55 protein-coding genes, 8 tRNA genes and 3 pseudogenes are annotated in these 56,773 nt (G+C 44.9%); 43 read left to right on the top strand and 23 right to left on the bottom strand.

The annotated features are described in order from the left end of the window. Window positions 1-154 precede the first annotated feature (154 nt). Window positions 155-718: an alkyl hydroperoxide reductase subunit C gene (ahpC, locus tag GVV58_RS10130; protein ID WP_005095146.1), complete on the top strand. Its 564-nt coding sequence runs from the start codon at window positions 155-157 to the stop codon at window positions 716-718. 81 nt (window positions 719-799) lie between these two features. On the opposite strand, the gene GVV58_RS10125 is transcribed toward ahpC, so the two are convergent. Together GVV58_RS10125 and ycaC are read right to left on the bottom strand one after the other, a co-directional pair. Further along, complete coding sequence (locus GVV58_RS10125; protein WP_159516466.1) at window positions 800-1,723, bottom strand: LysR substrate-binding domain-containing protein; 924 nt, start codon at window positions 1,721-1,723, stop codon at window positions 800-802. Window positions 1,724-1,866: 143 nt separating this feature from the next. Then, a pseudogene (gene ycaC, locus GVV58_RS10120) lies at window positions 1,867-2,472 on the bottom strand (isochorismate family cysteine hydrolase YcaC); the annotation flags it as partial. Between the two features lie 328 nt (window positions 2,473-2,800). On the opposite strand from ycaC, the gene GVV58_RS10115 reads away from it, so the two are divergent. From GVV58_RS10115 to GVV58_RS10105, 3 genes are all read left to right on the top strand, one after another. Further along, complete coding sequence (locus GVV58_RS10115; RefSeq protein ID WP_159516465.1) at window positions 2,801-3,679, top strand: pirin family protein; 879 nt, start codon at window positions 2,801-2,803, stop codon at window positions 3,677-3,679. A 414-nt stretch (window positions 3,680-4,093) separates the two neighbouring features. Beyond that, window positions 4,094-5,401: an FAD-dependent oxidoreductase gene (locus GVV58_RS10110; protein ID WP_100329486.1), complete on the top strand. Its 1,308-nt coding sequence runs from the start codon at window positions 4,094-4,096 to the stop codon at window positions 5,399-5,401. 3 nt (window positions 5,402-5,404) lie between these two features. After that, complete coding sequence (locus tag GVV58_RS10105) at window positions 5,405-6,253, top strand: class I SAM-dependent methyltransferase (protein WP_005173172.1); 849 nt, start codon at window positions 5,405-5,407, stop codon at window positions 6,251-6,253. Between the two features lie 76 nt (window positions 6,254-6,329). On the opposite strand, the gene GVV58_RS10100 is transcribed toward GVV58_RS10105, so the two are convergent. The 3 genes from GVV58_RS10100 to GVV58_RS10090 all read right to left on the bottom strand — a co-directional run bounded on the left by GVV58_RS10100 (window position 6,330) and on the right by GVV58_RS10090 (window position 7,293). After that, a tRNA-Thr gene (locus GVV58_RS10100) sits at window positions 6,330-6,405 on the bottom strand. A 203-nt stretch (window positions 6,406-6,608) separates the two neighbouring features. Next, window positions 6,609-6,836, bottom strand: coding sequence for a hypothetical protein (locus tag GVV58_RS10095; protein ID WP_005095157.1), 228 nt, complete (start codon window positions 6,834-6,836; stop codon window positions 6,609-6,611). A gap of 366 nt (window positions 6,837-7,202) precedes the next feature. Beyond that, window positions 7,203-7,293, bottom strand: a tRNA-Ser gene (locus GVV58_RS10090). A gap of 121 nt (window positions 7,294-7,414) precedes the next feature. Here GVV58_RS10090 and GVV58_RS10085 point away from each other — a divergent pair. Further along, window positions 7,415-9,295, top strand: a complete 1,881-nt coding sequence (locus GVV58_RS10085; RefSeq protein WP_005095159.1) for a potassium transporter Kup — start codon at window positions 7,415-7,417, stop codon at window positions 9,293-9,295. 78 nt (window positions 9,296-9,373) lie between these two features. Here GVV58_RS10085 and GVV58_RS10080 read toward each other — a convergent pair whose 3' ends face one another. Next, the gene (locus GVV58_RS10080; RefSeq protein WP_005173169.1) at window positions 9,374-9,952 is read right to left on the bottom strand and encodes a hypothetical protein; all 579 of its coding nucleotides are present in this window, start codon (window positions 9,950-9,952) and stop codon (window positions 9,374-9,376) included. Window positions 9,953-10,217: 265 nt separating this feature from the next. On the opposite strand from GVV58_RS10080, the gene GVV58_RS10075 reads away from it, so the two are divergent. Together GVV58_RS10075 and GVV58_RS10070 are read left to right on the top strand one after the other, a co-directional pair. Further along, window positions 10,218-11,300 carry a DNA/RNA non-specific endonuclease gene (locus tag GVV58_RS10075; protein WP_100534509.1) on the top strand — a complete coding sequence of 361 codons (1,083 nt, stop codon included), beginning with the start codon at window positions 10,218-10,220 and terminating at the stop codon, window positions 11,298-11,300. 77 nt (window positions 11,301-11,377) lie between these two features. After that, window positions 11,378-11,623, top strand: a complete 246-nt coding sequence (locus GVV58_RS10070; RefSeq protein WP_005095167.1) for a hypothetical protein — start codon at window positions 11,378-11,380, stop codon at window positions 11,621-11,623. 101 nt (window positions 11,624-11,724) lie between these two features. Here the strand turns inward: GVV58_RS10070 and GVV58_RS10065 are convergent, their stop codons facing one another. After that, entirely contained in the window at window positions 11,725-12,738 is a 1,014-nt protein-coding gene (locus GVV58_RS10065) for an AraC family transcriptional regulator (RefSeq protein ID WP_100354911.1), read from the bottom strand. Window positions 12,739-12,848: 110 nt separating this feature from the next. Between GVV58_RS10065 and GVV58_RS10060 the strand changes: the two genes are divergently transcribed. Beyond that, window positions 12,849-13,493, top strand: coding sequence for a hypothetical protein (locus GVV58_RS10060; protein WP_074383899.1), 645 nt, complete (start codon window positions 12,849-12,851; stop codon window positions 13,491-13,493). 597 nt (window positions 13,494-14,090) lie between these two features. Here the strand turns inward: GVV58_RS10060 and hisF are convergent. Further along, a complete protein-coding gene (hisF, locus tag GVV58_RS10055) occupies window positions 14,091-14,849 on the bottom strand; it encodes an imidazole glycerol phosphate synthase subunit HisF (RefSeq protein ID WP_005095173.1) in 759 nt (252 codons plus the stop codon). 113 nt (window positions 14,850-14,962) lie between these two features. Between hisF and GVV58_RS10050 the strand changes: the two genes are divergently transcribed. The 3 genes from GVV58_RS10050 to GVV58_RS10040 are packed head-to-tail and all read left to right on the top strand — an operon-like array spanning window position 14,963 to window position 16,989. Continuing rightward, a complete protein-coding gene (locus GVV58_RS10050) occupies window positions 14,963-15,910 on the top strand; it encodes a homoserine kinase (RefSeq protein ID WP_159516464.1) in 948 nt (315 codons plus the stop codon). A gap of 36 nt (window positions 15,911-15,946) precedes the next feature. After that, a complete protein-coding gene (locus GVV58_RS10045; protein WP_100329475.1) occupies window positions 15,947-16,573 on the top strand; it encodes a DUF1294 domain-containing protein in 627 nt (208 codons plus the stop codon). A 20-nt stretch (window positions 16,574-16,593) separates the two neighbouring features. Continuing rightward, entirely contained in the window at window positions 16,594-16,989 is a 396-nt protein-coding gene (locus tag GVV58_RS10040) for a hypothetical protein (RefSeq protein WP_005095179.1), read from the top strand. Window positions 16,990-17,344: 355 nt separating this feature from the next. Here GVV58_RS10040 and GVV58_RS10035 read toward each other — a convergent pair whose 3' ends face one another. Beyond that, window positions 17,345-17,704 (bottom strand): helix-turn-helix domain-containing protein, encoded by a 360-nt coding sequence (locus GVV58_RS10035; RefSeq protein ID WP_005095181.1) that lies wholly within the window; start codon window positions 17,702-17,704, stop codon window positions 17,345-17,347. Between the two features lie 96 nt (window positions 17,705-17,800). Here GVV58_RS10035 and GVV58_RS10030 point away from each other — a divergent pair, with 96 nt between their 5' ends. Both GVV58_RS10030 and GVV58_RS10025 read left to right on the top strand, forming a co-directional pair. After that, on the top strand, window positions 17,801-19,132 hold the full coding sequence (locus GVV58_RS10030; protein WP_159516463.1) for an APC family permease: 1,332 nt from the start codon (window positions 17,801-17,803) through the stop codon (window positions 19,130-19,132). Between the two features lie 40 nt (window positions 19,133-19,172). After that, a complete protein-coding gene (locus GVV58_RS10025; RefSeq protein WP_159516462.1) occupies window positions 19,173-20,579 on the top strand; it encodes an FAD-binding oxidoreductase in 1,407 nt (468 codons plus the stop codon). A gap of 68 nt (window positions 20,580-20,647) precedes the next feature. Here the strand turns inward: GVV58_RS10025 and GVV58_RS10020 are convergent, their stop codons facing one another. From GVV58_RS10020 to hisB, 7 genes are all read right to left on the bottom strand, one after another. Continuing rightward, window positions 20,648-21,565: a DMT family transporter gene (locus GVV58_RS10020; protein ID WP_159516461.1), complete on the bottom strand. Its 918-nt coding sequence runs from the start codon at window positions 21,563-21,565 to the stop codon at window positions 20,648-20,650. Between the two features lie 65 nt (window positions 21,566-21,630). Beyond that, window positions 21,631-22,365: a 1-(5-phosphoribosyl)-5-[(5-phosphoribosylamino)methylideneamino]imidazole-4-carboxamide isomerase gene (gene hisA, locus GVV58_RS10015; RefSeq protein ID WP_004278658.1), complete on the bottom strand. Its 735-nt coding sequence runs from the start codon at window positions 22,363-22,365 to the stop codon at window positions 21,631-21,633. 145 nt (window positions 22,366-22,510) lie between these two features. Continuing rightward, on the bottom strand, window positions 22,511-22,675 hold the full coding sequence (locus GVV58_RS15475; RefSeq protein ID WP_171063336.1) for a hypothetical protein: 165 nt from the start codon (window positions 22,673-22,675) through the stop codon (window positions 22,511-22,513). A gap of 8 nt (window positions 22,676-22,683) precedes the next feature. Then, window positions 22,684-23,343 carry a 3'-5' exonuclease gene (locus GVV58_RS10010; protein ID WP_005095191.1) on the bottom strand — a complete coding sequence of 220 codons (660 nt, stop codon included), beginning with the start codon at window positions 23,341-23,343 and terminating at the stop codon, window positions 22,684-22,686. A gap of 103 nt (window positions 23,344-23,446) precedes the next feature. Continuing rightward, complete coding sequence (locus tag GVV58_RS10005; protein WP_005173134.1) at window positions 23,447-23,980, bottom strand: DUF805 domain-containing protein; 534 nt, start codon at window positions 23,978-23,980, stop codon at window positions 23,447-23,449. 160 nt (window positions 23,981-24,140) lie between these two features. Continuing rightward, window positions 24,141-24,758, bottom strand: coding sequence for an imidazole glycerol phosphate synthase subunit HisH (hisH, locus tag GVV58_RS10000; protein ID WP_159516460.1), 618 nt, complete (start codon window positions 24,756-24,758; stop codon window positions 24,141-24,143). Next, window positions 24,758-25,351 (bottom strand): imidazoleglycerol-phosphate dehydratase HisB, encoded by a 594-nt coding sequence (gene hisB, locus GVV58_RS09995; protein ID WP_004729244.1) that lies wholly within the window; start codon window positions 25,349-25,351, stop codon window positions 24,758-24,760. Before hisB ends, hisH begins: the two co-directional genes overlap by 1 nt. 96 nt (window positions 25,352-25,447) lie before the next feature. Between hisB and GVV58_RS09990 the strand changes: the two genes are divergently transcribed. The 7 genes from GVV58_RS09990 to tehB all read left to right on the top strand — a co-directional run bounded on the left by GVV58_RS09990 (window position 25,448) and on the right by tehB (window position 29,474). After that, a complete protein-coding gene (locus GVV58_RS09990) occupies window positions 25,448-25,825 on the top strand; it encodes a GNAT family N-acetyltransferase (protein ID WP_004278652.1) in 378 nt (125 codons plus the stop codon). Window positions 25,826-26,028: 203 nt separating this feature from the next. Further along, window positions 26,029-26,104: transfer RNA gene (locus GVV58_RS09985), tRNA-Phe, on the top strand. A 137-nt stretch (window positions 26,105-26,241) separates the two neighbouring features. Continuing rightward, window positions 26,242-26,317, top strand: a tRNA-Phe gene (locus GVV58_RS09980). 221 nt (window positions 26,318-26,538) lie between these two features. Then, a complete protein-coding gene (locus GVV58_RS09975; RefSeq protein WP_159516517.1) occupies window positions 26,539-27,036 on the top strand; it encodes a hypothetical protein in 498 nt (165 codons plus the stop codon). A gap of 225 nt (window positions 27,037-27,261) precedes the next feature. Then, window positions 27,262-28,011 (top strand): hypothetical protein, encoded by a 750-nt coding sequence (locus GVV58_RS09970; protein WP_159516459.1) that lies wholly within the window; start codon window positions 27,262-27,264, stop codon window positions 28,009-28,011. 110 nt (window positions 28,012-28,121) lie between these two features. Further along, a complete protein-coding gene (locus GVV58_RS09965; RefSeq protein ID WP_005095207.1) occupies window positions 28,122-28,394 on the top strand; it encodes a hypothetical protein in 273 nt (90 codons plus the stop codon). 213 nt (window positions 28,395-28,607) lie between these two features. Then, window positions 28,608-29,474, top strand: a complete 867-nt coding sequence (tehB, locus tag GVV58_RS09960; protein WP_159516458.1) for an SAM-dependent methyltransferase TehB — start codon at window positions 28,608-28,610, stop codon at window positions 29,472-29,474. Window positions 29,475-29,570: 96 nt separating this feature from the next. Here the strand turns inward: tehB and GVV58_RS09955 are convergent, their stop codons facing one another. From GVV58_RS09955 to fadB, 4 genes and pseudogenes are all read right to left on the bottom strand, one after another. Then, window positions 29,571-29,996, bottom strand: coding sequence for a hypothetical protein (locus GVV58_RS09955; RefSeq protein WP_005173119.1), 426 nt, complete (start codon window positions 29,994-29,996; stop codon window positions 29,571-29,573). Between the two features lie 150 nt (window positions 29,997-30,146). Then, window positions 30,147-30,776: pseudogene (locus GVV58_RS09950) on the bottom strand (ImmA/IrrE family metallo-endopeptidase); the annotation flags it as partial. 29 nt (window positions 30,777-30,805) lie between these two features. After that, window positions 30,806-31,978: an acetyl-CoA C-acyltransferase FadA gene (gene fadA / locus GVV58_RS09945; protein ID WP_005095215.1), complete on the bottom strand. Its 1,173-nt coding sequence runs from the start codon at window positions 31,976-31,978 to the stop codon at window positions 30,806-30,808. Window positions 31,979-31,990: 12 nt separating this feature from the next. Beyond that, window positions 31,991-34,141, bottom strand: coding sequence for a fatty acid oxidation complex subunit alpha FadB (gene fadB / locus GVV58_RS09940; protein WP_005173108.1), 2,151 nt, complete (start codon window positions 34,139-34,141; stop codon window positions 31,991-31,993). Window positions 34,142-34,724: 583 nt separating this feature from the next. Here fadB and GVV58_RS09935 point away from each other — a divergent pair. Beyond that, a complete protein-coding gene (locus GVV58_RS09935; RefSeq protein WP_035337533.1) occupies window positions 34,725-35,153 on the top strand; it encodes a PH domain-containing protein in 429 nt (142 codons plus the stop codon). 1 nt (window position 35,154) lies between these two features. Here the strand turns inward: GVV58_RS09935 and GVV58_RS09930 are convergent, their stop codons facing one another. Next, the gene (locus GVV58_RS09930) at window positions 35,155-36,216 is read right to left on the bottom strand and encodes an AAA family ATPase (protein WP_159516456.1); all 1,062 of its coding nucleotides are present in this window, start codon (window positions 36,214-36,216) and stop codon (window positions 35,155-35,157) included. Window positions 36,217-36,440: 224 nt separating this feature from the next. On the opposite strand from GVV58_RS09930, the gene uvrC reads away from it, so the two are divergent. The 3 genes from uvrC to pgsA all read left to right on the top strand — a co-directional run bounded on the left by uvrC (window position 36,441) and on the right by pgsA (window position 39,845). Continuing rightward, window positions 36,441-38,240 carry an excinuclease ABC subunit UvrC gene (uvrC, locus tag GVV58_RS09925; protein WP_005173083.1) on the top strand — a complete coding sequence of 600 codons (1,800 nt, stop codon included), beginning with the start codon at window positions 36,441-36,443 and terminating at the stop codon, window positions 38,238-38,240. Between the two features lie 115 nt (window positions 38,241-38,355). Then, window positions 38,356-39,150 carry a thioesterase family protein gene (locus GVV58_RS09920; RefSeq protein ID WP_159516455.1) on the top strand — a complete coding sequence of 265 codons (795 nt, stop codon included), beginning with the start codon at window positions 38,356-38,358 and terminating at the stop codon, window positions 39,148-39,150. Window positions 39,151-39,257: 107 nt separating this feature from the next. Next, window positions 39,258-39,845, top strand: coding sequence for a CDP-diacylglycerol--glycerol-3-phosphate 3-phosphatidyltransferase (gene pgsA / locus GVV58_RS09915; protein WP_005095228.1), 588 nt, complete (start codon window positions 39,258-39,260; stop codon window positions 39,843-39,845). Between the two features lie 599 nt (window positions 39,846-40,444). Here pgsA and GVV58_RS09910 read toward each other — a convergent pair. After that, window positions 40,445-40,714 (bottom strand): oxidative damage protection protein, encoded by a 270-nt coding sequence (locus GVV58_RS09910; RefSeq protein WP_005095230.1) that lies wholly within the window; start codon window positions 40,712-40,714, stop codon window positions 40,445-40,447. A gap of 29 nt (window positions 40,715-40,743) precedes the next feature. Continuing rightward, the gene (gene argH, locus GVV58_RS09905; protein WP_171294103.1) at window positions 40,744-42,174 is read right to left on the bottom strand and encodes an argininosuccinate lyase; all 1,431 of its coding nucleotides are present in this window, start codon (window positions 42,172-42,174) and stop codon (window positions 40,744-40,746) included. On the opposite strand from argH, the gene GVV58_RS09900 reads away from it, so the two are divergent. The 19 genes and pseudogenes from GVV58_RS09900 to GVV58_RS09810 form a co-directional block, all read left to right on the top strand. Beyond that, window positions 42,165-43,319, top strand: a complete 1,155-nt coding sequence (locus tag GVV58_RS09900) for a histidine kinase (protein WP_159516454.1) — start codon at window positions 42,165-42,167, stop codon at window positions 43,317-43,319. The genes argH and GVV58_RS09900 overlap by 10 nt on opposite strands. 69 nt (window positions 43,320-43,388) lie before the next feature. Continuing rightward, entirely contained in the window at window positions 43,389-44,129 is a 741-nt protein-coding gene (locus tag GVV58_RS09895; RefSeq protein ID WP_005095238.1) for a LytTR family DNA-binding domain-containing protein, read from the top strand. 107 nt (window positions 44,130-44,236) lie between these two features. Next, the gene (hemC, locus tag GVV58_RS09890) at window positions 44,237-45,160 is read left to right on the top strand and encodes a hydroxymethylbilane synthase (RefSeq protein ID WP_005095241.1); all 924 of its coding nucleotides are present in this window, start codon (window positions 44,237-44,239) and stop codon (window positions 45,158-45,160) included. Continuing rightward, complete coding sequence (locus GVV58_RS09885; protein WP_100356940.1) at window positions 45,160-45,939, top strand: uroporphyrinogen-III synthase; 780 nt, start codon at window positions 45,160-45,162, stop codon at window positions 45,937-45,939. Before hemC ends, GVV58_RS09885 begins: the two co-directional genes overlap by 1 nt. Then, a complete protein-coding gene (locus GVV58_RS09880; protein WP_005173060.1) occupies window positions 45,936-46,772 on the top strand; it encodes a hypothetical protein in 837 nt (278 codons plus the stop codon). Before GVV58_RS09885 ends, GVV58_RS09880 begins: the two co-directional genes overlap by 4 nt. A 6-nt stretch (window positions 46,773-46,778) precedes the next feature. Next, window positions 46,779-47,972 carry a heme biosynthesis protein HemY gene (locus GVV58_RS09875; protein WP_159516453.1) on the top strand — a complete coding sequence of 398 codons (1,194 nt, stop codon included), beginning with the start codon at window positions 46,779-46,781 and terminating at the stop codon, window positions 47,970-47,972. A gap of 8 nt (window positions 47,973-47,980) precedes the next feature. Continuing rightward, window positions 47,981-48,409, top strand: coding sequence for a thioesterase family protein (locus GVV58_RS09870; RefSeq protein WP_005173055.1), 429 nt, complete (start codon window positions 47,981-47,983; stop codon window positions 48,407-48,409). Between the two features lie 142 nt (window positions 48,410-48,551). Next, a complete protein-coding gene (locus GVV58_RS09865; RefSeq protein WP_167381258.1) occupies window positions 48,552-48,878 on the top strand; it encodes an H-NS histone family protein in 327 nt (108 codons plus the stop codon). A gap of 181 nt (window positions 48,879-49,059) precedes the next feature. Beyond that, the gene (gene gspN, locus GVV58_RS09860; protein ID WP_005095254.1) at window positions 49,060-49,803 is read left to right on the top strand and encodes a type II secretion system protein N; all 744 of its coding nucleotides are present in this window, start codon (window positions 49,060-49,062) and stop codon (window positions 49,801-49,803) included. Beyond that, window positions 49,803-50,666: a type II secretion system protein N gene (locus tag GVV58_RS09855; RefSeq protein ID WP_159516452.1), complete on the top strand. Its 864-nt coding sequence runs from the start codon at window positions 49,803-49,805 to the stop codon at window positions 50,664-50,666. The genes gspN and GVV58_RS09855 overlap by 1 nt, the downstream gene beginning before the upstream one ends. A gap of 38 nt (window positions 50,667-50,704) precedes the next feature. After that, window positions 50,705-52,957 carry a type II secretion system secretin GspD gene (gspD, locus tag GVV58_RS09850; RefSeq protein WP_159516451.1) on the top strand — a complete coding sequence of 751 codons (2,253 nt, stop codon included), beginning with the start codon at window positions 50,705-50,707 and terminating at the stop codon, window positions 52,955-52,957. 63 nt (window positions 52,958-53,020) lie between these two features. Further along, a complete protein-coding gene (locus tag GVV58_RS09845; protein ID WP_159516450.1) occupies window positions 53,021-53,680 on the top strand; it encodes an FHA domain-containing protein in 660 nt (219 codons plus the stop codon). Between the two features lie 78 nt (window positions 53,681-53,758). Beyond that, window positions 53,759-54,427: a phosphoglycolate phosphatase gene (gph, locus tag GVV58_RS09840; protein ID WP_100329455.1), complete on the top strand. Its 669-nt coding sequence runs from the start codon at window positions 53,759-53,761 to the stop codon at window positions 54,425-54,427. 108 nt (window positions 54,428-54,535) lie between these two features. Continuing rightward, entirely contained in the window at window positions 54,536-56,029 is a 1,494-nt protein-coding gene (gene trpE / locus GVV58_RS09835) for an anthranilate synthase component I (protein WP_005095263.1), read from the top strand. 98 nt (window positions 56,030-56,127) lie between these two features. Continuing rightward, window positions 56,128-56,203: transfer RNA gene (locus tag GVV58_RS09830), tRNA-Thr, on the top strand. Between the two features lie 54 nt (window positions 56,204-56,257). Then, a tRNA-Tyr gene (locus GVV58_RS09825) sits at window positions 56,258-56,341 on the top strand. A 38-nt stretch (window positions 56,342-56,379) separates the two neighbouring features. After that, window positions 56,380-56,455 (top strand) — tRNA-Gly (locus GVV58_RS09820). A gap of 17 nt (window positions 56,456-56,472) precedes the next feature. Beyond that, window positions 56,473-56,547: transfer RNA gene (locus GVV58_RS09815), tRNA-Thr, on the top strand. A 150-nt stretch (window positions 56,548-56,697) separates the two neighbouring features. After that, window positions 56,698-56,773, top strand: a pseudogene (locus GVV58_RS09810) (elongation factor Tu); the annotation flags it as partial.

Genomic DNA, 56,773 nt, shown 5'->3' with positions numbered 1-56,773 from the left:
TGAGCAAATCAATCAGATCAGTAATTCTCATAGAAATCTTAAATCTAAAAAAGCGATTATTTTTATAAAAACTTACGGTTTTACCTATTTAAGAAATTTTCGTATTCTATCTTCATCGAATGAACAATCTCACCAATATACGAGGAAAGGTCTCATGAGTTTAATCAATACTGAAATCAAACCATTCAACGCCACTGCTTACCACAAGGGTCAATTTGTGGAAGTGTCCGAGCAGGACATGAAAGGTAAATGGTCGGTTGTATTCTTCTATCCTGCTGACTTTACTTTTGTTTGTCCAACTGAATTAGGCGATCTTGCTGATCAATATGCTGAATTCCAGAAAATGGGCGTGGAAATTTATGGTGTATCAACCGATACACACTTCACCCATAAAGCTTGGCACGATACCTCTGACGTGATTGGTAAAATCCAGTACCCCATGATTGGCGATCCAACCTGGACTTTGGCGAAAAACTTTGAAGTATTGATTGAAGCTGAAGGTCTGGCAGATCGTGGTACTTTCGTGATCGATCCAGAAGGTAAAATCCAGATCGTTGAAATCAATGCCGGTGGTATTGGTCGTGATGCAGCTGAACTGCTTCGCAAAGTGAAAGCAGCGCAATATGTACACGCTCACCCAGGTGAAGTATGTCCTGCGAAATGGAAAGAAGGCGAAGCGACTCTTGCTCCTTCAATTGACTTAGTGGGTAAAATCTAATTCGCTAACTTACTTTCGAAGCAAAAAATCCAGCACTCAGTGCTGGATTTTTTTATTGGCTGCTCAACATGAAAGCGCAATTCAAATGGTATAGCCCTGATGGCCTTCTGCCCGGGCACGTAAGCCCTCGACCAGATGCTCAATCAGTTTTTCCATCACCAGACGCTGACCTTTGCGTGAGGCATAGACCAGTTGTACGGTTCCCATATTGGAACACCAGTCTGGCAGCAGATGGATCAGGCGACCAGCTTTGAGATCTGCTTCCACGGTTAACAAGGGTAGATCGGCAATACCCAGGCCATCCAGGGCAGAATAGTATACGCCGGCCAGATCATTGCTTTTGATGCGGGGTTCTAGGGGGATATCCATCTGTTCATGACTGTCGATACGATGCAGATGCCATTGATAGTGATTTCTTTGGGTGCCTAAAACAATGGTCGGAAAGTCATTGATCTCAGTGGGGTAGTTAATATGGCGATCTTTAAGCAGCTCCGGACTGGCCACCAGACAATGCGTGGTTTTAATCACATCACGGACGACAATACTGGAATCCTCATTGGCTTCAAAGTTGGTACGTATCGCCAGGTCAATCTCATCATGCAGGACATCGACACGCCGGCTGGTAATTTCCATTTCTAGCTGAACCTTGGGATAAGTCTTGAGGAATTCATTCAGCAGGCTGCGGATCTGGTAGCGCATCATCACCGAAGGACAACTCAGCTTGACCAGGCCTTGTGGTTCACTTTTCTGCTTGAGCAAGACATTACGGGCACATTCCACCTGTTGAATCAGCTTTTCGCATTCCTCAAAAAATTCCTGGCCCAGTGAGGTCACCTTAAAATGTCGGGTTGAGCGTTGAATCAGGGTGACATTGAAACGGGCTTCCAGCTCTAAAATACGTCGGCTGAGTTTGGATTTGGTGATTCCGGAGATGTCACTGGCTGCACTGAAGCCGCCATGCTTGACCACCAGATAAAAATAATAATAGTCATCAAAAGAATGCACCTTTCACCTCAATCGCCCTGCGTTCATACAATGCCTATCATAGGGGAAATCCGGGCCAGGCTAAACTGTTTCCAAGCCAGATTAATTTAATTGTTCCAACAAAAAGCGACCCGAAGGCCGCTTATTTTAGAGATGTGTATGGTTTATTTCTGTGCAGTATTCTGGCTATAGCTATTCATCAGGTTGCGGTAGTCAGGAATATGATTGCTGAATAAGCTGCCGAGACCTTCGATATCATTACGCCAGTCACGGTGCAGTTCACAAGCCAGACCAAACCAGGTCATCAGCTGTGCACCAGCCTGTGACATGCGGTTCCATGCAGCATCACGTGTCAGGTGATTAAAGGTACCAGATGCATCTGTCACGATGAATACGTCAAATTCTTCTTCAAGTGCAGACAGCGCCGGGAAGGCAACGCACACTTCAGTCACCACGCCAGCAATGATCAACTGTTTTTTACCCGTGGCTTTTACCGCTTTAACAAAATCTTCATTATCCCAGGCATTAATTTGCCCTGGACGAGCAATATAAGGTGCGTCCGGGAATAGCTCTTTCAGCTCAGGAACCAACGGACCATTTGGGCCTTGTTCGAAGCTAGTGGTCAAAATGGTCGGTAAATTGAAATATTTTGCTGCTGCCGCAAGCGCCAATACATTATTTTTGAATTTATCTGGGTCAATATCACGAACCAGTGACAACAAACCAGTCTGATGGTCTACAAGTAATACGGCTGCATTGTCTTTGTCTAAATGTCATAAGGTTTTGCCATTTCTCTGTTCCTCTCTATAAAATTAGCATCCCGTCTTGGATCAAACCCAGGCTGTTCCGGGACGTGGTGATTTTTATATTAGAGCTAAAAACAGGACAAAATAAGCCCAAATTCTGGGATAAATAATCTTAAAAATAGGATAATTAAAAATTTAGACCAAAATTTTAGTTTATTTGTGTTGAATTCGGGAAGTTAAAGCAAAGATTGTCTTATATATAAGATACTGTATTCCAGCTTAGGACTATCAGCGCATCTTGGCCCGGCATAAAATGGCGGCATGTTCATCCTATCTTAATAGGAGTTAAAAGATGAAAAAAGTGATTGGTGTTTACCGTAATCAAAACATGCATTGGGTCGGCGATGGCTTTCCGGTAAAAAATTTGTTCTCCTATGACCGTTTAGGTCAGGCGATTAGCCCGTTTTTATTACTGGATTATGCTGCGCCCTATCATTTTGATCCGACGACTGTACAACATGGCGTGGGTTCACATCCACATCGCGGTTTTGAAACAGTGACGTTAGCCTATCAGGGGGCAGTGACGCATCAAGATTCAAGTGGCGGTGGCGGCACGATTCAGGCGGGGGATGTGCAGTGGATGACCGCAGGCTCAGGTGTGGTCCATGAAGAATTTCATTCTCCAGATTTTGCCAAACATGGCGGTCTCTTTGAAATGGTACAGCTCTGGGTCAATCTGCCGGCCAAAGACAAGATGACCACACCACGTTATCAGGCGATCACTGCGGCAGCTATTCCGCGGATTGAAATGGATGAAGAGGCGGGGCATATCCGGGTGATTGCAGGTGAGTTTGCTGGTCATCAAGGTCCTGCTCACACCTTTAGTCCGATCAATGTCTGGGATGGTGAACTGAAAGCGGAATATGAAACCACATTACATATCCCTGCCGGGCATAATGCACTGTTAGTCGTGCTGAAGGGTGAGCTGGTGGTCAATGCGAGCCAGAAAGTCCTGGACAGCTCAATTATAATGTTTGCCCGTGATGGAGATCCGGCGATTCAGTTGCAAGCCTATCAGGATACCCAGTTTGTGTTACTGACAGGCGAGCCACTCAATGAGCCCATTCAAGGTTATGGCCCGTTTGTAATGAACAGCAAGGAAGAAATTATGCAGGCATTTCAAGAGTTTAATCAGGGTAAATTTGGTGAACTTGCGGTGCAGGCTGAATAGTACACCGAGCGGTTAAACAAAGAAGCCTCTGCTTTCGCAGAGGCTTTTATTTTATAAGGCGCTGTAGTTTCTTGTCGTTTTAAATAATTTACGCATAAACTCATCTTGGTGGAATCTGATGGGTTTATGGTTTTATTATGCTGTGAATCATAGGTTTTTCAAGGGCGTTTGTCAACCAAAGGTTATAAAAATGGTTAATTAAGATGTTTGTTTTTAAAGTGATTTTTCAGGTTATGTAGAAAAAATATGAATAAAATCCTGAGTTTGGTGAATTTTGTAACCTGTTTGAAAAAATAGTGAAAAGCAGATTTTATCCCGTCCAATTGCCTTTACGAAAAACATATATTCTGGAAGATTTTAATAACCTGTTTGATTGGCGGATGGTACATAATTTCTGTAGTTTTTCAATGATGGATGATCAGTTTGGATATCGCAGTAATTGGTAGTGGCATGGCCGGACTGGCAACAGCCAGAATTCTCCAGGATGCAGGACATCACATCACGATTTTTGAAGCACTTCCAGGTCGTGGCATGGACAGTCATAGCCTTGAATTTGAAGGGGGGCTGATTGATGCACCTTTACGTGTGATGAATCCTTATCTGTGGAAAAATACCCTGAGTCTGGCCACGCATCTGGGCATTAAAACTTATCCGGTGCGTACCTATATGGCCTGCAGCTGGTTATTTGAAGATAAAACTGAAACCTGGCTGACCACATCGCGTAGCCGTATCGGCAATATTCCAATTATCAATAACCGTAAAGGCTTGCAGCAGTACGGCTGGCGTCTGGTCAAGGGCCTGTTGCAGCTCAAAGTGGCATTAACCAAATTTTTTAAGTCGAAAAATCAGGACATCAGCCTGGCAGAATTTATCAATCGTAACGAGATTGAAGAAGTGTTCTGGCATGGCGCCGTAATGCCGGTACTGTATACCATTTGTACCTGCAATCCGAAAACCATTGGTGAATGGCCGGCGAAACCTTTATTGATTTTCCTGCGTCAATTGACTGATGGCGATGCCTTACTACGCCTGCAAGGCGGAACACCGGCGCTGGTCGACAAACTGGTTGAAGGTATTCATATTGAAGATGGTTCAGCGATTACACTGGTTCAAGAGCAGGGCGATCAGGTCAAAGTTGAAAATGCTGCCGGTTATTCAAAACTGTTTGATCGGGTTATTGTCGCGACGCCAACCACTAAAATTGAGCAATTCCTGGATCCAACCCAGTTTGCCAGCGAAATTGAATTATTGAAAAAATTCAAATTTGAACAGGGTGAACTGGTGATTCATACCGACTCCAGCGTGATGCCGCCAAAACGTAAAGACTGGGCCGTGCTGAGCTATATGATGGATCGTAAGTTTACCCGTCAGCAATTTACAGTGTGGCTCAACTCGATTGAACCTTCTCTGGTCGGCAAGTCGGCAGTGTTTCAGACCTGGCGTCCGGTGACCGAGATTGACCCGAAAAAGGTGATTACCTCGGTCATGCTGACGCGTGCGGTGGTCGATGCCAATACCGTGGCGCTGAACAAGGAATTACAGCAGCGTCATCTGGAAGCCAATCGCAAAGTCTTTTTCTGCGGTTCATGGTCATGTGACGGTTTGCCCATTCTAGAATCGGCTGTGACCTCAGCGATGAAGATTGCGGAAATTTTCGGTGCGCCTTTACCGTTTCAGGGTTTAAAACCTGTGGTCGAGGTTGCTCCGCAACTGGGTTATTAATTGATGCAATGGCTTCAGGCACTGCGTCAGCGCTTTCCTCAGCATAAATATGCAATTCATGCAGCGGCGCTGGGGGATCAGGCGCAATTGCCTTGGAGTAATTTGGGCTATTGGCAGGCAGGACAGCAGGATTATGTTGCTGCCTGTCGCACGCTGGCCGATCAGCTTGCGCAGTGTGTCAATTTGAATTCAAAAGATAAATTACTGGATCTGGGCTGTGGTCAGGGTGCAAGTTTATTGCACTGGCAACAGCACTACCGAGTGCAATATCTAGCCGGTGTCGAATTACAAGCGGCTTGCGTGGCCACTATTCAGCAACATCTGCCAGAACTGAATGCCATCTATCAGGCCTCGTTTCTGCGTTTAAACGAATTACAATTTTCCCAGCGTTTTAATGTGGTGCTGTGTCTGGATGCAGCTTATCACAGTCCGGTTCCGTTACTTTTGCAACAAATCAGCAGTGTTTTAAAGCCAAATGCACGAATTGGTTTTCATCATCTGGTGTTATCGGAACGTTGGCAAAATTTGAATTCATTTCAAAAGCGTAAATATCAGCTGTTACTGAAATCTGCCGATATAAATTTAAAAGAATTAATGTCTGTTGGTGCACTGTATGCGTGTCTGGATCGTTTTGAATTTAAAAATATTCAGATTCAGGATCTATCCGAGCCGGTATTTTCTGGCTTTGCGGATTATGTACAAAAAACTTTGAATTCAAAACAAGCCGGTCATCATATTCAAGGCTCAGGCTTGGATCATTTTAAAATTCAAATGACAGCAAAGCTATGTCAAAAATTATATCAGGAAGGGATCGTGAGATATGTGCAGGTAACGGCACAATCGAAGGACTAGAAACAGTCAAGAATACTTAGCTTAAAACATAAGGCTCAGAAACATCAAAGCCTCACTAAAAAGCGAGGCTAGGATATGGTGCCGGCACACGGATTCGAACTGTGGACCTACTGATTACAAGTCAGTTGCTCTACCAACTGAGCTATGCCGGCATGGTGGAGTGCATTTTACAGAAATTCATTCGCTACGCAAGCCAAAAAATAACCGTTCAAGCTATTTTGGTACGATTTACCGTTTTTCCGGTTCATTCTATCTAAACTGTCTTTTATCGAAAGATCAAGAAAACGCCCATATAGGCAGATATGGGCGAGGGTGAATGTACAGGGTTTGGCATGGGTCAATCGCTTAAAAGGGATTATCGCTTTTTTAGGATCTGGTCTAATTCTTGTGCACATTCCTCTAAAGTAAAGGCCATATCAAACTGCATTTGAGGTTTGAGTTCTTGAGCGAGGCTTCTCCACTGTTCGATGAGTCTCAGAGCTTTTTGAATTTTATGTTTATTGATGTCTTTGGCAATGGTTGGGGTATAACCGCCACGTTTTGCATTTTTGATCTGTTTTGCATAGTTTGCGCTGTTATTCATGTTCGCTCTCCGAATAGCAGTGTATCTATTTAGCTTTAAGTTTAAATGGCTCGATCAATCCTGTATTTCTTTCTATTTTATGGTTTTTATTCTCCTCTCAGCACCTCTGTAGGCAACATAACATAGCTTTGATGACAATAGAATTAAGCTATTTTTATGCCAGTTTTTAAATTGAACCTCGAAAAGCACGGAAGCTTAAGAAAAATTTAAATATGGTGGAATAATCGTCTTAGAACAGCCATATTCCTTAGGTCATAGTAACTTTAATCATGGTGGTGATGGATTGTTTAATGATTCTAAGCAGATGCGAATTTGAATTTCAGGCAATAAAAAAACCCGAATCATGTGATTCGGGTTTTTAAATTCTGGCGGTGAGAGAGGGATTCGAACCCTCGAAACGCTATAAACGTTTACACACTTTCCAGGCGTGCTCCTTCAGCCACTCGGACACCTCACCATAGGCCGAGGATAATAGCGAAAAAAACCAGCTGTGCCAAGCTGAAACAATTGATTTGCAGAAAAACTTTTAATGTGGTGCTATGATTCGCAAAAATGCTTGTTAAAAACGAAGACAATATATGCAAAGCACTGCACAAAAAGCAGCTCTCCCGGTGATTACACTGGCTGCGCTTGGGGTCGTTTTCGGAGATATTGGCACCAGTCCACTGTATGCACTGCGCCAATGCTTCCTCACCGCACATCTCGCCATTAGCGAGGCCTCTGTACTCGGTATCCTGTCGCTGATTTTCTGGTGCATGATGCTCACCATCAGCTTTAAATATGTCACGGTCATCATGCGTGCCGATAACAACGGCGAAGGCGGAATCATGTCATTATTGGCATTAAATCTGCGTACCACACGAATTGCCGATCAAAAGAAAATTTTCCTGATTGCCTTGGGTTTTATTGGTGCATCGCTATTCTTTGGTGACGGTATTATTACTCCGGCAATTTCTGTGCTGTCTGCCATTGAAGGCTTGAGTATTGCGACACCTATTTTCAATCAATGGCTGGTACCGCTATCGATTGGAATTCTGGCGGGGCTGTTTATGGTGCAGCGCCACGGTACAGCCACCATGGGGAAATTTTTCGGGCCTTTAACCATGCTCTGGTTCCTGTCCATTGGCGGTTTTGGTTTGTGGAGCATTATCCAGACCCCGTCTGTCCTCTGGATGGTGAATCCGTACTGGGCATATCACTTTGTGGTTGATCAGCCCTACGTGGCTTTCCTGACCATGGGCGCGGTGATTCTGACCATGACCGGGGGGGAAGCAATTTATGCCGATATGGGGCATTTCGGTCGTCTGCCAATTCGTCTGGCTTGGTTTATTATTGTCTTGCCCTGCTTATTGCTGAATTATGCCGGACAGGGCGCATTGTTGTTGCGCAGTCCAGAAGCGCTGGCCAATCCTTTCTATATGCTGCTGCCAGAATGGGCTTTATTCCCGATGATTGGACTGGCCACGGCTGCAGCGGTCATTGCCTCGCAGGCGGTGATTACCGGGGTATTTTCGATGGTCAATCAGGCCATTCAACTGCGTTATTTGCCGCGTCTATCGGTCAAGCATACCTCGGCAGTCGAACGTGGCCAGATTTATCTGCCCTTTATTAACTGGCTGCTGTTTATTTCGGTCTTGATCCTGATTTTACTGTTTGAAAATAGTGCCAATCTGGCCAGTGCTTATGGTGTTGCAGTGACCATGACCATGCTCTGCGGTACTATTCTGATCTCGATTCTGGCTTATGGTTTATGGCGTTGGCCGGTCTGGAAAGTGGCATTGTTTGCTGTGCCATTTTTGGCTCTGGATTTGGTCTTTGTAGCCTCAACTTCTTTAAAAATCACCTCGGGTGGCTGGGTGCCGATTCTGATTGGTGCCGTGCTGTTTACCATTTTGATGACCTGGAAAGATGGACGCGCTTTGGTTTTGAAGCGTCTGGAACAGGATGCCTTGCCGATTGATCTGTTTATTAAAAGTATCTCAATGGGGGAAGGTACCAAATATGTGCCAGGTGAGGCTATTTTCCTGACGGGTACACCAAATATTGTCCCGCATGCCATGCTGCATAATATCAAGCACAACAAAGTCTTGCATGAACGTAATATTATGCTCACGGTCATTACTCGTGATGTTCCCTTTGTAGCTAAGCAAGATCGGGTTGAACTGGAACAATTGAGTGAGCATTTTTATCGGGTATTTATCTATTATGGTTTTAAGGATCAGCCCAATATTCCAGTAGCTTTACAACAGGCTTATCGAAAATGGGGTTTTGAATATGATCTGATGCAGATCAGTTTCTTTATTTCACGTGAACGGATTATGCATACTGTGGGTGAGGGTATGGCACCGTGGCGGGAAAAACTGTTTATTTCCATGCAGCGCAATACCAGTCCGGTCAGTGATTTCTATCAGATTCCACCCAACCGTGTGGTCGAGCTGGGCACCCAGATTCAGATGTAAATAAAATTAAAAAGCATAAAAAACCAGAGACACACTCTGGTTTTTTATGGGAGAAACAGTAAATAACTGAGCTTCGGATTATTGCTCAAGTTCTACGGCAGCCGGCACTTCAGGTGCAGCATTCAAAGGCTGCTCCATCAGCACTGGTTCTGCATCGGCTTGAGCTGCAATTTCAGTTTGTGCATTCATTGCATTGGCTTCAACTACAGCAGCTTGCTGTTGCTCTTCAAGCACAGGCTGTTGTTCTGGCGCAGCCATAGATGTGGTTGCTTCGACTTCAGTACTGTTGGCCGGTTCAGCCAGATTGGCCGGCATGTCTGATTGATTCATACCCGGTTCTGCCACAGGAGGTTGTGGCGAAACCATGTCTGAATTACCTGGTGCCTGCATCATCGCTGGATCATTTGGCATCGCTGGCTGCGTATTTGGCATTGGTTGCTGTGGCGCAGCTGTACGCGGATCGACAAGGCGGATTTGACCAGAGTTGACTAGAGTTTCTAGAGAGCCTTCCTGACCATTTACCGTGGTACTAATTTTAGCTTTAGACAAGCTTTCAAGTGTTTCACCCGGTTGAACCGGTGGCTCGGCAAATGCGCCTGCGCTGATTACACTTGTGAATAATCCTAAACCTAATATTTTAGAGAGTTTGGAATTCATGATTGACACCACTGCTAATAATTGTACGAATTGGGATAGGCGCTTAGCTTTACATACTCATCCGGCAGCTCCAATCAAAGCTACTCAAAGACTGCGAAACCTCATTTAAAATGAAATAAAAAATAGACAGTTTGTTACAGCTTTCGTGGCTTTTAAGCCATTATTGTTTATTTGTTAAGCGAATGGCAGGGTCAAGATATACTTCATATACACAGCTTGTTAAGCTCGGGAAAAATCGGTATTGATCTAAAAAGTACGTGTAATAATGGCCAAGAAGCAGCGTAAATCCAAGAACTCTCTTTTTCAGTTTTTAAGTAAAAATAGTACTAAAGTCATTCTGGGTGTGGTGGCTTCGAGTAGTTTTGCCATCGCCTTTGGTCAGGAAAAAATCAGTCAATGGGTGTCTCTGCCATCTTCATCCGATTCCGCCTGTCTGACACAGTTTTATCGTGATGTTCCGCCGTATCTGATGAAAGACAGCCTGAAAAAAGACAGTTATTCACTGTGCTTTAATGGCTTTAACGTCGGTTATTCCGGTGTTTCGAAAACCCCACTTTGGGTGGCTGAAGCACTCACACCGGCACGCTTAAGCCAGAAAATTCCGCGTCAAGATAATTTTCATGAAGAGACCCAGGTTAAACCTGCGCATCGGGCGACGTTGGCGGATTATCGTGGTTCCGGTTATGATCGCGGGCATATGGCGCCAAATGCGGATATGCCCAATAAGGCTGCACAGTCAGACAGTTTCTCACTGGCCAATATGGTGCCGCAAGCACCGAAAAACAATCAGCAGGTCTGGCGTGAACTGGAAGAAGCGACCCGTGCCATTGTAACCAAACAGAAGCAGGATGTTTATGTAGTTACCGGGCCGGTATTTGCGGCGAAAAAACTAAAAACCATTGGTAATGGCGTGATTGTACCGACGGCGGTGTATAAGGCAGTTTACCTGCCGAAAACCGGTGCGATTGGTGCTTATTATGCGCCGAATGATAATTCGCTCAAAGTGCGTATTGTTAGTGTCTGTTATCTGGAAGAACAGCTCGGAATTAACCTGTTTCCACAATTGACCGAAGAGCAGAAGCGCAATACCTATCGTTTGCCATTGACGGCCAGGGCGGTCAAAGCCAATCAGAAAATCGAATATTCTAACTGGGATGCAGAAAGCCAGTGTGCGGAAGATGTCTCTAAAGAAAACTTGCAGGCACTGCAACGTGAGTTTAAATCTTCAGGTTCAAATACCTCGACGTCCTCAGCGACTGGTGGTGCAATCGATAACGACACCCAAAATACGATTGTAAAACAGCTGATAGATGCGCTATTGCAATATATTTTGCAGTTATTGAAATAAACTTGCTGAAAAAAGTGGGATTCGAGTAGCATCGATCTCACCCATTATTGAAAATAACAAAGACAGGTGGAGAGGATATGTTTAAAGCATTTGAAAATGGCAGTGAATCCCATGCCATTCATGATCTGACCTTGGAAAATGATCTGGATTGTGTCAGCCTGTATGGAAACTTGCAGATCACCAAGGATCAGGAAGGTCTTAAGGCTGCCAAGGTTTTGCAGGCTTTTGTAAATGATGTGGTGCAGCAACTGGAAAATACTGTAGATCTGCCAGAAAAGCTGCAGCGGGATGATCTGGACGAAATTGAAAATCCATTTTTATAAGATTTTTTCATTTGTTGGAGAATGTTCCATCTGGAACCAGACACAAAGCCCAATATTCCTATTGGGCTTTTTACTGTTTTTAGTCTCAGCATTGCAGCGTCTCAAGCTGTCTGAGCCAAAGATTCTAAGCGCCATTGTTGTGGCGTCAGCTGGGTCCATTGCTTAAATGCCCGCTGAAATGCACTCTGCTCGGAGTAACCAAGCAGCATGGAAATTTCCTGTAAGCTTAAATGCGGATCTTTCAGATATTGCATTGCCATCATAGAGCGGATTTCCTGCATGCATTGCTGATAGGTTTTACCCTGCTTTTGCAAATGTCGTTGTAACTGACGGACAGAGAATTTTATTTGCTGGGCAATATGTTCAATCTGGAACTGGTTTTTTTGCAGGCCCACCAGAATCGCCTGCTGTAACTGCTGGTCAACTTGGGTGGAATTGGGGAATTTTTCCAGTAAAGCTTCAGCTTGTTGTTTCAGAAGCTTTTGTAGGGTCTGATCACCCTGTTTTAAAGGCGTAGACAGCTCGCTGACCGGCATCAGGACTTGAGTCTTGGCTTGACCGAAACGAACCTTGCAGCGGAAATACTGTTCATACAATGCTATATTTTTGGGTGTTGGATGCTGAAAATGCACTTCATGCAGATGCAGATGATTATTATCCAGAATATTCGATTTAATAAATTCGATCATGAGTGCAATCGCGATTTCATCGGTCAGTTGCGTACTCATCTTAAAAGGAACCTCACCCCAGGCAATCGAAAGATGATCTCCTTGCCCCTGGATTTGTAGCGGGCTACCATCATAGATCAGGCGATGGTAGTCATGATAGCGCATGAAGGCTTCACCCAGCGTGTCACTGGAAAGTGCCAGATAACCGATAATCCCGAGATGTTTAGTCTCGACCAGTTGCGCAATTTCCAGGCCCAAAGCCGGGCGCTGCAGCTGTTGATCAAGTGTCGTCAGCAGATCACGCCACAGAGTAAAATCAAAGCGTTCCAGATTTTGAATGGCCAATAATTTCTCAGGGACTTCGAGCTGTTTCAGCTGATAATAGTCCAAAAGTAAATGTCCTAAACCACCGTATATCGAGCCTACGTAGTTTTTTAGAACCAGCATTTTTTAATTCTTTTATTTTGTCGTATTTTGTCAATCATATTGAATATTTTGGTCAATATCTAGTCTTTTACTTAGCCTATATTGAAAAATAGACCAAGAGGTAAAAGATCATGTGGAAAGGTTTTCTGGCAGGACTCGTCGTTGCCAATGGATTTGAATGGTTTGCGCATAAATATGTGTTACATGGAATTCACCGCCAAGGACAGAGCCGCTATAGTCCGGTTCCAGAAAGCATGTGTTCGCATTGGGAACATCACCGCATTGTGCGTAAAACGGAATTTTCCGATTTCGGTTATGTAGAAGGACTGAACAACTGGCGTACCCGCAATGAAATTGCTTCTCTTGCCGTGGTTGCTACAGTCTTTGGATTGACGTTTTATCCTTTTTCCAAAGGGATGACGCTGGCCGTATTATATAGTGCAGGCAATTATTATTATCGGCATCGTCGTGCCCATCTGGAGCCAGAATGGGCCAAAAAAAAGCTGCCTTGGCATTATGATCATCACATGAATAGTAATCAGGATGCCAACTGGTGTGTGACCAAACCCTGGTTCGACTATCTGCTGGGTACCCGGGTGATTTCCTCCGCAGATTTACAGGAGCAGAACCCTTTAGGTATGGTATTGCCTGCACCGATCTCGAAAAAACTGAACTATTGGGCAGACCGTTATTTTCCAGCCAAGTGGGCAGAAACTCCGGCTAAAATTGCTAAAAACCCTGCGACCAATCACTTAAATAGGCCATTAAATCGCTAAAACCCGGTTCTTGTCGTGATTTGTCAATAAAATGCAGATGTATTGTCAATATTGTCCTTTTGATTTGGCCTATATTCACGGTTGTTGGTGAGTGAAGCCACATACTTATATGTTTTAGGTGTAATGAATTATTTTGAATACCAAGCGCTGTGGTCTAATCTTGGTTTTTACAGGGAGTCGCGAGACTCCTTTTTTTTATTTAATTTTTACTTTTGAATATCGGTCAAAATAGAGCGATCTTGTTCATCCTCATACTGGGGTGAATATTGAAAGAAAATAACGTCCTTTATATTTAAGCTGCTCAGCACTGGAAAGCTTCGCCTTGTCCGGCGGCTATTGATCAATAACAATCCCTAAACATCATTTTGAACATACAAGTCCTTTTCTATTAACTCTTTTTTGTCGTGTTTGCTGTTCTACTTTAATCCACAGAACGATGGATATACTTTTTCAAAGCAGTCATCATTAGAGCAAACCCGGATGTACCACAGATGATGAGAATATTTTCCAAATGATTTATTGCCTAGGCTTATCCTGTAGAAATAAAAAAGAGCATCGTTGTGATGCTCTTTTTTTAAATAGGAATTCGTTTTTGAATTAAAGGCGCATTTCAATGCCTTGCGCTGCCATATAGGCTTTGGCTTCAGGAATGGTATGTTGACCAAAATGGAAAATTGACGCTGCCAGTACCGCATCAGCACCGCCATGAATAATCCCGTCTGCCAGATGTTGTAAATTTCCTACACCACCAGAGGCAATAGTCGGTACAGTGACGCGGTCATTGATGGCACGCATCAGGGCGATGTCATAACCGGCTTTGGTGCCGTCGGCATCCATTGAGGTAATCAGGAGTTCACCTGCGCCGTAATTGGCCATTTGTTCTGCCCATTCCAAGGCATCAATGCCGGTCGGTTTGCGGCCGCCGTGGGTGAAAATTTCCCATTTATCTTCGCCGGTTTTTTTGGCATCAATGGCGACCACGATACATTGTGCGCCAAAACGTTGTGATGCTTCCTGGACAAATTCCGGATTAAATACTGCTGCCGAGTTGATGCTGACTTTATCTGCACCAGCATTGAGCAGCAAACGGATATCTTCGACTTTACGCACACCGCCACCGACCGTCAGGGGGACGAAAACCGATTCAGCCATACGTTCTACAGTACGGTAAGTGGTGTCGCGTCCATGATGTGTAGCGGTAATATCAAGGAAAGTAATTTCATCGGCACCTTGTTCGTTATAACGACGTGCGACCTCAACTGGGTCACCTGCATCACGAATATCAAGGAATTGAACACCCTTGACCACACGACCATTATCAACGTCGAGGCAAGGAATAATACGTTTAGCTAGCATAAATTTTTCCAATTATTACAGCCGATTATGAAACTCACCCACGCAAGCGCTACACCTTGGCAGATGGAAACGGTATTCTAGCAAAATTATGTAAGTTTTTTCGCAGGTTTTCTATGTCGGTTTATACCACTTTGACTTTAAAGGAAGTTCAGGATTTTGCAGCGCCCTACGGTTTAAAGGCGGTTGATCTGATTCCGATTCAAGGCGGTATTCAAAATACCAACTATTTTTTGGTCTGCGAAGACGCACACTATGTGCTAACGGTGTTTGAGGATATGGATGAACAGGCGGCAGGGGAACTTGTGCCTGTATTACAACATTTGGGCAAAGCAGGCTTGGCCGTTCCGGTGCCTTTATCGCATTCAGGCAAGGCTATTCACAGTATTAAAGATAAACCGGCACAGATTGCACCGCGCCTGTTGGGTGAGCATCCCATGCCATCGACCGTGGCACAAGTTGAAGCGATTGCTATTGCTCAGGCAAAAATGCATGTGGCATTGCAGGACTTCAAATTAGAACGTAATTTCGTGCGTGATCATGCGTATTGGCTGGCAGTGTCCCAAGAAATCAAACCAAGTTTAAGTCCGGCCGATAAAATGTTGCTCGGCAAGCTTTTAGGCCTGTATGACGCTTTAACAGCAGTCTATCCAGATCGTCCACGTGGCTTTATTCATTCCGATCTGTTCCGGGACAATACCTTATTTGAGGGTGATCAACTCAACGGTATTCTGGATTTTTATGAACTGAATAAAGATGAATTTTTATTTGATATCGCGATTACTTTAAATGACTTTTGCACCAACTATCCGGATGTCACTTTAAACGAAGAAAAAGCCATTGCCTTTTTAAATGCCTATGAAAGCGTCCGCCCCTTAACAGCAGATGAAAAATCATGTTTAGAGTTGTACTTGGCCATGGCCGCAGGACGTTTCTGGATGATGCGTTTACAGGTGGCACAGCGTAACGCGGCACTGGGTCGTACTGGCGAAGATATTTTGCAAAAAAATCCAGTCGAGATGCGTAATATGTTGATTGAGCGATTAAAATTCGTTACAGCTTAAATATTTAAAATTTATAAAGACAAAAGGACAGGGGATATGCGCGATCAGGGGCGTTTAGTAGAGTGGTTTGATGACAAGGGTTATGGCTTTATTCAGCCCAATGATTCGGCCAAAGATCGCGTATTTCTGCATATCAAGGACTTTGCCAAGCAAGGTCCGCGTCCGATTGTCGGCTGTGCCTTAGATTACACGGTCATTTTAGATGAGCGCGGACGATACAAAGCACAGCAGGTCATGTATCTGAAAGCATCGCAAACCAAAACGTCTCAGGCTAAATTCAAACCCTCCAAGCAACAGCAGTCACAGAAATTACAACCGATGCAGATTGCCTGTGTGGTTTATATTCTGTTGCTGACCGCATTGACTTTGGGCGGTCTGCTCAGCGGACTGGTCTTGTTGCTGATCAGTTTGATGAATGCATTGAGTTACTGGTTGTATGCGCAGGACAAGGAAGCGGCGCAATCGGGTAAGCAACGTATTCCGGAAAATACCCTGCATCTGGTGGCTTTTTTAGGTGGTTGGCCAGCAGCCTGGTTAGCCCAGCAAAAACTGCGACATAAAACACAAAAACAACCGTTCCGGCAGATATATTTTTGTACTATAGCCTTTAACATCATTTTGATTATATGGCTAATTTCCCCATTTAACAGTTTAAATATTTAGGGGAAAGATCAGGAGGGGACGTGAACTATTCCATTGATAAAGACCCAAATCGCACACTGACTTTTGCACTGTACATTTTATATATTGTGGCCATTTTTAGTGCTGGCCTCTTGGCTGTCGTGGCGTTGATCATTAACTATGTCAAACGTCGCGATGTGCGTGGTTCAATTTTTGAAAGCCACTTCACCTGGCAGATCCGCAGTTTCTGGTGGTATCTGGTCTGGAATATCATTGCCTTTATTCCATTTTTGTTTCTGTTCTTTACTGGCGAAGATCCGAACCTGTTTGCAGGCGTGGCATTTGGCGCATCCGCTTTCTGTTTGTTAGTGGTGTTTCTGGCCTGGATCTGGATTGTGTATCGGGCGATTCGTGGCATCATGCGCTTGAATGACAATCGACCGATGTATAAATCCTAAATTTTATTGTAGAAAAAGCAGCCAAAGTGCTGCTTTTTTATGCCTCATGCAATAGAACGGATTCCATCTGTCTGCATAGGCTGAAAAAATTACCAACTCGCACCACTTTTATTCAAGCTTGCTCCATTTTAGGGAGCAATTCTTATCATCATTGAACATAATGACGAACATTGCTAAACATTTTTAATTTTATAAATTTACATTTTTAATATTTAAACTTTACTTTTTTGTTTTATAGATTTACTTTTTTAATAAATATAATTTACGTTTTTAATAAAATAAACTTACATTAATGTACATTTATTTTTTTAAATTTAACAGGTCAAATTATTTTATTGTCGGGCTCATTTTTAACTTAAGAATAAAAGCGACCACGACGGCGACGCATGCCTAAAACATGAATAGCACGCACCAGAACCGCATAAGAAACTGCATAACCAAAGCGCTGTTCAAATATTGGAACCAAATCACTAATATTTTGAAATTTTAAAGATCTTACAAACACTTGAAATTCATTCCAATCTTTAATATGGCCCGGTGCGCCGCGATTTTTTACAGGTTTCTGGACCAAGTCGCCAGTTTCTTCTTCAAGGCGGATCCATGCATCCAGAGTCACCCGAGAGATGCCAAATTCTTTACAGACAGCCACCTTGTAATCGGTCTTTTTATACATCTGAATGGCTGCAATTCGAGTTTCTAAATTGTACTTTGGCATTTTCTATCCTCACTCAATTTATTTATATTTTTATTATATGGCATAGTCATTGCAATTGAACAAATAACGAAAATAAATAATGTTCAGGTGACATCAATGGAAAAAGCACAAGTTGCTTTCAAAAAAATGTCTTTGTGGCAGGTCGTGATCATTGGTGTGGCATATATGACCCCGATGGTTGTTTTTGATACCTTTGGAATTGTTTCCGGCATCACTGAGGGACGTGTTCCACTCGCGTATATCCTTGCCTTAGGTGCCATGCTGTTAACGGCATTCAGCTATGCGCGCTTTAGTCGCCAGACAGAAAAACCGGGCTCGGCTTATACTTATACGGCGGAATCTTGCGGGCCGAAAGCCGGTTTCTTTGTTGGCTGGTGTGCCTTAATGGATTATATATTGCTGCCGCTCGTGAATGCTTTACTGGCCGGGATCTATTTGGGAGCCCTGATTCCAGGCGTGCCATATTGGGTGTGGGTCTGTATCTTTACCGGTTTGGTGACCCTGATTAACTGTTTCCGCATTAATATCTTGGCGAACTTAAGCCTGGTTTTTGTGGTGGCTCCCTTGATTTTAATGCTGCTGTTTATCTATCTGGTGATCAAGGGCATAGGTACGGAGCAAGGTTATCATCACGTCCTGACCATGACGCCATTATTGAACGGCGATAGCAGTATATTGCCGTTAATTGCCGGGGCATCAATTTTATGTTTCTCGTTTCTGGGCTTTGATGCCGTGACGACAATATCACACGAAACTAAAGACCCGAAAAAAAATACTCCACGTGCTGTAATGCTGACCACGTTGACAGGCGGGGTGATTTTCTTCTCGGCATCGTGGTTTATCCAGTTGTATTTCCCCAGCAATGTCCGCTTTAACAACCCCGATGAAGCATTGCCTGAAATTGTGATGTATGTCGGTGGGGCACTATTTCAGGCGGTGTTCCTCTGCGCGCAAATCATGAATACCTTTGCTTCAGGTTTGGCGACTCATGCCAGTGCCTCGCGTTTAATCCATATCATGGGACGTGACGGAATTTTCCATAAAGGCACATTCGGTCAAGTGCATAACAAGTTGGGTACACCACTTTATGCCGTGCTGTTCATTGGCTTAACTTCACTCCTCGCCATCAGCCTTGATCTTGCGACAGTGGTGAGTATGGTGAGTTTTGGTGCCCTGATTGCCTTTACTGCAGTGAATTTCTCGGTATTTGTAAAATTCTTTGTTCAGGACAAACAGCGTCAAGGCTTAAAAAATGTCTTCCTTAACTTGGTTTTGCCCCTGCTTTCGGTGGGCGTGATGTTGGGTTTATGGATCAACCTGGAAATGTCAGCTTTGATCTGTGGCTGTATTTGGCTCGCAGTAGGCGTGCTGCTCTATATGTATAAGCGTCTGCGTAAACAGAATATTGTGATTAGTAGTGCTTACTAAGATCGAATCAATTGTATTGAAGTAATAGTGAGAAGATGAAATGAATAAACCAAAATTTATTGAAGATGTCGAATTTAAAGCCAGTATTAATACACAGAGTGGCAAAGAGTGGAACTGGATTAATCCCAAACATGGCAATTTTGAACATCCTGCCAATTACTATGAAAGCTCACTCGAAACTGGGCATGCGTTTCCAGGTTTAAATGCCGATCTTGAATGTGATGTGGTGGTGATTGGTGGTGGGCTACTTGGAGCATCGACAGCACTCCATCTGTCTGAACATGGCATAGATACCATTTTGGTAGAAAAAAATCGCATTGGTGGCGCTGCTTCAGGACGTAATGGTGGACAGCTCACACCGGGGCTAGCGCGTTGGGAAGCGTCAGAAATGATTGAGCATTTCAGCTATGCAGATGCAAAAAAACTCTGGCACTTTAGCTCTACTGAAGCGATGTCTTTAATCGATGACATTGCAGCAAAATACCAACTTGAGCTACAGCGTAAACGTGGACATATTACCGCAGCAGTGCATGAAGGGCACTTGGTTGGTTTAACTCAAGGGGCAGATGCACGTAAATTTTTAGGTGAAGACCACACCAAAATTGTCGGTGAGCATGAGCTGAAACAGCATATTGCTTCAGAGAATTATTGTGGTGGTCTAATTGACTCGCTGGGGGGACATATCCATCCACTCGCACTGAACCGTGGACTGGTTTATGGCTTCTGCCAAAACGGTGGACAGGTGTTTGAACAAACTGAAGTGGTGTCAGTAGAAGAGCGTGAAGATGGGGTTTATGTCACGACCATAAGTGGCGTAATAAAAGCGCGTAAGAGTGTGGTCATGGGCGTACATCATGCTTCGTTTAAACTGCTGCAAAAGAACAATCGGACCACAATTCCATTTTATACTTATGTATGTACCACAGCGCCTTTAGAAGTAAATTTAAAAGAGCTATTGCCAACCGATGCGCCTGTCTACGACACCCAGTTCCAGATTGATTATTACCGGGGTGTGTCTCAAAACCGAATTTTATTTGGTGGTGAAGGGACAGGTTCGTGTTGGAGTCCTGAAAAAACCCATCAGTATTTGTTAGGTCGAATTCAGCATGTATTCCCACAATTAAAACAGGTTGAGCTGGATTTTGTCTGGAGTGGAACCACGGATCTGACCATGAATGGTGCAGCCGACAGCCGTAAATTTGGCCATAAATTCCCGATTTATGCCGTGCAAGGCTGGAGTGGGCATGGTGTGGCGCAAACGGTGCGTATCGGTAAAGCAATTGCAGATGATTTCTGTGGCAAGGCAGATGATTTCAATATGCTGACCACTATTCAGCATCAGGATATGTTGTTTGGTCGCACACTTGCCCCTGTGGTGATTCCAATTGCCAAAACTGCCTATGGACTGGGAGCATTGGTGAATCCGGGCAAGATGGTATCTTTCTAAAATTAAATACAAATATAAAAAATTCCCCTTTCTTAAAAGGGGAATTTAGGGGGATTAAAAAGAGGAAATTAAGTGATTTGTTCTTTTACTTTCCGCTTTAAAAACTTCGGTTTCCATTCACTGGCAATTACGCCCAGTACCACCATTAATCCGCCCAACAGTGCCAGTGCAGGTAGGCGTTCTCCTGCAAGTCGGCCAAAAAGCGCTGCCCATACCGGTTCACCGGCATAGATAATCGCTGCCTGTGATGCATCTACCCTACGTTGTGCCCAGTTCATGACCAGTTGAATCATCGCACTGGCAATGCCTAAACCGACTAAAATGCCTGCCAGATGCCAGTGAAATTCAGGTAGCTGAGATTCACCTAAAACAGGTGCAATCATAAAGCAGAACAAGGACGCAAAAATCAGTTGCAGCACTGTGACCCGGCGTACATTCACCTGCTCAGCAAAATAACTGATCAAAATAATCTCCAGGGCAATGGCAATGGAGCCAAGTAAAGTCAAAGTTTGTCCAAAACTGAGCTGAATTGCTGCAAAGCCATTACCAGTCAAAAACACTAACCCGATAAAGGCAAACAATGCCCCGATCCAGGTCATCACCTGTGGTTTTTGACCAAACAGCAGCCAGAGCAGGATTGGTACCAGTGGAACATACAAGGCGGTTAAAAAAGCAGACTCGCTGCTGCTAATCGTTTGCAATCCCACGGTTTGGGTGCCGTAACCGATGGCGATCATGACGCCAATCACCACGCCAGCAAACACCTCTTTCAGGTTCATGCCTTTTAGCGACTTCAGTGAAATCAGGGTGATGGCAAGCGCTGCCGCAGCGAAACGCAGGCCGACAAACATAATCGGACTACTAAAATTTAGCCCGTATTGCACAGTAATAAAACTGCCGCCCCAGATAATGGTGATCAGGATCAGGGCGAGTTGCGGCGCTTTTACCATCCAGCCGGAGTGATTTTTGGAAATAAGTGTAGACATGCCAGGAGATCAGAAAATTAAAAAATAAAAAAGAGGTCCGAAGACCTCTTTTACAGCAGGCTTAATTATAGCGCCTGTTGCTCATCTAGCAATAACTGTGCTTCACGCAAGCTTAATGTACCTTCGTAAATCGCACGGCCGGTAATTGCGCCCAAAATACCCGGTTGGTCTTTCAGATTACGTACGTCATCCAGATTGGTCACACCACCAGATGCAATCACAGGTAAACCTGAGTATTGCGCCAGATTCACGGTTTGCTCAATATTCACACCCTGCATCATGCCATCACGTGCGATGTCCGTATAGACAATGCTTGACACGCCAGCATCGGCAAAACGTTTCGCCAGGTCAGTGGCTTTAACATCAGTCACATTGGCCCAGCCATCTGTTGCCACCATGCCATTCATGGCATCAATCCCAACAATAATATGACCGGCAAATTTTCGACATGCTTCTTCAACAAATTCAGGATCCTGAACTGCTTTGGTGCCAATGATCACAAAAGAAACACCGGCTTGCAGATAATGCTCAATGGTTTCCAGAGAACGGATACCACCACCAATCTGGATCGGCAAATCAGGTTGAGATCGGACAATGGCTTCAACCACTGGCTTATGGATTGGTGTACCTGCGAAAGCACCGTTTAAATCTACTAAATGCAAGCGGCGAGCGCCTTCATTTACCCAATGCTGTGCTGTTGCGACCGGATCGTCTGAAAATACGGTATCGTCTTCCATACGACCTTGCTTTAAACGGACACATTTGCCATCTTTCAGGTCAATTGCAGGGATGATCAGCATGCTTTCGCTCCTTGCTTAATCTTTAGAATGAATTTGAGTGTATTCATCTTAGCAAATAAAGTCGAAATTTCTAACTCTTAAACGGTATGAATAAAGAAAACCTGTGCGTAGACAGGTAGCAGTGAGGTCATTTATTTTAATGGCATTAATGATTCATCTCTTGAATGGAGATCAGGTTTTCCATAACGGGTCGTGTACTGAGCTGGTCGATGATCGAAGCGGTAAGATCTGTTAAAGTCACAACCACCTCATCGATCGTGCTCATCACGGCTTTCATGCGTACATCAAGTTGCCAGAACCAATACGCCACTTAAACGCTTAAGCCGTCGATGAAGGACGGATTCTCAATTTCAATGAAGTATTGGGAATCTCTCTGGGTAATAAATCCCGACGTAGTAATTCTTCAAATACCAGCACGGGCGCGTAGGCATCTGCGGCTGCATAATCAATCTGTGCCGGGCTGAGCTTCTTGCTGGCCCAGTTCGAAGTACTAATCCGTTTCGATTTGGGGAAATTCAGTTGAAACAACAACGCCATGGCATTTTTTAATCCGACCGGATTATTTAAACCAAAAGCTTTAAAACATTTGGATAGTTCAATCACACTATTCAGTTCAATGCCTTTTTTACGGAACAGGTGCGCATCATTTTTCAGGCCAAAACCGACCTTGATCTGATCACGACTGGCAAAGATCGGTTTAAGAAAATCCCAGATCGCCGGACTCATTTGAAATAAATAGGCTTTGTCTAAAGTCGCCAGCTGAATCAAATGTGGCCCAGTGGAGACTTCACCGACTTTAAAGGTGGGCTTGGATTCAGAATCGAAACCCAGGACTGCATGGCTTTTTAGTTCCTGTTCAAGAGCATGACATTGTTCTAGGCTATTAATCACCTGAATCTGTTGCATCGGAAGATTTTGAAATACAGGAAAGGTCTGAATTTGTTCCTTGCTTGGTAAAGTGTCCAGCAGCTGTTGCATAGGCTTCAATCATGAAATGAATGCGTTCAGCTTAATCACTTTTCCAGCTCTAGGCAAAAATAAAGCCCATAAAGAATGGGCTTTATGCAAAATTTAACCAGGCTTAATCAGTGTGATAGCTACTCTGTTCCATCTGCGCCTGTTGAGCACGCGTCACATAGTCTTGATAAGCAGGGATTGCAATCGCGGCTAAAATACCGATTGGAAAAATAAGTACATAAATCAATCCCAACACCTTTTCCCAAGCTTTGGTGGTACGTCGCGGGCCGTATTGATTGCTTCTGTCATCACCTTTGGCAAAAATCAGATAAAGGATAAAAATCAGATTGAGTAGCGGAACCAAGATCAGCAGCGATAACCATCCAGTATGATTGCGGTCATGTAGACGGCGAATAGTAAAAACAAAACTAAAATAAAGCATGACCAAGTAAGCGAGTCCGATGAGAACAGTTGCAACCATGGATGAGCCTGCCAAGGCAGAGCTATCCATAAATAGGCCAGGTGAAAAAGCTGCAATGATCCCAATGATGATCAGGAGCGAAAAGGTCATTAGCATGTTCCAGCCGAGATAAGACAAGCGGCCAAAACGACCATTTGGGCTTAAAGCTGATTCATTGCTTGGATAGTGTGGATTCATTATTGTATTTCCCCTGAGTTTAATTATTTTTAAATATAATGAGTTACTTCAACATCATAACAATTTTAGTGACTAAAAAATAGTCAGAATCACTAGCAGTGAACTAATCTAAATGAATAAAAAAGCTCGCAATCTGCGAGCTTTTTAGGCGAAAGGAAAATCAGATTTTCCAGTCCACAAAGTTTTTCAGTAATTGCAAACCTGCGGTATGGCTCTTTTCCGGATGGAACTGGGTCGCGAACAGGTTTTCTTGATGAATCGCGGTACAGAACTCAATGCCATAGGTACAAGTAGCTGCCACCAAGTCTGAATCTTGTGGCTCTACATAGTAGCTATGTACAAAGTAGAAACGCGCATCCTGTTCGATATTGTTCCACATCGGATGATCGGGATCGGCCTGATGCACCTGGTTCCAGCCCATATGCGGCACTTTTAAACCCGCCATTTCCGGAAAATGCTTAACCGCACCTTCGAAAATACCCAGTGCATCAGTACCACCATTCTCTTCAGAATGTTGCATCAAGGCTTGCATGCCGACACAAATGGCCAATACGGGCTTGTTAAATACGGCATTGCGTACCACTTCATCAATCCCGGCTTCATGCATGCCTTGCATACAGTCACGCATGGCGCCCACACCCGGAAAGACAATTTTGTCTGCTTGCGCAATCAGTTTAGGATCATTGGTCACATCAACCGTGGCGCCGACATGTTCGAGTGCTTTTGCTGCAGAGTGCAAATTTCCCATGCCATAATCAAGAAGGGCAATACGGGTCATTACAGCGTTCCTTTGGTTGAAGCGACCGTGTTCGCAGCACGCGGATCCACTTCACAGGCCATACGCAGCGCACGCGCAAAAGCTTTAAATACGCTTTCGATCTGGTGATGGCTGTTTTTGCCTTTCAGGTTGTCGATATGCACGGTCATCAATGAATGATTGACAAAGCCCTGGAAGAATTCAGAGAATAAATCCACATCAAAACGGCCGATCATGGCACGGGTAAATGGAATATCCATAAACAGGCCTGGACGACCAGACAGATCCACCACAACACGGCTTAAAGATTCATCGAGTGGTGCATAAAAGTGACCGTAGCGTTTCAGGCCTTTTTTATCACCCAGCGCTTGTGCAAAAGCCTGACCCAGCGTAATACCGCAGTCTTCCACAGTATGATGGTCGTCGATTTCCAGATCGCCATCACAATGAATATCAATATCAAACAGACCATGACGCTTGATTTGATCAATCATATGATCTAAAAATGGAATACCCGTGTTTAAGGTGCCTTGACCAGTACCGTCGAGATTCAAACGAACTCGAATTTTGGTTTCGTTGGTATTTCTTACCACTTCACTGATACGATCTGTCATAGACACGTTCCTCAAATACGTCAAAATGATTGATGTAGAAAATATTTTCGCCGTGACGACGTCACCGCATATTAGATTGCTCAGGAGGGTTTATCAATGCCTATCACCGTACATGCTTATACTTCTTTAGAAAATGACGAAGTGCGCAGCCAGCTTGAGCGACTGTATGACACGAGCCCTGAATTTAGCGACGGGGCAGATGCCATGGAACAACTAGAGCAAAACCTTGCACAGTATACCTCAGTTTACAGTGCAGAATTTAATAGCAAAATTATTGGGGCAATCTGGTGCACCGGACAGGGGGAAAGCCGCATTCTGGAAAATATCGTGGTACATCCGGCCAACCGTGGCCGTGGCGTGGCAGAAAGGCTGGTGAGTGAGGTCTGCCGGATGGAAGAAGAAAAAGGTGTGAAAAACTTTGTGCCGGGTTGTGGTGCCATTCATCGTTGTCTGGCCAACCTGGAAAAAATCTGAAGATAGAGCAATATCAAGCAGCCGTTAGGCTGCTTTTTTATGTAAATAAGGGCTTAAATCTGTTTTATTGCTGAGGTCTTTGGTAAACACTGTTCGATTTATGACTCAAATTGACGCGAGTTGATGGAAAAGTAAACATTTGAAGAAAATTATTCTGTCTGCTCTTGACGATTTACAGCTGAAACTGTTTAATACGCGACATCGGCGTGATAGCTCAGTAGGTAGAGCAACGGATTGAAAATCCGTGTGTCCCCAGTTCGATCCTGGGTCTCGCCACCATATTTTAAAACGATTTCAAAGTTTTCAATCCCTGATCCCATCAGGGATTTTTTTTAGGCCAAAAATCAGCCACTCAAATATTTTTTTCATAATTTTGATTGACTAATGAGGCCAGATACGGCTTAATACACCGCATCGGCGTGATAGCTCAGTAGGTAGAGCAACGGATTGAAAATCCGTGTGTCCCCAGTTCGATCCTGGGTCTCGCCACCATATTCAAAAAATCCTCAAACTTTGTTTGGGGATTTTTTTTGCCTGCACCAAAGCCAGATCAGCATTCTTTTCTATTTTTCAGTTGTTTCAACTTCTTCTTTTTCGACGTTTCCTGCCTTTTTATGCATCATTGACCGTTTATCAAACTTAACAATAGGCACTGGCATTATTTGTAAGATTTAGCTTTGACGCTTTCCCTTTTCCAAACGAGGGTGAAAATGATGAATCTCCTAACACCAATTAAACTAGGCTTTCTTACGGCCTGTACGGCTTTTAGCCTACCGATATTAAGCTATGCTGCGCCTGCTGCTGATTCAGTGGTGTTGCCGACCCTGACCGTCATGGCGGAACCGGAACTACGCGCCGTGACTGAAAAAATGTTGCCTTATCAGGAACAGAACAGCCAGCGTAAGGCCCTGCAAATGCGCCTGATGAAAATTGAACGTGAAATTCAGGCCTATAGCGTGGACGGCGACATGGTTGCGAATATTGATGTGATGCGTGCACCTGCCGATCCTGATCTGGATAGCCTGCCTGTGGTGTTCCGTGAATATGTATTGGCCATCGCACAGGGCTTGCAGTCTTCAGACCCAAGAAATGGGGTGTATGTATTGCTGCAACCTTTTGGAATTAACCGCGATGCCACCAATGTGAATATTGTTCGCGAGCAATTCGATCCGAACCGGCTGAATCTGAGCCTGCCGTTTAATTCCCCATAATGTGCGCCTGTCGGTCTAGATAATTTTGTTTAACAAGCTTATTCAAGCTGTCATGCAACGAGATCGACAAAATAGGGTGCTGGAAAGGGTGGCTTTGTGAGAGGAGCAATTTCTGTCTAAGCTAGACATATTATTGGAAAAATCAAATGCCTTGAATTATGTTTAAAAAATAAGCATAGTGGATGTAAATCAACAAGATCTGACTGACAGAGCTGGAGCGTATACATGCCGCGTGTTTTTATGATTGTAGCCGCTGTGACACTGGCAATTTTTATTGGGCTGTTTTATCAGAATTCAGTTCAGCAAAAACATCAGGCCGAGCTGCTCGAATATGAAACCGTGCTCGAAGAAAAAACCGAGAGCATTGCGCAGCAGGCACAGGACTGGTCTAAACCGATTCAGATTGAGCTTGAGGATGATCGTCTGGATGGGGACTATGCCATCATGGCCGAATTTATGCTGGGTCAACTACGGGACAGTGCCGAGGAGCGCAATCAGTATCTACGCGACCTGAAAGCGGCCAACTGGCAGAATTTTCTGGATATTGACCGTCTGGCCAAGGATCAGGCACAAGACTATAAAGAAACCGAAGCCATGCTCAAGCAAGTGCATCAAATTGTGAACAGCTATCAGCAGCAAATTCAGCAGCGTGATGCCGAGCTGATCAATAAGGCACAGCAACTGGATATTAAAAACCGTTATCGCCAGCAGCTGACCGCGAACCTGCAAGCCGATCAACAGCAAAGTAATGCCCATGCGATCTTTGAGATTGAGAAACAAAGTCTGGCCAAGGCAGATGCCTTATTTGCCGTATTGAAAAAGCATAAATGGCAAAAGAAAAATAAAACTTTCATGTTTTATGAAGATAAAGCAGTGAAAGAGTTTAATGCGCTGTATAAAGAAATATTAAATCTGAATAAACAGATGCAACAGATTGCGACAGCAAACCAGAAAGCGGTTGAAAACAAGTTATAACCCTGTAGGCAATCACAGGATTGCCACATGACTGTCATCTGCTGTTCAAACTCAGTGCTTAAATTGAATGTGTCGCACAGATCACGACATAACATTTAAGCAGGTGAGTCATGCAAACAATTCAGGTTTTTGCTGATATTCAGCAGGTGTACGGTGAGTTTGTCGCAAATAAAATATGTCCAAAACTACAAAGTCTGAATAATGAGGGCAGGAGCCGATTTTTCTTGAATCAATATTTCAAGCTGATCGAGGACTGGCACTATACCGAACAGATTGTGATTCAGTTTAATCAGCAATATTTCAGTCTGGATCTGGAAGGCGCGCCGGATTTTATGGATCAGGAAAATTATATGCGCTGGCTACAATCAGAACTATTGCATTAATCCAGTCACCCTATTCATTCTCTGGCTAAACTCAAGCTGTCGATCGAGGCAGCTTTTTTATTTTCCAGATTTGGTCTGCATCTTGCTGCTGTATTGGCACAGCGTAAATAAGCGCTGATTCCAATTCCGGCCTGAACCAGCTATGCTGAAATGAATAAAACCGTCGCTATAAGCATGACAGGCGGCGCATGCATGAGATGGAGGGCGATATTGATGCAAGAACTGATTTGTTATAAGCAACTTCCGGTCTGGACAGAAAAGAGTATTCCTCAGGGCTTCAAGAATCAGCACAATACCAAAGCCGGGACTTGGGCCAAACTGACACTACTTAAAGGTGAGTTGCGTTTTGCCATGCTGGAAGCATCCGGTGCGGTGCAATCTGAACATGTATTTACACCAGAACAGCAACCGCCATTTATTGAACCTGAGGCTTGGCACAAGATTGTTTCTGCCAGCGAGGATATCGAATGCCAGCTGCGTTTTTATTGCCGGCCTGAAGATTACTTCATCAAAAAATATCAGTTGAATCCTACCCATTCTGAAGTACTGGCTGCCATGCCCTATTTAAAGGGTGGCCGTGCGCTGGACGTCGGTTGCGGTACAGGACGTAATGCACTGTATTTAAGTCAGAATGGTTTTAATGTCGAAGCCTGGGATGTCAATGAAAACAGTTTGCAGACCTTAAGACAGATTGTGCAGACGGAGCACATTGATCACTTGCAGATCCAGCGCCGTGATCTCAACACAGATACCAGTATTACAGGCCAGTATGACTTCATTTACTGTACCGTGGTGATGATGTTCCTCGAGGCGAAAACCATTGCACCCTTGATTGCGCAGATGCAGCAGGCCACCGTGCCGGGTGGTTATAACCTGATTGTTTGTGCGATGGATACGCCAGAGATTCAGGTACAGCCCGATTTTCCATTTAGCTTTAAGCCGGGCGAGTTGCGAGGATATTATGAGGACTGGAAGATTGTGAAATACAATGAAAATATTGGTGAGCTGCATCGGGTGGATGCACAAGGCCAACGGATTAAACAGCATTTTGCGACCATGTTAGCGCAAAAGGTCGAATAAGTGCTTTAAGCTGCTGTTAAACTCTTGAATTAAAATGAGAGTGTTCAAAACAAAAAAAGATGTCGTAATGACATCTTTTTTATGCTTTTAAAAAGCTTAAGCCGCTTTTTTAAACCAAGAGAACCAGCCTTTTTTCTCAGCTTTTACTTCTGCTTGAGCAGCTTCGGCTTTCTCAGTAGTCGCGTCTTTTACTTCAGCAGCAGTTTCAACAGTTGCGTCTTTTGCTTCTGCTACTTCTGTTTTTGCAGCTTCAACTTGTTGTTCTGCGGTTGCTTGTGCAGTTTCTACTTGAGCAGTTGTTTCAGCTTTTACTGTTTCAACTTTCGCTTCAGTTACTTGTTTTGCATCTGTAGCAGTGGCTTGAGCAGCTTCAACTTTTGCTTGCACAGGCGCAACCGCTTCTGTAGCAACAGTTTGAACTGTAGTGGTTGTAGCAGCAGGTGCTACTTGAGCTTCAGTTGCCATTGCAGATGCAGAAGTTGCTACGATTGCAGTCGCAAGCATTGTTTTAAGCATGTTCATATAAACCCCTTAAGGAAGTAGGAAAAAAGAGGCTTGATCATACACAGATAAAATTTAAGCGATTCATAATTAAGATTTTAATGGTGGAAAAATAAACCAATTTTACAAAGGGATAACATTCTAGTTTAAATAAAAAAGCTCCGAAGAGCTTTAACTAATGACATAAAGCTTTGGTCGAGGTTTAGATTCTTCATATTTAATTAAAGAATCAAATGTTAGTTCATTAAAGTCTTTTTCAGATATACGAATTTCATCGAGCATTTTCTGCTTACTAAATTTTGGATCTGAAGCTAATGTTAAAATTAATTTAGGAAGCATTACGCTTTCATCACGGTGAGTTTCGTTAGGCTCATTAATGTGATAACCTAAGGTATTAATTTTCATAGAGTTACTTCGATAAAACCAATCTGTTATACGTTGCAATTTATGCGATTTATAATTTATAGCCTTTAAAGATGTTCGCCATACTTTCTTATAGTCGATCATATTTTCAATCGTTAAATAAGAAGGAACTGTACTTAAAAAACCTTCAGTAGGCATTAAAAATTCTGAAGCAAACTTATCTGCTTCAGTTTCTAAAATGCGATTGTCTACTTCATTGCAGACATATTTATTATGTGTGTGCATAACGGTGTGGCCTAATTCATGCGCACAATCGAATCTTACCCGTTCGGCAGATTTTGTATCATTCAAAAAAATAAACGGTGAGCCTGATTCATCATCAAAAAAAGAAAGGGCATCAATTTCTTTTTTTTGTATAAAAAAACCCCGCACTAAGCGGGGTTTATTTTTATCTGAGTATTTAAGAATTAAACACGTTCGATAATTGTCGCAATACCTTGACCCAAACCAATACACATGGTCGCAAGACCAATTTGCGTATCTTGCTGTTCCATCACGTTAAGCAAAGACGTGGTAATACGCGCACCAGAACAACCGAGTGGGTGACCCAACGCAATCGCACCACCGTTATGGTTTACGATGTCCTGTTTGTCATAAATGCCTAAGCCTTTAAGAACAGACAGACCTTGTGCAGCAAAGGCTTCGTTCAATTCAAAAGTCTGAATATCAGAAATGGCAAGGCCAGCACGTTTCAAGGCTTTTTGCGTTGCCGGAACCGGGCCATAACCCATGATCGCAGCATCACAACCTGCAACTGCCATAGAGCGGATCACGGCACGTGGCTTAAGACCTAAGGCTTGTGCACGCTCATAAGACATGAGCAACATTGCAGAAGCACCATCAGACAAGGCTGAAGAGGTTGCCGCAGTCACTGTACCGCCTTTCGGATCGAACACTGGACGTAAAGCACGGAATGACTCGATGTTGGCATCCGGACGGATCACTTCATCGATATCACATAGAACTTTATAACCATCAGCGTTGTGACCTTCAATGCCCACAATCTCGTTCTGGAACAGACCATTTTCAGTCGCAGCCCAGGCACGGCGATGTGATTCCACACCAAAGGCATCCTGTTCTTCACGGCTAATGCCATTCATACGACCCAGCATTTCCGCAGTCAAGCCCATCATATTTGATGCTTTGGCATAATGCTTAGACGCTTCCGGGTTCAGGTCGATACCGTGCATCATGCCAACGTGACCCATGTGCTCGACACCACCAATGATGAAGATATCACCCTGATTGGTGGCAATTTGCGCAGCCGCAGTATGAATCGCCTGCATAGACGAACCACACAAACGGTTCACGGTTTGACCAGCCACAGTTTTCGGCAAGTCTGCCAGTAATGCGATATTACGGGCAATGTTCATCCCTTGTTCCAGAGTCTGGTTGACACAGCCCCAGATCACGTCTTCAACTTCATTCGGGTCGAATTCGTTACGTACCATCAGGGCACGGACAAGTTCAGCAGACAGGCTGTCCGCACGTACATTGCGGAACATACCGTTTTTGGTTTTACCCATTGCTGAACGTACGCCATCGACGATGACAACGTCACGTGGATTTAAAGTAGCCATTCACGTTGCTCCTTAACCGTAGAATTTTTTGTTGTTAGCAGCCATTTCACGCAACATTTCTGGCGCTTCATAAGCTTTACCAAGGTGCGCATACTTATTGCAAAGCGCAACATACTCAGCTACACCGGTTTGATCGATGTAACGGCATGGACCACCACGAAATGGAGGGAAACCGACACCCATGATCATTGCCATATCTGCTTCAGAAGCAGTCGCGACAATGTTGTCTTCCAGGCAACGAACCGTTTCGTTACAGAAAGCCAGCATCATACGGTCAATGATTTCCTGAGCATCAAATTCACGTTTTTCCACAGTTGCAACAGAGGCCACAAGCTCATATGCAGTTGGATCAACCACTTTGGCTTTTTTGCCTTTACGGTCAAGCTCATACTTGTAGAAACCCACGTCGTTCTTTTGACCCAGACGTTTGTTCTCATACATGGTTTGAATCGAACCTTTGAAGTCCGGTTTCATACGATCCGGGAAGCCTTCAGCCATCACTTCTGCACCATGCACGCCAGTATCAATACCGACCACGTCCATCAGGTAAGCAGGGCCCATCGGCCAGCCGAATTTTTCCATCACTTTATCGATTTGCTGGAAATCAGCACCATCTTTAAGCAATAGGTCAAATGCACCGAAGTAAGGGAACAATACGCGGTTGACCAGGAAGCCCGGGCAGTCATTCACCACGATTGGTGTTTTACCCATTTTCTGAGCAAGTACCACAGTCGTTGCAATGGCTTCGTCAGAGGTCTTCGCGCCACGGATCACTTCAACCAAAGGCATCATATGTACCGGGTTAAAGAAGTGCATCCCCACGAAGTTCTCAGGACGTTGCAGGCTTTCAGCCAGACGCGTGATCGAAATCGTAGACGTATTTGAAGCAATGATGGTGTTCTCACGTACTGATTTTTCAGTATCAGCAAGTACAGCAGCTTTGATTTTAGGGTTTTCAGTTACCGCTTCAATCACGATATCCACTTCTTTAAACTCTTCCAGGCTTAAAGTCGGACGGATACGTGCAAGCGTTTCACCCATTTTCGCTGGTGTCATTTTTTTGCGTTCAACCTGTTTGGTCAACAGTTTGTTCGCTTCAGACATACCCAATGCAAGCTGTGGATTACCAATATCTTTCATGATGATTGGTGTGCCTTTGCTCGCCGCCTGATAAGCAATACCACCACCCATGATCCCAGCGCCAAGTACCGCCGCCTGGTTTACCGGATGCGCACCTTTTTCGTAGCGCTTCGAGGTTTTTTTCACGATCTGGTCGTTCAGGAACAAACCGATCAATGCACCTGCTTGTGGCGTAACTGCAGCTTTGGCAAAGCCTTCAGCTTCAACTTTTAACGCGTCATCACGATGCAGGCTCGCACCGGCCTGTAATGAATCAAGCAGTAATTTTGGCGCCGGATATTGAGCCGGATTGGCCTTGGCCAAAACCATGCCTTTCGATGAGTTAAACGCCATCATCTGTTCAATCGGGCTGAGTTTAACCGGATCCAGTTTTTCCTGACGCTTGGTTCTCCAGTCTAAACGGCCATGAATCGCCTGTTTGACCAGATCAAGTGCAGCATCTTTAAGTTTGTCAGCAGCAACCACCGCATCTACAGCACCGTCTTTTAGTGCAGCAGCAGGCTTTTTCGGGTTGGCCATGGCCATCCATTCTACAGCATTGTCGATACCGATCAGACGGCTTAAACGCACTGTACCACCGAAGCCCGGGAAAATGCCCAGCTTGATTTCAGGCAGACCGACTTGCGCCTGTTCTGACATGACACGGTAGTCACACACCAGACACATTTCAAAACCACCACCCAGTGCCATACCATTAATGGCCGCCACTTTAGGAATGTCGAGATCTTCGAAGCTGTTGAAAATTTCATGTACCGGCATCGCCCAGTCAACAATCGCTTGTTCACCCTGAGCAAAGTTATCGCCGAATTCTGTGATATCGGCACCGACAATAAATGTAGATTTGCCTGAAGTGACAATCAGACCTTGAATATCGGCATGGGAGACGGCTTCAATAGCAGCCTTGAAATCTTCAATCGTTGCACGGTTGAATTTGTTAACAGACTCACCTTGTAAGTCAAAGCGGAATTCTGCAATCCCGTCCTCTAGCATTTGGACGGTAATGGCATTGCCAGCGTGGATCATGCCCTGATCTCCTTTATTTTGGAGGACTTCTAAGTTGATGTTGTGAAGCAAATGCGCATATCCCGCGCACTTTTAGACTTCGCTAATCTTACGATAACTATATCCAAAAAGAACATAACAAGTTGTATCAAGCCGTGACGCAAGGGTCATCAATTTTTGCCGAATCGATTCCATCTGCGCTGTATTTTTGTTGCCGTTTTTGACCACAGCCTGAACTAAAGATTCTGTTTCAATTCATTATTTTTTATCGATTAGCCTGATTGATATGGAGCAGGGTGGACAATATTCAAGGGCAGGCTTTGCTGCTATTTGGTCAATTCAGTCAATTATCGGCCTGTGGAACAAGGAAAATCAGGGCTGAATCTCGCTCAGTACATGGCGTGCAGGCATGTATAGATATTTTCGGATCAGCCGCAATAAAACTGCAGTTGATTGTTTTAGTCGAGGGTTTTCTGAGGATTTCAGCCCCAGCATGCCTATGTTGATGCTAGGCCTGAAATAACAGTGCTTCTGTTGGATATGACCTCTGTCATCTGGCACAGAATTGTTTATGATGATTAGGCACATAGATATGGGGATCTCGATGCAGGTATTTCGTTCCAAAAAAGACTGGTGGCTGGTCGCTTTTCTGATCTGTATGAGTGGCCTGTTACTGCAACTGCTGCTGACCATGCAGGCCAAAGGCACCCTGCAGCAATATCCACTGCACACTGCCATCTACATTCTGACCATTATTATTCTGTGGTGGCCGCTGTGGAGTACGCGCTATGTGCTGGAAAATGGGGTGTTGAGCATTAAAAGCCTGTGGTTGAGCTGGCAGATTCCGTTGAGCGCCATCCAGTCCATTCAGCCGACGGATCATTCCATTATTGCACCGGCCTTGTCCTTAAAGCGTCTGCGGATTGACTATACGGAAGACGGCGTGCAGAAATTTGTATTGGTTTCACCTAAAGATCCGACCACTTTTAGACAAGCGATTCAAGCAAATAAACCGGATATTGAGTCTGCATGATTTAAGCTTTTACTTGCTCAGGCAGAACCACAAATTGTCCATCGACACAGTCCAGATGCAGACTGAACTGCTCGGGCTGGCTTAAAAAATACAGCGCCAGAACCGGTTCCAGTTCGGTACGCAGCTTGCGGCCCAAATGCCGGGCGCCGTAACGAATATCATGCCCTTGATAAAAATAGGCTTTGGCTGCATCCGATAAATGTACTTGTCGGTTTTGATGTTGCAGGCGTTTATTGAGTTTTTCCAGTTCAATTTCGACCAGACGCGGCAGGGCATCATGCTGTACCGCCTGATAATGCAGGCTGCGGTCAATCCGGTTTAGAAATTCAGGATCGAATTTACGCTGCATGACTTTTTCAATAATGCGCTGGGTGGGTACATGTTTCAGGCACAGTGCCTGCATTTGCTGTGGCAGGTAGCTGAGTTTATCCAGATATTGCTGTGCCGCCTGTGCGCCGACATTGCTGGTCATAAAAATCATGCAGTTACGAAAATCAATAGTTTTGGTTCCGGCTGTCAGGGTCAATCGGCCAGTATCCAGCACATTCATCAAACCGCGAATCACCTCGTTACTGGCTTTTTCCAGCTCATCAAACAGCATGATGCCGGGACGGGTATGACTGCCGGCAATCGCCGTTTCATCAAACAGGCTGTGACCTTCTTTAGAACCGACATAACCTGGCGGCGCACCGGTGAGTGCCGCGGCATAATGTTCCTGTGCCAGAGTGTTCATGTCAATCCGGCAGAAAGCATCCGGACGACCATAAATCGCTTCGGCAATCAGACGCACGGTTTCAGTTTTACCCACGCCGGTTGGGCCGAGCATCAAGGTGACCGAGAGTGGACGCTCCGGACTGGAGAAATCGGCCTTGACCACATGCAGCATTTTTTCAATTTCATTCAGTGCGGCATCCTGTCCAATCATCCGTTCACGCAGCAATTGCATCACGTGATTCGGCTCGAAATGAAAACGCGGTTTGCCAATCCGGCGATCACGCTCAGAGGGGTGATGGGTGGAGCTGGATGGTTGAACAATATGGATGCCCGATTGCTGCATGGTCATGCGAATCATCTCAAAACTAGACCCTTTGAGCATAGCAAAGTTAAAGGTTGAAATTTAGAGCTTTTAGCAATCAGATCATGCGGAGAAAGCTATAGATTGCAAAGATGGCTGAGCTATAGTTTTAAATTGGGTGTCAAGTTGAGGGGAATTTTGTGTTTTCGCTTGAAAATAACCGAATAATCATCACATATATCTGCAGATTGCATGTAAAAAATAGGCTTTAGGTGAACGAAAACGCACGTCCTCATATCGAGAAAATTCTGGCCAATATGACCAGCCTGCCCGGGGTCTACCGGATGTATGGCAAAGACGGCGAACTGTTGTATGTGGGGAAAGCCAAAAATCTAAAAAACCGGGTCTCCAGCTATTTTGTCAAAACGCTGGATCATCCCAAAACCCAGGCCTTGGTGGCGCGGATTTATGATATTCAGACCTTGGTGGTGCGCTCTGAAACCGAAGCCTTGTTGCTGGAACAGAACCTGATCAAGCTGCATCATCCGCCGTATAACATCATGCTGCGCGATGATAAATCTTATGTCTATATCTTTGTTTCCGCAGATAAACCTTATCCACGACTGGCCAGTGGGCGCGGCAAGGGCAAGCATCAGGTCGGCAAGTTTTTTGGGCCTTATCCGAGTGCCTATACCGCCCGGGATACCTTGGTGGTGCTGCAAAAACTGTTTAATGTGCGTTCCTGTGAAAACAGCTTTTTTGCCAACCGAACCCGTCCTTGTCTGCAATACCAGATCAAGCGCTGTTCTGCGCCCTGTGTCGGATTTATCTCTCCGGAAGACTACAAAGCAGATGTGGATAACTCGATTCGCTTTTTGCAGGGCGATACCAAGGAGCTGAATCAGGAACTGATCGCAAAAATGGAAGCGGCAGCCGAAGCTCTGGAATTTGAAAAAGCCGTGTTCTATCGCGATCGGATGGCACTGTTAAGAGATGTACAGTCACAGCAGGCGATTTATAAGCTCAAAGGCGAAGCCGATATCCTGTCGATTGCTTATCAGGCCGGGGTGACCTGTGTGCAGATCATGCATGTGCGCAACGGTAAAATGCTCGGCGGAAAAAGCTATTTCCCGGATATGCTCAGTGATGATCTGGGGCAGATGCTGGCCGATTTTATTGCCAATTTCTATTTTCAGGTGGCGGATGAAATTCCGGCCGAGCTGATTGTCAATGTCGAAGTGGCCGATCGCAAGGAACTGGAAGCTGCCTTGTCGCAGCATTTTGACAAGAAAATCCAGATCAAGTCCAAGGTACGAGAAACCCGCGCGGAATGGCTGGAACTGGCACAAATGAATGTACAGCATGCGATTCAGGGCAAGCTGGCCAATCATTTTGAGCTGAATGACCGTTTCCATCAGCTGGAACAGGTGGTCGGCCGCCCGGTGGACCGGATCGAATGTTTTGATATTTCGCATACCATGGGTGAAGACACTATCGCATCTTGTGTGGTATTTGATAGTGGTGGGGTACGTAAACGTGATTATCGTCAGTTTTCCATCCATGACATTCAGGCGGGCGATGACTATGCCGCCATGCGTCAGGCTTTGACCCGTCGTTATAAAAAAGCCATGCTGCCAGATTTACTCCTGATTGATGGCGGCAAGGGGCAACTGCATATGGCGATGGAAGTGATGCAGGAACTAGGGCTGGAGGCCTTTATGGTCGGTGTGTCCAAAGGCGAGGGGCGTAAACCCGGTCTGGAAACCCTGCACTTTACCGATGGTCGCAAGATTCAGTTGCCAGAAGATCATAAGGCACTCCATTTGATTCAGCAGGTGCGGGATGAAGCGCATCGCTTTGCGATTACCAAGCACCGCGCCAAACGCGATAAAAAACGCGGTTCATCGGTATTAGAAGTCATTCCGGGCCTTGGGCCAAAACGCCGTCGTGACCTGTTGACCCATTTTGGCGGGATTCAGGGCGTACTGAAAGCCTCAGAAAGAGATCTGCAACTGGTGCCGGGATTGGGTTCAGTCATGGCGCGGATGATCTATAAAGTGCTGCATGAATAATTATCAAGCCCAATGCAAGGGCAAAAGAGCACATTGACGCACGGGTCATTGATCATTCACAGCAGAGCAAGCTTGACTCAATATACTGAGGATCAAGACTCACTGAGGGATCAACATGTCTTTGCAGGCGCTTTATGCACAAATTTCCGAACAGGAATGGGTGGAATTTCCATCAGGATGGTTACAGGGGCGCACCCTGTATGGTGGTCTGGCTGCAGCAATGATGATGCAAAAAGCGGTTATTCAGATCAATGATCCGGCCAAACATCTGCTCAGTTGCAGCGTCACCTTTGTTGGGCCGATCCAACAGGCGAAAGTGCGACTAAGTGCTGAAATTTTGCGGGAAGGTAAGTCGGTCGCCACCATCGAAGTGCGTCTATGGCAAGACGAGGTAGTACAAAGTATTCTGATTGCCAGTTTTGGTATCTCGCGTGACTCGGAAATTCAGGTGCAGCAAGAAGAACAGGCACCTGACTATGCTGCACCAGAGCAGCTGTTGCAGATTCCTGCTGGTTATGGCCTGCCAGAATGTTATGACCATTTTGAAATCGCCTGGGCGGACGTCAATCTGCCTTGTAGTGCCAGCTCACGTCCGGACTTTGGCGGCTGGTGCCGTTTTCATCCTGAAAAGCATAGCAATCGTGAATTCCTGATCGCTGACCTGATGGCAATTTTCGACATCTGGCCACCTGGTGTACTGCCGATGTTTAAAAGTATGGCACCCGCGAGTAGTCTGACCTGGAGCGTGACTTATGTGCATCCGCTTCAGCATCAACTGCATGATTGGTTTAAATATAAAGTATTTACGAATCATGCTGCGGATGGTTATGCAACCGAGCATGCCTATCTCTGGGATGCAGAAAATCGCCTGATTGCGATGGCAAGACAAACAGTGACGGTGTTTGCCTAGTGACACTGACAGCCAATTCGTATAAAGTGAAGCCTATTAATGATGGATCAAACCTCTAAAAAAGTGTGCATTTTCATCGTACATGAGGGGAACAATTGGCGGTGTCTATGACTACAGGTCGTATCCTGAATATTCCAAATATCTTGACCTTGGCGCGTATCGCTCTTATTCCGGTATTTTTATTGGTGGCTTACTGGCCGCCTGCAATGGGCTTTGAAGCCAACCATTCCGACATGACACGGCATATTATTTTGACCACAATTTTTGTAGTGGCTGCAGTGACGGACTGGTTTGATGGCTATCTGGCTCGAACTTTAAACCAGACCTCTGCTTTTGGCCGTTTTCTCGATCCGGTCGCAGATAAATTGATGGTCGCAGCTGCGCTGATTGTATTGGTGCAATGGCAACCTTCGATGTCGATGGCTTTTGCTGCGATTGTGATTATTTCACGTGAAATTACTGTTTCAGCATTACGTGAATGGATGGCAGAACTGGGTGCACGAACCAATGTTGCAGTATCAACCGTGGGTAAATACAAAACGGCTTTTCAGATGATTGCGATTACCGTGTTTTTGCTGAACTGGCCACCACTGGAAATGCTGGCCTATGCCTTATTGTACACAGCAGTCATCCTGACTTTATGGTCGATGTTTATTTATCTGAAAGCGGCTTGGCCCTATTTGAAACAGCCTTAAGCAAAATTAAAAAATAAGCTCCTTGAAAGGGGCTTTTTTTATGCTCCGAAATTATCAAAATTTGATAAATCACAGGCAAAAAAATACCCAGCCTTTGGGGGAAGAACTGGGATGAAATCGGGGTATTTGTTGCTTATTGTTATAGTTATTCAAAGATATCTCATCTTCTTAGAGCTCATTATAAAGAGACCATTTTACAAAATCATATGACTTCTTGTAGCAGATTGTTGTGTTTTGTGATCAGTCTGTATGTAGGATTTACAATCTATAATTTTGATACAAATATGAATGTTTTTCAGCAGGATAGTGGCTGACTATTGGCGGGGGATAGGCTAGGTAAAAATGCTTTTTAATCCTTCAGCTTTTGTCTAAAAAGTACAGAATACCGGCCGCCGCCCAATTAAAACCCTGAATTCAAGACATCAATAACTTAGCTTGCTGCTATTACTCTGTTCTTGAAATTTGAAAGCGCTATTGGAAAGAAAGATTTATAATTTCAGAAATGAAAAAGAGCCTCAAAAGAGACTCTTTTAGATTAAAGCCTACGCGCAGCATAGCTGCTTGTCTTGCGTTCGGGTGGAGCAGCGCTCCACTAATCCTCACTCAGGCTTTAGCCCTTCAGCTTTTTCCAAAGTTTCGTCATTGCTAAAGAACTTTTCACGTTGTTCTTCTAGAAACTTTTTCGCGTCCGGTTCAAATACGTTTAAACGCTTTTCATTAATCAGCGTAGTCTGGTGTTTGAGCCATTCCTGCCAAGCCTGTTTAGACACATGGTCAAACAGTTCCTGACCCTTGGGGCCTGGGAAGGGTGCAAAGTCCAGGCCTTCCATTTCTTGTTGATACTTACGGCAAAATACTTGTCGAGACATATCAATACTCCGAATTTAAGCTAAAAAAGTTAAGCGTAAAGATTTTCTAAGCGAGTATAAGCACGGGCAATAGCAGCTTCGACTTGCGCAGGTGCAGTTCCACCAATATGGTTACGTGCATTCACAGATGCTTCAAGTGTTAACGCTTTTTCAAATACATCGGCCTGAATCAGGTCAGAGAACTGTTGAAGTTGCTCAAGTGTCAGCTCAGACAAATCTTTCGACTCTGCAACACCCAGTGCTACAGCTTTGCCGACAATTTCGTGCGCATCACGGAATGCCACGCCATTTTTCACCAGGTAATCTGCCAGATCAGTCGCAGTAGAGAAACCACGTAGCGCTGCTTCGCGCATTTCAGCAATGTTTGGAACCAGTGCAGGAATCATGTCGGCAAATGCCATCAATGAGCCACGTACCGTATCGATCGCATCAAACAAGGGTTCTTTGTCTTCCTGATTGTCTTTGTTGTACGCCAGCGGCTGGCCTTTCATCAGGGTCAGCAGGCTCATCAGGTCGCCATAGACACGGCCGGTTTTACCACGTACCAGTTCAGGCACATCCGGGTTTTTCTTCTGTGGCATGATTGAAGAGCCTGTACAGAAACGATCTGGAATATTCACGAATTTGAACTGAGCAGATGTCCATAGAATCAGTTCTTCAGACATACGAGACAAGTGCATCATAATTAACGATGCAGCGGCATTAAATTCAATTGCAAAATCACGATCCGATACTGCGTCTAAAGAGTTTTCAGCAACGGCTTCAAAACCTAACAGCTCAGCGGTGTAAGCACGCTCAATCGGGTAGGTGGTTCCTGCAAGTGCAGCAGAACCCAGTGGCATACGGTTGACACGTTTACGGCAATCAATCAGACGCTCAGAGTCGCGTACCAGCATTTCAAACCAGGCCATTAAGTGATGACCAAAAGTCACCGGCTGAGCGGTTTGTAAATGGGTGAAGCCCGGCATGATGGTATCGGTATTTTTAGCCGCCAAGCTTAAAATACCTTTTTGTAATTTTTCGAGTAATTTTAAAATCGCATCAATTTCATCACGTACATAAAGACGAATGTCAGTTGCGACCTGATCATTACGGCTACGGCCAGTGTGTAATTTCTTGCCTGTGATGCCAATACGCTGAGTCAGGCGCGACTCAATGTTCATGTGCACATCTTCTAGGTCAATGCGCCATTCGAACTTACCTGCTTCAATATCGGCTTGAATGGCAGTCAGACCTTCGATGATGTCATCGCGTTCCTGTGCCGTCAGTACGCCTACTTTGGCCAGCATGGTTGCATGGGCAATCGAGCCTGCAATATCCTGTTTATAAAAACGTTGGTCAAATTGAACAGATGCTGTAAATTCAGCAACAAAAGCATCAGTCGCTTCAGAGAAACGACCACCCCACATACCCGAAGTCTGGGCTTGTGATGGATTAGAGGAATTAGAAGATGTGGTCATGTCGGCTCAATCAGATTAAAAGCAGTAGAACGAAAAAGAGTATAACAAATTCAAAGCCCATTGCCGAAGTCACATCTGCTCAATCTTTCGCATCGATAAACGGGCAAACACAAAGTTCCTATTTTTTTAGCCAGATTGGCAATCTTCGCTATTTGCTGGAACTGTTTGTCGGCGGCAATATTCTGGCCATGATTCTAGCGCTCGCAGAAGCACAGTCGTGGCAAGCTTTAAATGCGATGTATCTGCTGCAATATATGCTGTATATCAACTGGGTACTGTTATGTTTTGCAGCACTGGTGGAATTATTCCATCAGGCCTTTCAGCATATGGGGATTAAGCTGGCGCTCATTTCCGGTTTTTTGCTACTACAGGCCATTGTGGTGCTGACCACCATCAGTCTGAATGTTGTGATACATTTTGGAATGAATTTTAATTTTCAGGGCTTAAACCTGGCAATTGCCCTGGATCAGGTTGGGTTACATCTCAGTTTGGGTGTTTTGCTCGGTATGTTTTGTTTTCGCTACCTGTATTTGCGTGAACAATGGGAACAGCAGCAGCATAGTGAACTGAATGCCCGGATTCAGGCCATGCAAGCGCGGATTCAACCGCATTTTCTGTTCAATAGTATGAACAGTGTGATTAGCCTGATCAGCATCGATCCGGATAAAGCCGAACATATGCTGCTGAATCTGTCCCGCTTATTTCGTGCCAGTTTTCAGGAGTTGAAACTGGTCAGTCTGCAAGAGGAAATTGATCTGTGCCAGCGCTATCTGGAGATTGAGCAGATCCGTTTGGGTGAACGCCTGCAAATCGAATGGAAGTTAGAAAACAAAGACTTATACTCACAAGTACAAATCCCATTATTAACTTTACAACCCTTGTTAGAAAATAGTATTTTCCATGGAGTTGAAAAAATTCTCACAAAGAGTACGATAAGCATATTGGTTGAAATATTGCAAAATCAAATTAATATCATTATTACTAACCCTTATACGCAGGATAATAAAACTTTAAAAAAGGGGCATGGTATTGCAATAGAAAATGTCAGACAGCGTCTGCAAGCTTATTACGGACCCAGTATGACCTTTCAAACCTTTGCCGGCGAAGGGATGTTTACGACGGTAGTGCGATATCAATATAAATAAAAATAAATCAAAGAAATCGCAGTTAGCTTTATCATGTATTTGATCATGTTAACTGGGTAAGGAGGAGCAATGGACATCCTGATTTGTGATGATGAGCCTTTGGCTGTCGAGCGATTATCACGTTTAGTCTCTCAGCTGGGGCATGATGTGGTGGCGACTGCAAGTCATGGTCGTCAAGCGATTGATCTGGCTCACCAATACGAACCCGATGTCATACTATTAGATATTCAAATGCCTGAAATGAATGGCCTTGCTTGTGCGCAGTATTTGCGTCAGCTGGACCCGATGCCGGCAATTATCTTTTGTACGGCCTATGACCAACATGCGCTGGATGCATTTAAATCAAATGCCGAAGGCTACTTGCTTAAACCCGTGATGCAACAGGAATTGGCACAGGTTTTGGAGCACTTAACTAAACTTACCCAAGCTCAGATGAGCCAACTAAAACAAAAAGAAAATATGGACGAAATCAATATCAGCCGCCAGCAGATTGCGGCAAAGACCTATCGTGGTGTCGAATTGGTGCCAGTTGAAAATATCTATTATTTTCTGGCGGATCAGAAATATGTCACTGTACGTCATAAAAACGGCAGTGTACTGATTGATGAAACCTTAAAGGAGCTAGAGCAGGAGTTTGGGAACCAGTTTATCCGGATTCACCGTAATGCCTTGATCTCGGTGAATTATCTGGATGGTCTGGAAGTGGTCAGTTCAGGTCAGTATCAGGTGCGTTGTCGTGAGCTGGACGACCGTTTAGCGGTCAGTCGGCGACATTTGCCATTTTTAAGGGATCGGATTCAAAAGCTATAGCAGGAATCAATGAGAGCATTCAGTTGAAACTTGTATAAATTCACTTGCATTTTAAAGTGAGCAGGTTAAGTTTAGACTATTGTTCTCATTTACTGTTATTGAAATTTATGAAGACCCTAAAAATTGCAACTCGACAAAGTCCACTTGCGCTTTGGCAAGCGGAACATATCCGTGCGCGCCTACAAGATTTGCACGCTGGTTTGCAGGTCGAGTTAGTCACTTTTGTTACACAGGGCGATAAAATCCTAGATACGCCGCTGGCCAAAATTGGTGGTAAAGGTCTATTTGTAAAAGAATTAGAAGCTGCTTTACTCGATGGTCGTGCCGATCTGGCCGTACATTCCATGAAGGATGTACCGATGGCATTGCCGGAAGGGCTGAGCCTTGCGGTGATCTGTGAGCGTGAAGATCCACTGGATGCCTTTGTCTCGAATACCTATGCCAGCTTTGATGAATTGCCACAGGGCGCCAAAGTGGGCACTTCCAGTTTGCGCCGTAAAACCCAGATTTTAAAACAGCGTCCTGATCTCGAAATCATTGATTTGCGCGGGAATGTCGGTACACGTTTGTCCAAGCTGGATGCCGGTCAGTATGATGCGATTATTCTGGCCAGTGCCGGTTTGAAACGTTTAGGTCTGGCAGAACGTATTCGTCATACTCTGACTCCTGAAATCAGTCTACCGGCCGTAGGTCAAGGTGCACTGGGGCTGGAATGCCGTACCCATGATCAGGCGGTACTGGACTTGATTCAGCCATTATTACATGCAGAAACGGATGCCTGCGTGCGTGCTGAGCGTGCCTTTAATGCCTATCTGGAAGGCGGATGTCAGGTGCCGATTGCCGGCTATGCCACGCTCCAGAATGATGTGATTTCAATCGAAGGTCGCGTTGGCAGTGTTGATGGAACGGTTTTGCTGCGTGCACAGCACACTGGAAAAATTGCAGAAGCTGAACAGTTAGGGGTGGAATTGGCCAAAAATTTACTCGATCAAGGTGCAGGCGAGTTGCTGAAAGCACTTTATTCAAACTGATGTTACTGATTAATACCCGTCCGAGTGAGCGTGCTGCGAGTTTGACTCAGCAGTTACAGGCAGCGCAGATTTCTGTACTAGAATTGCCTTTGCTGGAATTGCATGCACAGCCTTATTCCGACGAGCTGTTACGCTTGTATCGCCAGCTGGATCAGGCCAAAATCATTGTGGTGGTCAGTCCGACTGCCGCCCAGATTGGCATGCAATATTTACAGCAAGCGGAAATTATCTTATCGCGCTTGGCAGATGTGCAATGGGTGGCGGTGGGTAAAGCCACTGAGCAGGCGCTGGCTGGTTATGGTATTCAAAGTCATGTGCCTGAACTTGAAACTTCGGAAGGCATGTTGCAATTACCCGTGTTAAGGCAACTGCCTGCTGGCTCAGCTGTGGCCTTCTGGCGCGGAGAAGGTGGTCGTCAATTTATGATGGATCATCTGCGCGCAAATAATATCAAAATTTTGAATTTTATTTTATATCGGCGGCAATGCCCCGCAAGCACAGCAATGATTTTGGCAGAAAACCTGGCATTGCTTGAAGCGCAGCAGCGCTTTGCCGTGCTAATCAGCAGTGAAGCAAGCTGGTTAAACTGGCTGACATTAATGCAGGATAATTCGGATTTAATGCATCAGGCCCGTTATTTGGTTTTGGGGCCGCGTTTGGCCACTCTTCTTGGGGAATATCAACAGCAGCATCAGGCAGGGTTTGAATTTGTGCAAATTGATGATTTAGAGGCGAATACGATCTTGCAAAAAATGAGGCTGATACTAGGGAACGCATGAAGAAACTATTTATTGTATTTTTCATTTTGAGTGTGGTGTGGCTCATCAAACTCAGCTATGACCTTTATGTTCTCAATGCAGCGCAGACTGAACTTCATCAAGGTGTTAAACAGTTGCACCAGCAAAATGCCAATCTCAATGATCAGTTTGTGGCATTAAAACGCCAGTTTACCGCCCAGCAGCAAAATGCAGGCGCTCCCTCAGCTCAGGCAGCAGCTGCAGTGCTAACTGCTGACACGCAGAATGATATTGCTCTCGTACAACAGCAGCTGGATCTGATTGAATTTGCACTACAACAGCAACAATATGCCACCGCCATTGAAAAACTAAACCACCTGCAGAATGAGTTGGATGAGTATGTCTTGGCGCCCGCCTTGGTCAGTAGTCTGCAGCAAGTGATTGCGAAAGATCAGGACATGCTGAAAAAATTCGTCAATAGTCGCTTGGTGCAGCAAAATAAATTAAAAGAAGTATTGATGCAGATGGATGCTGAAATTGAAAAAGAAATTCAGGCTCCGCATCTTCAAAGTTTGGAAACTCAACGCTCTTTCTGGCAGCGCTGGATTCAGATCGAAGCTGCAGAGCAGCCGAGTACCGTATTAATGCAACGGCATCTGGTATTGAAAGAAGCTCAGTTGCGCTTGCTCATTGCACAAAATACGTTGCAGCAAGATCAATCTGTCGCCTTTCAGCAAGCGTTGAATGCGGTGATTGATGTCTTGGAGCAATTACCGGATGCACGTAGTCAGTACTGGATTCAGCAGTTGCATCAAATCAAGGCCACACCGGTCACTCCAACGCCTTTATTAAATACACGCACCTTAGTTGGCTAATTGCTTATGAAACAGATTTTGCTGGCCTATTTATTTATCTGCCTACTGGGTATAGCGGGGCTGAGCATCCTGAGTTATGGGCATGGGGCCGGCTATGTCTATTTATATTGGCGTGAGTGGCAGTTACAAACTAGCCTGTGGTTTTTGGCGGCCTCACTGGTCACGTTCAGTTTTTTGATCCATTGCCTCTGGTACGCGATCAAACAGTATCGCAGCCGTGAACAGCGTAAAAATGAAACCGTATTTAGTTTTGCCCATTTACATCCTTATGAACAACTGGCTGTAATCTGGTTATTAAATGCAGCTCAGGATCAACGGGATTTTATTCAGCAGTCTTTTAGCAAGTCGGGCTTACTCAAACATATTATTGATGCACGATTATCTTGGGGGCAACAGCAATATACAGATGCCTTGACTGCTTTAAATCAGTCTAACCCGATGGCATTTGAGTTGGCAGAATTGCAGCGAATTGAAATTTATTTATCGCAACAGCAAGGTGAGCAAGCACTGACCCATTTAGAATTTTTAAATCAGCATGAATTATCACCATGGTTAATACAGGTGAAACCAGCCTATGAACAGCGACTCACCACATTATGGGGCGTATTTGCCATACAGTTTCCCTGGTTATATTTACGCTCGACTAAATATGGACATTTAGAACAAGAAGTAAAAAAAATATGGCTTGAACAATTATTATTGGCCTATGATCAAGCCACACAAGATGATTTAATTTATTTACAACAGCGTTATTTAGATTTAAAAAAGCAAGTATTTGATCGTGACTGTACAGTCAAGTTATTATGGTTGAAATTATTATTCAGAATACCTGAAATGAGTGCCGAACATGAAACAATGGCAATTCATTTATTAGAGCAACAATTTAATCAGGACGTATTTTATTTGTGGTTTCAACAGCAATTGTTACGGCAGAATCCGGATTATGATCATATTGCACAGCAGATTTCGCATTGGGAAACCAAGTATCCGGCATTACCGATTTTGAGTTTTGCAAAATGGCATGTGTTACAGGCCACCGGTTATACAGAGGAAGCCCAGCATTTGCTTGACTTATATCCTGATGATATTCGTATGAGTTATTTGAGAATTAAAGCGGCCTTACAAGACCGTGAAGACTTGCTCCAGCAGTTAAATGCAGTATTTGAATCCAATGTAAACTTTATCGAAATTAAAATTTGAGAATCATCATGTCAGAATTACAACAATATCCAGTGGTTTATGCACAGAGCGTGGCATGGGGAGATATGGATGCATTGGGTCATGTGAATAATGCCATGTATTATCGTTACATAGAAAATGCACGTCTGGCTTATCTGGATGCATTGGATTTACTGAATGAATCGGTCTCTACGGTGGTCTCTTCAAATCAGTGCCGTTATTTAAAACCGGTGGTTTTTCCAGATCATTTAAAAATTGCAGCACGTATTGAAGAGATTCGAAATAGTGCATTCCGCATGCATTATTTATTATGGAGTGAAAAACAGCAAAGTATAGTAGCAACTTCTGAAGCGGTTATTGTTTGTATTGATCAAAAAACCCTGCAGAAAACTCAAATTCCAGAACATATCCGAAAGAAAATCGAAGCACTTGAATTAACAGCCGGACATGAAATCTAAAAAATGAATTGATTATTTAATTTTGTCATTATTTCTAAACTTTATTGTTATTGATTTAAATATTTATATTGAATGTTTTATTTAATATAAATATGATGGGGTATTATTTAACAAAACAAATAATATTATTTAATCGGAGAGCATTATGCCAGATATTACTCATTTATCAGTAGAAGAGTTAAAGCGTTTACAAGCCGAAGCAGAATCACTGATTGCTTCAAAAAAAGACCAAGAGATCGAAGATGCTTATCAGCAAATCTTGGCCGTTGCTGACAAAGTAGGTATGACGGTTGAACAGTTACTTGAATTTGGCGCGTCTAAACGCAAGAAATCATCACGTAAATCGGTAGAGCCACGTTATCGTAGCAAAAGCAACCCAGATGACACCTGGACGGGTCGTGGCAAGCAGCCGCGCTGGTTGGTGGCAGAGCTGGACAAAGGTGCCAAGCTTGAAGATTTCTTGATCTAAGCCTCGATTTGATCTCGTCATTAGGCTGTCATACAGACAGTCTAAGATTGCTGAACCAAGCATGATTGCTTGGTTTTTTTATATCTATGAATTGGCGTTGGGAAAAAAGTGTGCATAATGTGTCTGTATAAGGAAAACATTATAAATGGGGATTTAGACTTGAGATATTGGTCGTGGTGGGATGAGCAATAAACCTAAAACTTTAAGATGGTTCATCCTTGCTCTTGTGGCGTTTTTTGTCTTTGTGATCCTGCAAGTGCCAGCTGCCTGGTTGATTTCAAAATTTTATAAAAATAATCAGGCCTTGCACAATGTAAACGGGAATATCTGGCAGGGCAGTGCTGACTGGAAAAAAGGTAATTTGCGGGGCAGCCTGAACTGGAAAGTACGGCCATTGGACTTGCTGTTGCTGCGAGTTGGGGCAGATGTTGAATTGCATAGCGGCAATACTCAGCTTTCAGGGGTCATGGGCTATGGGCTGAATAAAGCCTTGATCGTCAAAAATCTTGAGGGTCAGCTCGCGCCGGAAACCTTAAAAAAAGTGGCAGACTGGCAATGGCCAGCGACTGCTATTCAGTTTAAAGAGGTGGATTTTAAATATAAACAGGAACAAGGCTTCAGTCAGGTGACCGGGCAAATGCAATGGGCGGGTGGTGAGCTGATTTATAGCTTTGCCCAGCGTCAGGAACGTATGAATGTACCGGCCATGACCGGACAACTGGCAGATGAGAGCGGACAGCTCTTACTCGACGTTCGGGATAACCGAGAGCAACGTATGCTGAATATAAAGCTTGATCCCAGTCTGATGCTCGATATCCAGCTTACCCAGCGCTTTTTAATGAATGCACCCTCCTATGAAGGTAAAGCTGGCCTGGATACTTATGTGATTAGTACCCGCCAACCCCTAATGGGAGGCTTGAACTAATGGCCATTTCTCTTGGCGATCTAAAAAATATCGATCTGAAACAGGCCAATCGTGTTGCGCCTGTCGTGTTGCTGTTGTTGATTCTATATTTATGCTGGAAACTGGCGGCCATGTTCTGGTTGCTGATTGCACCACCTCAAGCTATGCAGCTGGATCGGGTGGAACTGGGTTCACAACAGGCGCAAATCCCCAATATCAGTGCATTTTCGCTGTTTCAGGAAAGTGGACAAACAGCGGCAGGAGCAGAAGCTGCCAATATTCTTTTGCAAGGCGTGGTGGTTGCCAGTCCAAGCTATAACTCTTCTGCGGTGCTGAAAGTCAATGATCAGGTGGATCGTTATCGCGTTGGAGAAATGCTGGGCAGTAGTGGTTTTGAGCTGGCCGAGGTCTATTGGGATCGGGTCATTCTGCGCAGAGCAACCGGTGCCACTCATGAAGTGTTATTCAAGGGTCTGGAAAATGGCTTAAATCAGCCTATTGTGCCGGCCGCACCACGATCTAATTCGCTGTCTGCCCCGTATACAGATACCAGTAATACGGCTGAAACACAGAACTCGCCTTCAGCGCAAAATGAAATTGGTCGCGCAATCCAGCAGATGCAGGAAAACAAAGACCAGTATTTACAGAATATGGGGGTCAGTGCATCGGATGGGGGCTTTGAAATCACCTCCCGCACACCGGCTGCACTGCGTAATCGGCTCGGTTTAAGACCTGGAGACCGGATTTTGTCTTTAAACGGCCAGACGTTGAGCCAGGGACAAACCGAGGCGCAATTACTGGAACAGGCTCGACGTGAAGGTCAGGTCAAACTCGAAATAAAACGTGGTGATCAGGTGATGACCATACAACAAGATTTGAAGTGATGTGTCATCACGCATAGGGTTAGGAAACACGAAAGTTTATGGCTTTATTTAATAATAATCGATCAGCATGGGCATTCTGTGTGGCGGCACCAGTCATCGCAATGATCAGTACGGCGGGCTATGCACAAACCTGGAAAATCAACCTGCGGGATGCTGACCTGACTGCTTTCATCAATGAAGTGGCCGACATTACCGGCAAGAACTTCGCGGTCGATCCGCGGGTGCGTGGCAATGTGACGGTGATTTCCAATAAAGCGCTGAATAAAAATGAAGTCTATGACCTGTTTTTAGGGGTGCTGAATGTCAATGGCGTGGTGGCAATTCCTTCGGGCAATACCATCAAGCTGGTACCGGACAGCAATGTCAAAAGCTCGGGCATTCCCTATGATGCCAGAAGCCGTGCCAGTGGCGACCAGATCGTGACTCGGGTGTTGTGGCTGGAAAATACCAATCCGAATGACCTGATTCCAGCGCTGCGCCCCTTGATGCCACAATTTGCACATCTGGCAGCAGTGCCGGGCACCAATGCGCTGATTGTGTCGGATCGTGCCAATAATATTTATCAGCTGGAAACCATCATTCGTAATCTGGATGGTACCGGCCAAAATGATATTGAAGCGGTCAGTCTGCAATCGAGTCAGGCCGAGGAAATGATCGAACTGATCGAGTCCATGACGGCCACGGGTGCCGCCAAAGATGTTCGCGGTTCACGGGTGCGTGTCATCGCCGATACCCGGACTAACCGGATTATTATTAAGGGTGATCCCACGACACGTAAGCGCGTGCGTCAAATTATTGAAACTCTGGATGTGCCAGCGGCAGACCGTCTGGGCGGTTTGAAAGTCTTTCGTCTGAAATATGCCAGTGCCAAAAATCTTGCAGAGATCTTGCAGGGGCTGGTGACCGGGCAGGCGGTGAGCAGTAATGCAAACGCTAGTGGTAGCTCTTCGAGTTCATCTTTGCTCAATTCTGGCAGTAATTTAAATAATAGTAGTAACAGCAGCAATAACAGTAGTAATACTTCCTCCGGTATTCAGTTGAATACGGGTATGAATACCGAGCCGGGCGGAATTAGCAGCTTTAGCGCAAACGGGGTCAGTATTATTGCAGATGCCACACAGAACTCTTTGGTGGTAAAGGCCGATCCGCAATTGATGCGGGAAATCGAATCAGCAATTAATCAGCTGGATATTCGCCGTCAACAGGTACTGATTGAAGCTGCCATTATCGAAGTAGAAGGTACAGATGCCGATCAGCTTGGGGTGCAATGGGCCTTGGGAGATATCAGTAGCGGTATTGGGCTGATTAACTTTGATAATTTTGGTACCAGTCTAAAAAATGTGGCAGCCGGCTATCTCACCGGCGGTGGTGCAGGTGCTGCAAGTACCGTGGGAGCTGGGACTTCGTTGGTGCTCGGCGATTATCGTGAAGGCAGTGATGGTTCACGCCGTCTGTATGGTGCGCTGATTCAAGCCCTGAAAGAAACCACCAAATCGAATCTGTTGTCTACGCCGTCCATTGTGACCATGGACAATGAAGAGGCCTATATTGTGGTCGGTGAGAACGTTCCATTTGTCACCGGTTCGGTATCTACAGGAGTGTCTGGTGTAGCCAATCCCTATACCACCATTGAGCGTAAAGATGTCGGGGTCACCTTAAAGGTAGTACCGCATATTGGCGAAGATGGCACAGTGCGTTTAGAAGTCGAACAGGAAGTCTCGGATGTCAAAGCCAGCAAAGGCCAAGCACAGGATCTGGTAACCAGCAAACGTGCGATCAAAACCTCGATTCTGGCTGAACATGGGCAAACCATTGTGCTGGGGGGGCTGATTTCGGACAACACCAGTTATGGCCGTCAGGCGGTTCCAGGTCTGGGAGCCATTCCAGGGATTGGACGTTTATTCCGTTCTGAAGGGAAATCCAACCAGAAACGCAATCTGCTGATCTTTATCCATCCGACCATTGTGGGGGATAAAAATGAAGTCAGTAAACTGACCCAGAAACGCTATAGTCAACTCTACAGCCTGCAACTGGCACTGGATTCTGACGGGAACTTTGCCAAGCTGCCGGATCAGGTCGATGATGTCTATCAACAGCGTATTCCGGTCTCAAAAACCCCGCTGCAAAATTCGCCTTATCAAACTGTGCCCACTGCACCAGTACCCGCTCGGCCGGCCGCTGCTGTAGTGACGCCTATGGCGATCGAGCCGGCATTGCAGTCACAATCGGTACAACAAGTCGAAAAGAGTCAAAATACCGTGACCACCACCACACTGCGACCGAAAAGCTAGCTGATGTAGCATGGACAGTCAGCATGTTATGATAATGTCAAAGAGAAAAGAGAAGTAACTTTCATGACTTGGAAAATACACGCGATTACAGGCGACTTGACAGGGCAAGAGATTAGTATTGACCGCGATATGCTGGTGGGGCGTCATCAGGCCGCAGACATTGTATTGCAGGCTGCAGAAATCTCTCGCAAGCATGCTGCATTTTTACTGAAAGATGACGCACTCTGGGTGCAGGATTTGGGTTCATCTAATGGCACTTTTGTCAATGATGTGCAGATTGTGCAGGAAACCTTGCTCAAGCAGGATGATATTGTTCAGTTTGCCAGCCTGAAATTTTCCGTGCTGGCACCTGTCGCTGCAATAGAAGTCGCACCAGAAGTTGAAGCGACGGCAGAAAAAGTCGTGGAACAGGTGGAAGTGACAGAGCCAAGCCCTGCACAGCAAATGAATGAACAGGGTATACCGGAACTGACACAGCGAGATGCCTCAGTCCAGCTGACCCGAGATGGTATGCCAACCCATGTTGGGATTCCAAAACCAGCGCCGATTCCTGAAGGCGTCGATCTTGCTGTAGTGAAACCAGAACCTACGCGAATGCCGGTTGAGCAGCCTGTGTCACGGGTAGAGCAGGAAAAAGAAACCCAGAAAAATGTGTCTGTTGGTTTGATTTCAGTGATTGTATTGATTATTTTGGCAATTATGGCTTGGGTAATGTTTAAATAAGCCGATGATTGGTTACAATCAAGGCATGCACAGCGCATGCCTTTTTTGTGGCTGCGAATAATATAAAAGAGGGTCGGGATGTCTATTGCACAATTAGAACAGCGTGAACTGATCTTGTTTGATCTGGATGGTACTTTGGTTGATTCGGCGCATGACCTGTATCGTGCCATGAATATGAGCCTGAATGTGTTGCAATTGCCTTTGGTCACGGAAGAGCAGGTTCGTACCTGGGTGGGCAAGGGCACCTCGATATTTTGTGAAAGTGTATTGCTACATCTGGTCGGTGAAGTTACACCCGCACAGCATCAGGAGCTGCTGAATACTTTTCTGGATATTTATAATGTCGATCCTTGTGTCGACACCGTTCCATTTCCCGGGATTCTGAAGTTTCTCGACTGGGCCAAAGCGCAGGGCAAAACCCTGATCTGCGTCACCAATAAGCCGGAGCTTCCTGCTTGTGCTATTTTAGAGACATTGGATATGGCACATTATTTTGCCGAGACCATTGGTGGCGACCGTTTTAGCGAGCGTAAACCGCATCCGCGTCAATTATTACACTGTGTCGAACAGTATGGTGTAACGAAAGAACAGGTGTTGCTGATCGGGGATTCTTCCAATGATGTGGAGGCTGCACGTCGCGCCGGGATTGATTGTATTGTGGTGAGCTACGGCTATAATCACGGTGAAAATATAGCAGACTGTCATCCTCAAGAAATTGTAGATGATCTACGTGAATTGCTTGCTTAATTAGGGTGTTAGGAAAATAAAATGAATAGTGATCAGGTTTTTCGATGGCGTCGCTCAGTTCAAGTCTATTTATACACTGAGTAAACCCAATTTAAAGAGAAAAACCGCATGACCACACAAGCACAATTCCAGCAACTTGCTGCACAAGGCTATAACCTGATTCCAGTGTACCGTCAGCGTCTGGCTGATACGGATACCCCACTTTCTATTTTCGCGCGTCTTAAGCAGCATCAGCAGGCTTATCTGTTTGAATCTGTCGAAGGTGGAGAAAACTGGGCACGCTATTCGATTATTGGGCTGGGCGAATCTACGGTATTTTCCTGTAATGCCGGTGAACTGACGGTACAGCATGCGGACGGCTCGATTGAAAAGCAGCACTGTGCAGATCCTTTTCACTATATTCGTGACTTTCAGGCTCAGTTTAAAGTGCCGACCCAACAGGACTTACCTGCATTGCCAAGCTTCACTGGCGGTCTGGTGGGCTACTTTGGTTATGATGCCGTGCGTTATATTGAACCCAAACTCAAAAATGTGCCTGAAGCAGATCCGGTTGGCTTGCCTGATATCTGGATGATGTTGTCTAAAACCGTCATTGTCTTTGACAATTTAAAAGATACCTTATTTCTGATTGTGCATGCCGATGCAGCTGACCCGATTGCTTATGAAAAAGCACATGAACAATTAAATGAATTAGAAAATATTCTGGCAACACCGATTAGCCTGAAAGCTGAAAAACATAGTCCACCACATTTTGAATCTCTAACCGGACATGACAACTTTATTGCCTCGGTTGAAAAGGTCAAAGAATATATTCGTGCTGGCGATGTGATGCAGGTGGTGCCCGGGCATCGTATGGTGTCAGATTTCGATGGTGATCCCTTACAGGTCTATCGTGCGCTACGTCATCTGAATCCTTCGCCGTATCTGTTTCTGGTACAAGGGCAAACCTTGGAAAACAATACACCGTTCCATATTGTCGGTTCATCACCAGAAATTTTATCGCGTTTGGAAAATGGCATTGCCACAGTGCGTCCTTTAGCAGGCACACGACCACGTGGCAAAACCAAGGAAGAAGATCTGGCCCTTGAGCAAGACTTGCTCTCTGATGAAAAAGAAATTGCCGAACATGTCATGCTGATTGACTTGGGGCGCAATGACGTCGGACGCATTGCAAAAATTGGTAAAGTTCAAGTGACTGATCAAATGGTGATCGAACGTTATTCGCATGTCATGCATATTGTCTCGAATGTACAGGGTGAAGTGCGTGACGATGTCGATGCCTTGGATGTTTTCAAGGCAACTTTCCCTGCCGGTACGCTTTCAGGTGCACCAAAAATTCGTGCCATGGAAATTATTGACGAAGTTGAGCCGGTAAAACGTGGAATTTTTGGTGGCGCTGTCGGTTATTTAGGCTGGCATGGTGAAATGGACATGTCGATTGCGATTCGTACCTGTGTGATCCGTGAAAATAAGGTCTATGTTCAGGCCGGAGCAGGGCTGGTTGCCGACTCAAATCCCGAATCTGAATGGAATGAAACCCAAATAAAAGCTCGCGCAGTGATCAAAGCGGTTGAATTATCATCAAATGGTTTGATTTTATGAGTTTTTGGGGTTTTTTTTGAAAAAAACACTTGCATGGTTTGTGAGTTTTGCTAAACTGCACACCGTTCCGATACGAAACGTACGAAACACTAAGAAACGCCGGCATAGCTCAGTTGGTAGAGCAACTGACTTGTAATCAGTAGGTCCACAGTTCGAATCCGTGTGCCGGCACCATCTTAGAGAGTTTCAAGGGTTGAGTAAAGAACAGCACTGATGTAAGTGTAAAATGGTGAGGTTCCCGAGCGGTCAAAGGGGGCGGACTGTAACTCCGCTACGAAAGTTTCGAAGGTTCGAATCCTTCCCTCACCACCAATTTTAATACTTCAATAAGTGGTTTGTACCAACATCGTGCGGGAGTAGCTCAGTTGGTAGAGCGGTAGCCTTCCAAGCTGCATGTCGCGAGTTCGACCCTCGTCTCCCGCTCCATTGAAGTGCTAATATTTGCTCTTATAGCTCAGTGGTAGAGCACTCCCTTGGTAAGGGAGAGGTCTCGAGTTCAAATCTCGATAAGAGCTCCAGATTACAGTTTAGCAATTTTTATTGCACAATATTCCAGAAGCAGGCTATTTAGTCTGCTTTTCAAGTATTTGGTATTTGGTTTTTTAAAACGACATGTCGGAACTGGGTTTTACTCAGAATTGTGTTCGACGTAAACGAGGAGTATTAACATGGCTAAGGCTAAGTTTGAACGTAATAAGCCACACGTTAACGTGGGCACAATTGGTCACGTCGACCATGGTAAAA

Source organism: Acinetobacter sp. 18QD2AZ41W (assembly GCF_009829025.1).
In the GTDB taxonomy this organism is placed as follows: Bacteria; Pseudomonadota; Gammaproteobacteria; order Pseudomonadales; family Moraxellaceae; genus Acinetobacter; species Acinetobacter pseudolwoffii.
This window is presented reverse-complemented; position numbering and strand designations above follow the sequence as displayed.

Excerpts from the sequence above, each read along its gene's own strand:
- ahpC (WP_005095146.1), top strand. The coding sequence starts at position 155 with ATGAGTTTAATCAATACTGAAATCAAACCATTCAACGCCACTGCTTAC.
- GVV58_RS10115 (WP_159516465.1), top strand. The coding sequence starts at position 2,801 with ATGAAAAAAGTGATTGGTGTTTACCGTAATCAAAACATGCATTGGGTC.
- GVV58_RS10110 (WP_100329486.1), top strand. The coding sequence starts at position 4,094 with ATGATCAGTTTGGATATCGCAGTAATTGGTAGTGGCATGGCCGGACTG.
- GVV58_RS10105 (WP_005173172.1), top strand. The coding sequence starts at position 5,405 with ATGCAATGGCTTCAGGCACTGCGTCAGCGCTTTCCTCAGCATAAATAT.
- GVV58_RS10095 (WP_005095157.1), bottom strand. The coding sequence starts at position 6,836 with ATGAATAACAGCGCAAACTATGCAAAACAGATCAAAAATGCAAAACGT.
- GVV58_RS10085 (WP_005095159.1), top strand. The coding sequence starts at position 7,415 with ATGCAAAGCACTGCACAAAAAGCAGCTCTCCCGGTGATTACACTGGCT.
- GVV58_RS10080 (WP_005173169.1), bottom strand. The coding sequence starts at position 9,952 with ATGAATTCCAAACTCTCTAAAATATTAGGTTTAGGATTATTCACAAGT.
- GVV58_RS10075 (WP_100534509.1), top strand. The coding sequence starts at position 10,218 with ATGGCCAAGAAGCAGCGTAAATCCAAGAACTCTCTTTTTCAGTTTTTA.
- GVV58_RS10070 (WP_005095167.1), top strand. The coding sequence starts at position 11,378 with ATGTTTAAAGCATTTGAAAATGGCAGTGAATCCCATGCCATTCATGAT.
- GVV58_RS10065 (WP_100354911.1), bottom strand. The coding sequence starts at position 12,738 with ATGCTGGTTCTAAAAAACTACGTAGGCTCGATATACGGTGGTTTAGGA.
- GVV58_RS10060 (WP_074383899.1), top strand. The coding sequence starts at position 12,849 with ATGTGGAAAGGTTTTCTGGCAGGACTCGTCGTTGCCAATGGATTTGAA.
- hisF (WP_005095173.1), bottom strand. The coding sequence starts at position 14,849 with ATGCTAGCTAAACGTATTATTCCTTGCCTCGACGTTGATAATGGTCGT.
- GVV58_RS10050 (WP_159516464.1), top strand. The coding sequence starts at position 14,963 with ATGTCGGTTTATACCACTTTGACTTTAAAGGAAGTTCAGGATTTTGCA.
- GVV58_RS10045 (WP_100329475.1), top strand. The coding sequence starts at position 15,947 with ATGCGCGATCAGGGGCGTTTAGTAGAGTGGTTTGATGACAAGGGTTAT.
- GVV58_RS10035 (WP_005095181.1), bottom strand. The coding sequence starts at position 17,704 with ATGCCAAAGTACAATTTAGAAACTCGAATTGCAGCCATTCAGATGTAT.
- GVV58_RS10030 (WP_159516463.1), top strand. The coding sequence starts at position 17,801 with ATGGAAAAAGCACAAGTTGCTTTCAAAAAAATGTCTTTGTGGCAGGTC.
- GVV58_RS10025 (WP_159516462.1), top strand. The coding sequence starts at position 19,173 with ATGAATAAACCAAAATTTATTGAAGATGTCGAATTTAAAGCCAGTATT.
- GVV58_RS10020 (WP_159516461.1), bottom strand. The coding sequence starts at position 21,565 with ATGTCTACACTTATTTCCAAAAATCACTCCGGCTGGATGGTAAAAGCG.
- hisA (WP_004278658.1), bottom strand. The coding sequence starts at position 22,365 with ATGCTGATCATCCCTGCAATTGACCTGAAAGATGGCAAATGTGTCCGT.
- GVV58_RS10010 (WP_005095191.1), bottom strand. The coding sequence starts at position 23,343 with ATGCAACAGCTGCTGGACACTTTACCAAGCAAGGAACAAATTCAGACC.
- GVV58_RS10005 (WP_005173134.1), bottom strand. The coding sequence starts at position 23,980 with ATGAATCCACACTATCCAAGCAATGAATCAGCTTTAAGCCCAAATGGT.
- hisH (WP_159516460.1), bottom strand. The coding sequence starts at position 24,758 with ATGACCCGTATTGCCCTTCTTGATTATGGCATGGGAAATTTGCACTCT.
- hisB (WP_004729244.1), bottom strand. The coding sequence starts at position 25,351 with ATGACAGATCGTATCAGTGAAGTGGTAAGAAATACCAACGAAACCAAA.
- GVV58_RS09990 (WP_004278652.1), top strand. The coding sequence starts at position 25,448 with ATGCCTATCACCGTACATGCTTATACTTCTTTAGAAAATGACGAAGTG.
- GVV58_RS09975 (WP_159516517.1), top strand. The coding sequence starts at position 26,539 with ATGAATCTCCTAACACCAATTAAACTAGGCTTTCTTACGGCCTGTACG.
- GVV58_RS09970 (WP_159516459.1), top strand. The coding sequence starts at position 27,262 with ATGCCGCGTGTTTTTATGATTGTAGCCGCTGTGACACTGGCAATTTTT.
- GVV58_RS09965 (WP_005095207.1), top strand. The coding sequence starts at position 28,122 with ATGCAAACAATTCAGGTTTTTGCTGATATTCAGCAGGTGTACGGTGAG.
- tehB (WP_159516458.1), top strand. The coding sequence starts at position 28,608 with ATGCAAGAACTGATTTGTTATAAGCAACTTCCGGTCTGGACAGAAAAG.
- GVV58_RS09955 (WP_005173119.1), bottom strand. The coding sequence starts at position 29,996 with ATGAACATGCTTAAAACAATGCTTGCGACTGCAATCGTAGCAACTTCT.
- fadA (WP_005095215.1), bottom strand. The coding sequence starts at position 31,978 with ATGGCTACTTTAAATCCACGTGACGTTGTCATCGTCGATGGCGTACGT.
- fadB (WP_005173108.1), bottom strand. The coding sequence starts at position 34,141 with ATGATCCACGCTGGCAATGCCATTACCGTCCAAATGCTAGAGGACGGG.
- GVV58_RS09935 (WP_035337533.1), top strand. The coding sequence starts at position 34,725 with ATGCAGGTATTTCGTTCCAAAAAAGACTGGTGGCTGGTCGCTTTTCTG.
- GVV58_RS09930 (WP_159516456.1), bottom strand. The coding sequence starts at position 36,216 with ATGACCATGCAGCAATCGGGCATCCATATTGTTCAACCATCCAGCTCC.
- GVV58_RS09920 (WP_159516455.1), top strand. The coding sequence starts at position 38,356 with ATGTCTTTGCAGGCGCTTTATGCACAAATTTCCGAACAGGAATGGGTG.
- pgsA (WP_005095228.1), top strand. The coding sequence starts at position 39,258 with ATGACTACAGGTCGTATCCTGAATATTCCAAATATCTTGACCTTGGCG.
- GVV58_RS09910 (WP_005095230.1), bottom strand. The coding sequence starts at position 40,714 with ATGTCTCGACAAGTATTTTGCCGTAAGTATCAACAAGAAATGGAAGGC.
- GVV58_RS09900 (WP_159516454.1), top strand. The coding sequence starts at position 42,165 with ATGTGGTCATGTCGGCTCAATCAGATTAAAAGCAGTAGAACGAAAAAG.
- argH (WP_171294103.1), bottom strand. The coding sequence starts at position 42,174 with ATGACCACATCTTCTAATTCCTCTAATCCATCACAAGCCCAGACTTCG.
- GVV58_RS09895 (WP_005095238.1), top strand. The coding sequence starts at position 43,389 with ATGGACATCCTGATTTGTGATGATGAGCCTTTGGCTGTCGAGCGATTA.
- hemC (WP_005095241.1), top strand. The coding sequence starts at position 44,237 with ATGAAGACCCTAAAAATTGCAACTCGACAAAGTCCACTTGCGCTTTGG.
- GVV58_RS09885 (WP_100356940.1), top strand. The coding sequence starts at position 45,160 with ATGTTACTGATTAATACCCGTCCGAGTGAGCGTGCTGCGAGTTTGACT.
- GVV58_RS09880 (WP_005173060.1), top strand. The coding sequence starts at position 45,936 with ATGAAGAAACTATTTATTGTATTTTTCATTTTGAGTGTGGTGTGGCTC.
- GVV58_RS09875 (WP_159516453.1), top strand. The coding sequence starts at position 46,779 with ATGAAACAGATTTTGCTGGCCTATTTATTTATCTGCCTACTGGGTATA.
- GVV58_RS09870 (WP_005173055.1), top strand. The coding sequence starts at position 47,981 with ATGTCAGAATTACAACAATATCCAGTGGTTTATGCACAGAGCGTGGCA.
- gspN (WP_005095254.1), top strand. The coding sequence starts at position 49,060 with ATGAGCAATAAACCTAAAACTTTAAGATGGTTCATCCTTGCTCTTGTG.
- GVV58_RS09855 (WP_159516452.1), top strand. The coding sequence starts at position 49,803 with ATGGCCATTTCTCTTGGCGATCTAAAAAATATCGATCTGAAACAGGCC.
- gspD (WP_159516451.1), top strand. The coding sequence starts at position 50,705 with ATGGCTTTATTTAATAATAATCGATCAGCATGGGCATTCTGTGTGGCG.
- GVV58_RS09845 (WP_159516450.1), top strand. The coding sequence starts at position 53,021 with ATGACTTGGAAAATACACGCGATTACAGGCGACTTGACAGGGCAAGAG.
- gph (WP_100329455.1), top strand. The coding sequence starts at position 53,759 with ATGTCTATTGCACAATTAGAACAGCGTGAACTGATCTTGTTTGATCTG.
- trpE (WP_005095263.1), top strand. The coding sequence starts at position 54,536 with ATGACCACACAAGCACAATTCCAGCAACTTGCTGCACAAGGCTATAAC.